At 63.6% G+C, this 55,939-nt stretch carries 56 protein-coding genes (1 of these 56 cut by a window edge); 31 read left to right on the top strand and 25 right to left on the bottom strand.

All coding sequences use genetic code 11. The annotated features are described in order from the left end of the window. Positions 1–828, bottom strand: partial view of a formate dehydrogenase accessory sulfurtransferase FdhD gene (locus A8B82_RS00280; protein WP_443069320.1) — the 5' portion only. 57 nt of this gene lie to the left of the window's left edge; only the first 828 of its 885 coding nucleotides appear in the window; the start codon lies at positions 826–828; the stop codon falls past the left edge of the window. A gap of 54 nt (positions 829–882) precedes the next feature. Here A8B82_RS00280 and A8B82_RS00275 point away from each other — a divergent pair, with 54 nt between their 5' ends. Continuing rightward, positions 883–1,602 (top strand): AzlC family ABC transporter permease, encoded by a 720-nt coding sequence (locus A8B82_RS00275; RefSeq protein WP_067286789.1) that lies wholly within the window; start codon positions 883–885, stop codon positions 1,600–1,602. Then, on the top strand, positions 1,599–1,925 hold the full coding sequence (locus A8B82_RS00270; protein ID WP_067286787.1) for an AzlD domain-containing protein: 327 nt from the start codon (positions 1,599–1,601) through the stop codon (positions 1,923–1,925). Before A8B82_RS00275 ends, A8B82_RS00270 begins: the two co-directional genes overlap by 4 nt. A gap of 3 nt (positions 1,926–1,928) precedes the next feature. Here A8B82_RS00270 and A8B82_RS00265 read toward each other — a convergent pair whose 3' ends face one another. The 5 genes from A8B82_RS00265 to A8B82_RS00245 form a co-directional block, all read right to left on the bottom strand. Further along, positions 1,929–2,537 (bottom strand): hypothetical protein, encoded by a 609-nt coding sequence (locus A8B82_RS00265; RefSeq protein WP_138069628.1) that lies wholly within the window; start codon positions 2,535–2,537, stop codon positions 1,929–1,931. Positions 2,538–2,594: 57 nt separating this feature from the next. After that, complete coding sequence (locus A8B82_RS00260; protein ID WP_067286784.1) at positions 2,595–2,729, bottom strand: aa3-type cytochrome c oxidase subunit IV; 135 nt, start codon at positions 2,727–2,729, stop codon at positions 2,595–2,597. A gap of 82 nt (positions 2,730–2,811) precedes the next feature. Next, positions 2,812–3,294 (bottom strand): DUF6173 family protein, encoded by a 483-nt coding sequence (locus tag A8B82_RS00255; RefSeq protein WP_067286781.1) that lies wholly within the window; start codon positions 3,292–3,294, stop codon positions 2,812–2,814. A gap of 2 nt (positions 3,295–3,296) precedes the next feature. Continuing rightward, entirely contained in the window at positions 3,297–4,349 is a 1,053-nt protein-coding gene (locus tag A8B82_RS00250; RefSeq protein WP_067286778.1) for an MBL fold metallo-hydrolase, read from the bottom strand. Next, positions 4,349–6,046: an acyl-CoA dehydrogenase gene (locus A8B82_RS00245; RefSeq protein WP_067286775.1), complete on the bottom strand. Its 1,698-nt coding sequence runs from the start codon at positions 6,044–6,046 to the stop codon at positions 4,349–4,351. The genes A8B82_RS00250 and A8B82_RS00245 overlap by 1 nt, the downstream gene beginning before the upstream one ends. Positions 6,047–6,183: 137 nt before the next feature. Here A8B82_RS00245 and A8B82_RS00240 point away from each other — a divergent pair, with 137 nt between their 5' ends. Further along, complete coding sequence (locus tag A8B82_RS00240) at positions 6,184–7,125, top strand: L-threonylcarbamoyladenylate synthase (protein ID WP_067286772.1); 942 nt, start codon at positions 6,184–6,186, stop codon at positions 7,123–7,125. A 3-nt stretch (positions 7,126–7,128) separates the two neighbouring features. Here A8B82_RS00240 and A8B82_RS00235 read toward each other — a convergent pair whose 3' ends face one another. Then, positions 7,129–7,683, bottom strand: a complete 555-nt coding sequence (locus A8B82_RS00235) for a YqgE/AlgH family protein (RefSeq protein ID WP_067286769.1) — start codon at positions 7,681–7,683, stop codon at positions 7,129–7,131. Positions 7,684–7,841: 158 nt separating this feature from the next. Here A8B82_RS00235 and A8B82_RS00230 point away from each other — a divergent pair, with 158 nt between their 5' ends. Beyond that, positions 7,842–8,651: a protein-disulfide reductase DsbD domain-containing protein gene (locus tag A8B82_RS00230; protein ID WP_067287270.1), complete on the top strand. Its 810-nt coding sequence runs from the start codon at positions 7,842–7,844 to the stop codon at positions 8,649–8,651. Here A8B82_RS00230 and A8B82_RS00225 read toward each other — a convergent pair. The 5 genes from A8B82_RS00225 to A8B82_RS00205 all read right to left on the bottom strand — a co-directional run bounded on the left by A8B82_RS00225 (position 8,648) and on the right by A8B82_RS00205 (position 16,602). Then, positions 8,648–12,046 (bottom strand): efflux RND transporter permease subunit, encoded by a 3,399-nt coding sequence (locus A8B82_RS00225; protein WP_067286767.1) that lies wholly within the window; start codon positions 12,044–12,046, stop codon positions 8,648–8,650. The genes A8B82_RS00230 and A8B82_RS00225 overlap by 4 nt on opposite strands. Before the next feature lie 3 nt (positions 12,047–12,049). Beyond that, a complete protein-coding gene (locus tag A8B82_RS00220) occupies positions 12,050–13,510 on the bottom strand; it encodes an efflux RND transporter periplasmic adaptor subunit (protein ID WP_067286764.1) in 1,461 nt (486 codons plus the stop codon). A 235-nt stretch (positions 13,511–13,745) separates the two neighbouring features. Beyond that, positions 13,746–14,747 (bottom strand): YcjF family protein, encoded by a 1,002-nt coding sequence (locus A8B82_RS00215; protein WP_067286761.1) that lies wholly within the window; start codon positions 14,745–14,747, stop codon positions 13,746–13,748. Continuing rightward, positions 14,747–15,190, bottom strand: coding sequence for a GNAT family N-acetyltransferase (locus tag A8B82_RS00210; protein WP_328586484.1), 444 nt, complete (start codon positions 15,188–15,190; stop codon positions 14,747–14,749). The genes A8B82_RS00215 and A8B82_RS00210 overlap by 1 nt, the downstream gene beginning before the upstream one ends. Then, the gene (locus A8B82_RS00205; protein ID WP_067286760.1) at positions 15,187–16,602 is read right to left on the bottom strand and encodes a YcjX family protein; all 1,416 of its coding nucleotides are present in this window, start codon (positions 16,600–16,602) and stop codon (positions 15,187–15,189) included. The genes A8B82_RS00210 and A8B82_RS00205 overlap by 4 nt, the downstream gene beginning before the upstream one ends. Positions 16,603–16,690: 88 nt before the next feature. Between A8B82_RS00205 and truA the strand changes: the two genes are divergently transcribed. Next, on the top strand, positions 16,691–17,458 hold the full coding sequence (gene truA / locus A8B82_RS00200) for a tRNA pseudouridine(38-40) synthase TruA (RefSeq protein ID WP_067286757.1): 768 nt from the start codon (positions 16,691–16,693) through the stop codon (positions 17,456–17,458). Between the two features lie 70 nt (positions 17,459–17,528). On the opposite strand, the gene gndA is transcribed toward truA, so the two are convergent. Beyond that, a complete protein-coding gene (gene gndA / locus A8B82_RS00195) occupies positions 17,529–18,941 on the bottom strand; it encodes an NADP-dependent phosphogluconate dehydrogenase (protein ID WP_067286754.1) in 1,413 nt (470 codons plus the stop codon). Between the two features lie 149 nt (positions 18,942–19,090). Between gndA and A8B82_RS00190 the strand changes: the two genes are divergently transcribed. Together A8B82_RS00190 and A8B82_RS00185 are read left to right on the top strand one after the other, a co-directional pair. After that, positions 19,091–19,549, top strand: a complete 459-nt coding sequence (locus A8B82_RS00190; RefSeq protein WP_067286753.1) for an NUDIX hydrolase — start codon at positions 19,091–19,093, stop codon at positions 19,547–19,549. A gap of 91 nt (positions 19,550–19,640) precedes the next feature. Continuing rightward, complete coding sequence (locus A8B82_RS00185) at positions 19,641–21,122, top strand: inorganic phosphate transporter (RefSeq protein WP_067286750.1); 1,482 nt, start codon at positions 19,641–19,643, stop codon at positions 21,120–21,122. Positions 21,123–21,147: 25 nt separating this feature from the next. Here A8B82_RS00185 and A8B82_RS00180 read toward each other — a convergent pair whose 3' ends face one another. The 3 genes from A8B82_RS00180 to A8B82_RS00170 all read right to left on the bottom strand — a co-directional run bounded on the left by A8B82_RS00180 (position 21,148) and on the right by A8B82_RS00170 (position 24,338). Continuing rightward, complete coding sequence (locus tag A8B82_RS00180) at positions 21,148–22,176, bottom strand: 2-dehydropantoate 2-reductase (protein ID WP_067286747.1); 1,029 nt, start codon at positions 22,174–22,176, stop codon at positions 21,148–21,150. A gap of 7 nt (positions 22,177–22,183) precedes the next feature. Continuing rightward, positions 22,184–23,089, bottom strand: coding sequence for an ornithine carbamoyltransferase (argF, locus tag A8B82_RS00175; RefSeq protein ID WP_067286744.1), 906 nt, complete (start codon positions 23,087–23,089; stop codon positions 22,184–22,186). 73 nt (positions 23,090–23,162) lie between these two features. After that, positions 23,163–24,338 carry an aspartate aminotransferase family protein gene (locus A8B82_RS00170; RefSeq protein WP_067286741.1) on the bottom strand — a complete coding sequence of 392 codons (1,176 nt, stop codon included), beginning with the start codon at positions 24,336–24,338 and terminating at the stop codon, positions 23,163–23,165. Between the two features lie 260 nt (positions 24,339–24,598). Here A8B82_RS00170 and A8B82_RS00165 point away from each other — a divergent pair, with 260 nt between their 5' ends. The 8 genes from A8B82_RS00165 (at position 24,599) to mdoH (ending at position 35,335) form a co-directional block, all read left to right on the top strand. Beyond that, the gene (locus A8B82_RS00165) at positions 24,599–25,507 is read left to right on the top strand and encodes a DMT family transporter (protein WP_067286738.1); all 909 of its coding nucleotides are present in this window, start codon (positions 24,599–24,601) and stop codon (positions 25,505–25,507) included. 103 nt (positions 25,508–25,610) lie between these two features. After that, complete coding sequence (locus tag A8B82_RS00160) at positions 25,611–26,171, top strand: GcrA family cell cycle regulator (protein ID WP_067286736.1); 561 nt, start codon at positions 25,611–25,613, stop codon at positions 26,169–26,171. 140 nt (positions 26,172–26,311) lie between these two features. Next, a complete protein-coding gene (locus A8B82_RS00155) occupies positions 26,312–27,928 on the top strand; it encodes a thiamine pyrophosphate-binding protein (RefSeq protein WP_067286734.1) in 1,617 nt (538 codons plus the stop codon). Then, positions 27,915–29,105 carry a CaiB/BaiF CoA transferase family protein gene (locus A8B82_RS00150; RefSeq protein WP_067286731.1) on the top strand — a complete coding sequence of 397 codons (1,191 nt, stop codon included), beginning with the start codon at positions 27,915–27,917 and terminating at the stop codon, positions 29,103–29,105. The genes A8B82_RS00155 and A8B82_RS00150 overlap by 14 nt, the downstream gene beginning before the upstream one ends. Positions 29,106–29,302: 197 nt before the next feature. Continuing rightward, complete coding sequence (locus A8B82_RS00145) at positions 29,303–30,652, top strand: tetratricopeptide repeat protein (RefSeq protein ID WP_067286728.1); 1,350 nt, start codon at positions 29,303–29,305, stop codon at positions 30,650–30,652. 20 nt (positions 30,653–30,672) lie between these two features. Then, positions 30,673–31,929 (top strand): OpgC family protein, encoded by a 1,257-nt coding sequence (locus A8B82_RS00140; RefSeq protein WP_067286726.1) that lies wholly within the window; start codon positions 30,673–30,675, stop codon positions 31,927–31,929. Next, entirely contained in the window at positions 31,926–33,455 is a 1,530-nt protein-coding gene (locus tag A8B82_RS00135) for a glucan biosynthesis protein G (RefSeq protein WP_067286724.1), read from the top strand. The genes A8B82_RS00140 and A8B82_RS00135 overlap by 4 nt, the downstream gene beginning before the upstream one ends. Continuing rightward, positions 33,452–35,335, top strand: coding sequence for a glucans biosynthesis glucosyltransferase MdoH (gene mdoH / locus A8B82_RS00130; RefSeq protein WP_138069627.1), 1,884 nt, complete (start codon positions 33,452–33,454; stop codon positions 35,333–35,335). Before A8B82_RS00135 ends, mdoH begins: the two co-directional genes overlap by 4 nt. A 27-nt stretch (positions 35,336–35,362) precedes the next feature. On the opposite strand, the gene A8B82_RS00125 is transcribed toward mdoH, so the two are convergent. The 4 genes from A8B82_RS00125 to A8B82_RS00110 form a co-directional block, all read right to left on the bottom strand. Then, a complete protein-coding gene (locus tag A8B82_RS00125; protein ID WP_067286721.1) occupies positions 35,363–35,782 on the bottom strand; it encodes a rhodanese-like domain-containing protein in 420 nt (139 codons plus the stop codon). 53 nt (positions 35,783–35,835) lie between these two features. Next, positions 35,836–36,360 (bottom strand): YHS domain-containing (seleno)protein, encoded by a 525-nt coding sequence (locus A8B82_RS00120; protein WP_067286719.1) that lies wholly within the window; start codon positions 36,358–36,360, stop codon positions 35,836–35,838. A gap of 129 nt (positions 36,361–36,489) precedes the next feature. After that, a complete protein-coding gene (locus tag A8B82_RS00115) occupies positions 36,490–37,272 on the bottom strand; it encodes an SseB family protein (RefSeq protein ID WP_067286717.1) in 783 nt (260 codons plus the stop codon). After that, positions 37,265–37,852: a uracil-DNA glycosylase family protein gene (locus tag A8B82_RS00110; RefSeq protein WP_138069635.1), complete on the bottom strand. Its 588-nt coding sequence runs from the start codon at positions 37,850–37,852 to the stop codon at positions 37,265–37,267. Before A8B82_RS00110 ends, A8B82_RS00115 begins: the two co-directional genes overlap by 8 nt. 144 nt (positions 37,853–37,996) lie before the next feature. On the opposite strand from A8B82_RS00110, the gene A8B82_RS00105 reads away from it, so the two are divergent. The 7 genes from A8B82_RS00105 (at position 37,997) to A8B82_RS00075 (ending at position 45,228) form a co-directional block, all read left to right on the top strand. Next, positions 37,997–38,341, top strand: coding sequence for an ArsR/SmtB family transcription factor (locus A8B82_RS00105; RefSeq protein WP_067286712.1), 345 nt, complete (start codon positions 37,997–37,999; stop codon positions 38,339–38,341). After that, entirely contained in the window at positions 38,334–39,368 is a 1,035-nt protein-coding gene (locus A8B82_RS00100) for a permease (RefSeq protein WP_067286709.1), read from the top strand. The genes A8B82_RS00105 and A8B82_RS00100 overlap by 8 nt, the downstream gene beginning before the upstream one ends. A gap of 68 nt (positions 39,369–39,436) precedes the next feature. Beyond that, entirely contained in the window at positions 39,437–40,339 is a 903-nt protein-coding gene (locus A8B82_RS00095; protein ID WP_067286706.1) for a cation diffusion facilitator family transporter, read from the top strand. Positions 40,340–40,479: 140 nt separating this feature from the next. Continuing rightward, positions 40,480–41,142 (top strand): ABC transporter ATP-binding protein, encoded by a 663-nt coding sequence (locus A8B82_RS00090; protein ID WP_067286703.1) that lies wholly within the window; start codon positions 40,480–40,482, stop codon positions 41,140–41,142. Next, on the top strand, positions 41,117–42,874 hold the full coding sequence (locus A8B82_RS00085; protein ID WP_067286700.1) for a capsule biosynthesis protein: 1,758 nt from the start codon (positions 41,117–41,119) through the stop codon (positions 42,872–42,874). The genes A8B82_RS00090 and A8B82_RS00085 overlap by 26 nt, the downstream gene beginning before the upstream one ends. After that, positions 42,871–43,704: a 3-deoxy-8-phosphooctulonate synthase gene (gene kdsA / locus A8B82_RS00080; RefSeq protein WP_067286698.1), complete on the top strand. Its 834-nt coding sequence runs from the start codon at positions 42,871–42,873 to the stop codon at positions 43,702–43,704. The genes A8B82_RS00085 and kdsA overlap by 4 nt, the downstream gene beginning before the upstream one ends. A 39-nt stretch (positions 43,705–43,743) precedes the next feature. Further along, a complete protein-coding gene (locus tag A8B82_RS00075) occupies positions 43,744–45,228 on the top strand; it encodes a phosphomannomutase/phosphoglucomutase (protein ID WP_067286696.1) in 1,485 nt (494 codons plus the stop codon). A gap of 140 nt (positions 45,229–45,368) precedes the next feature. Here A8B82_RS00075 and moaB read toward each other — a convergent pair whose 3' ends face one another. Genes moaB through A8B82_RS00060 form a run of 3 tightly spaced genes read right to left on the bottom strand, consistent with a single transcriptional unit; the run spans position 45,369 to position 47,294 of the window. Next, complete coding sequence (gene moaB / locus A8B82_RS00070; protein WP_067286694.1) at positions 45,369–45,911, bottom strand: molybdenum cofactor biosynthesis protein B; 543 nt, start codon at positions 45,909–45,911, stop codon at positions 45,369–45,371. Further along, positions 45,908–46,522, bottom strand: coding sequence for a LysE family translocator (locus A8B82_RS00065; RefSeq protein WP_067286692.1), 615 nt, complete (start codon positions 46,520–46,522; stop codon positions 45,908–45,910). Before A8B82_RS00065 ends, moaB begins: the two co-directional genes overlap by 4 nt. Further along, positions 46,515–47,294: a uracil-DNA glycosylase gene (locus A8B82_RS00060; protein ID WP_067286690.1), complete on the bottom strand. Its 780-nt coding sequence runs from the start codon at positions 47,292–47,294 to the stop codon at positions 46,515–46,517. Before A8B82_RS00060 ends, A8B82_RS00065 begins: the two co-directional genes overlap by 8 nt. Positions 47,295–47,394: 100 nt before the next feature. On the opposite strand from A8B82_RS00060, the gene A8B82_RS00055 reads away from it, so the two are divergent. From A8B82_RS00055 to A8B82_RS00015, 9 genes are all read left to right on the top strand, one after another. Then, the gene (locus A8B82_RS00055) at positions 47,395–48,345 is read left to right on the top strand and encodes an aspartate carbamoyltransferase catalytic subunit (RefSeq protein WP_067286687.1); all 951 of its coding nucleotides are present in this window, start codon (positions 47,395–47,397) and stop codon (positions 48,343–48,345) included. 90 nt (positions 48,346–48,435) lie between these two features. After that, complete coding sequence (locus A8B82_RS00050; RefSeq protein WP_067286684.1) at positions 48,436–48,969, top strand: hypothetical protein; 534 nt, start codon at positions 48,436–48,438, stop codon at positions 48,967–48,969. Between the two features lie 128 nt (positions 48,970–49,097). Continuing rightward, positions 49,098–49,529 carry a hypothetical protein gene (locus tag A8B82_RS00045; RefSeq protein WP_067286681.1) on the top strand — a complete coding sequence of 144 codons (432 nt, stop codon included), beginning with the start codon at positions 49,098–49,100 and terminating at the stop codon, positions 49,527–49,529. A 66-nt stretch (positions 49,530–49,595) separates the two neighbouring features. Continuing rightward, positions 49,596–50,873, top strand: a complete 1,278-nt coding sequence (pyrC, locus tag A8B82_RS00040) for a dihydroorotase (protein WP_067286678.1) — start codon at positions 49,596–49,598, stop codon at positions 50,871–50,873. Continuing rightward, positions 50,873–51,481 carry a glycerol-3-phosphate 1-O-acyltransferase PlsY gene (gene plsY / locus A8B82_RS00035; RefSeq protein ID WP_067286676.1) on the top strand — a complete coding sequence of 203 codons (609 nt, stop codon included), beginning with the start codon at positions 50,873–50,875 and terminating at the stop codon, positions 51,479–51,481. Before pyrC ends, plsY begins: the two co-directional genes overlap by 1 nt. Before the next feature lie 184 nt (positions 51,482–51,665). Continuing rightward, on the top strand, positions 51,666–52,202 hold the full coding sequence (locus A8B82_RS00030; RefSeq protein ID WP_067286671.1) for a GbsR/MarR family transcriptional regulator: 537 nt from the start codon (positions 51,666–51,668) through the stop codon (positions 52,200–52,202). 34 nt (positions 52,203–52,236) lie between these two features. Beyond that, positions 52,237–52,677 (top strand): hypothetical protein, encoded by a 441-nt coding sequence (locus A8B82_RS00025; RefSeq protein ID WP_067286669.1) that lies wholly within the window; start codon positions 52,237–52,239, stop codon positions 52,675–52,677. Between the two features lie 19 nt (positions 52,678–52,696). Further along, the gene (locus tag A8B82_RS00020; protein WP_067286667.1) at positions 52,697–53,053 is read left to right on the top strand and encodes a hypothetical protein; all 357 of its coding nucleotides are present in this window, start codon (positions 52,697–52,699) and stop codon (positions 53,051–53,053) included. Between the two features lie 157 nt (positions 53,054–53,210). Then, positions 53,211–54,107 (top strand): DUF805 domain-containing protein, encoded by an 897-nt coding sequence (locus tag A8B82_RS00015; RefSeq protein WP_161489401.1) that lies wholly within the window; start codon positions 53,211–53,213, stop codon positions 54,105–54,107. Between the two features lie 22 nt (positions 54,108–54,129). Here A8B82_RS00015 and A8B82_RS00010 read toward each other — a convergent pair whose 3' ends face one another. Then, a complete protein-coding gene (locus A8B82_RS00010; RefSeq protein ID WP_067286662.1) occupies positions 54,130–55,500 on the bottom strand; it encodes a glutamate--cysteine ligase in 1,371 nt (456 codons plus the stop codon). Positions 55,501–55,561: 61 nt separating this feature from the next. Next, the coding region (locus A8B82_RS24105; RefSeq protein ID WP_067286660.1) for a hypothetical protein at positions 55,562–55,939 on the bottom strand (378 nt) is incomplete at its 5' end.

The following is a 55,939-nucleotide window of genomic DNA, read 5'->3' as shown; positions in this document are numbered from 1 at the left end:
ATCGGCATCCCGCACCAGCCTGTCCTCACCGCTCAGACAGATGAACCGCCGCCCCTTCAGGCGTCCGATCAGGGTCAGCCCCACCTGGCGGGCAATCTCCACGCCCCAGGCGGTAAAGCCCGAGCGTGAGACCAGCACCGGAATGCCCATCATCGCCGTCTTGATCACCATTTCGGAGGTCAGCCTGCCGGTGGTGTAGAGAATCTTGTCGGCCCCATCGACACCCTCGGACAGCATCCAGCCCGCGATCTTGTCCACCGCGTTGTGACGTCCGACATCTTCCATATAGACCAATGCGCGGTCCCCTTCGCAGAGCACCGTGCCATGGATCGCCCCCGCAGCGAGATACAGGCTGGGCGTCCGGTTGATCCGGGCGGAGAGCGCATAAAGAGCCGAGGTCGTGACCGGAGTCTGCGGCAGATGCACCTTGTCCAGCCCCTCCATCATGTCGCCAAAGACCGTGCCTACCGCACAGCCGGAGGTTCGCGTCTTGCGGCGCATCTTGTCTTCGAAATCGGTTTCGATCGCGGTGCGGACCACCACGGTTTCCAGCTCCTCGTCATAATCCACGCCGGTGATCTCATCACCCATGCGCAGCATCTGCTGATTGCGCAGGAAACCCAGAGCCAGATACTTGGGATAATCCCCGATGGTCATCGCGGTGACGATCTCCTGACGGTTGAGGTAGATGGTCAGCGGGCGCTCCTCCACCACGCGGATGTCGGTCTCGACCCCGTTCTGGTCCGTGCCGCGCACAGCCCGTGTCAAGCGATCCGCCGCAGGATCAGGCGCGATCAGGAAATCAGACAGATCCGGGTTCTGGGCCAATTGTATCCCCTTTTGTAACAGGTTACCTCTGTCTGCATAATCTAGGGGCATCCCATGACCATCACCACCACCAAATCCGCCTATCTGAAGGGCATCGCCGACGGGGCCCCCTTCATTCTGGTGATCATTCCCTTTGCCGCGCTCTTTGGCCTGCTGGCCACCGAAGCGGGTCTTTCGGTGATCGAGGCCTTGTCCTTTTCGGTTGTGGTCATTGCCGGGGCCGCACAGTTCACTGCCCTGCAACTGATGCAGGAAGAGGCACCGACCATCATCGTGTTGGCCTCTGCTCTTGCCGTCAACCTGCGGATGGCGATGTATTCCGCGTCGCTTACCCCCTGGATCGGGGGCGCGCCGCTGTGGCAGCGCGCGCTGGCGGCCTATCTGACAGTTGATCAATCCTATGTCATCGCGACGGCTCAGTATGAAAAGGAGCCGAAGATGACCATTCCCCAGCGGATGGGATATTTCTTTGGCGCGGTCACCCCAATCGTTCCCTTGTGGTACATCTTTACCTTCATCGGGGCCTACCTTGGCGCGCAGGTGCCCGACGGCTGGGCGCTGGATTTTGCAATCCCGATCACTTTTCTCGCGATGATCGCACCGATGTTCCGCACGCTGGCCCATGTTGTTGCGGCCCTCGTTGCCGTTGTTGTCAGCCTTTTCGCGACGGAGGTGCCCTATTCGCTGGGCGTTATCGTCGCCGGATTGATCGGCATGATGGCAGGCGCAGAGGTCGAGCGCTGGCTGAACCGCCGCGCGGGGGGGCCGATATGATCGACAAGACAACCCTCTGGATCGTCATCGTCGGGCTGGGCCTGGGCAGTTTCTTCCTGCGCTTCGTCTTTACTGGCCTCGTCGGGAATCGCGCGATGCCGGAATGGCTGCTGCGTCACCTGCGTTACACGGCTGTGGCCGTGTTGCCAGCACTGGTGGCCCCTCAGGTTCTGTGGCCGAATGCGACCGGGGGCGACATTGACCCCGCGCGGCTGGCGGCAGCGGCGGTCACGCTGTCGGTCGGGGTTCTGACGAAAAACGTCATCGGGGCCATCCTGTCAGGGGCGGCAACGCTATACGGTCTGCTCTATCTGCTGGGATAGACGTTATTGCGCGATGGCAATGCCTGCCTTGACCGCGTCGGTCACATGGCCTTCGTCATCTTCGAAGTAGCGGGTGGTGGTCACGCCAGGACGTTTCGCGATCTGTTCCATGAACTGCGCGGGGTAGAACGTGGTTTCGATATCACCGAAGCCCGGAACCTGTCTGAGCAGAGACGTCGTGGCATTGGCGCAATAGGCACCGGGCACCGCGCCGTTCGCCTGCACCAGCCGCAGGGCCGTTTCCGCCTGTTCGGGTGTCACGACCATTTCCTGGCTGACCACATGGTATGTCTCACGCGCATGGGCGGACTTGTAGGCCTGGATCCAGGATGGCGACATGCCATAAAGCACATCGCCGCGCTCAACGACGCGCGCGTCGCGGAATGAACCCGCAGGGTCAAAGATGACCTGCTGCGAGCCATTGATCAGCAACGCGGTATGACCGCCCTTGCCGGTACGGTTGTTGATCATCGTGAACACGGTGATTTTCTTGGGACCCGGATCGCGGAACGCGGCCGCAGCTACTGCTTCTGGCGGGCTGTCCGGGCTGGTGTCGGCTGCGCAACCGGCAAGTAGGGCGGCACAAACAAGGCCGGTCAACAGGCGTTTCACTGGAAAAATCTCCGATACGGGTAACATTTACCTGGCATCACCGGATGCCAAAGCGCCTTAGCGGATGAAAATCGCCATCAACACCAGAAGCACAATAATGATAATTCCTGTGCGGCTTACAAAGGACATGAAGGATGCAAAGGTCTGTTCCTGCACCTTGGTGTCCATGCTGCCATGTTCGTGATCGGCCATATCAATCGGTCCCTCGTTTCAATCTTTGCGGCTGACTACCCTATTCAAACCGTCCTGTCACGACCTCAAAGCGGCTTGAGGGTCAGGTTGTCGCGGGGCTGTGTTCCGCATCGTTCTCCAGGTCCTGGACCAGTCGAAAGCCGATCCGGTTAGGGGCTGCATCCTTCTCCGCTTTCGGCAGCGCCCGCAGGATCACGTTCAACTGGCTGACATGCTGGATATGCTGCATTTTTCCACCCACGGGATCAGCCCCGTAGAAGGTAATGATATCCGGATCGAAATAGCCCATTCCCACGATCCGCAGCACCCCGGCATCGGCCCCGGTAAAGCCCATTGCGACCTCGTGGTCGCCGTCCAGTTGCTCTTCGAATGTCTTGAGATACAGCACGATACGCTCATAAGCCCATTGCGCGGCGGATTTTTGCGCCATCGGCTTGCCGCCAACCGCTCGTGGCACCTGCTGATCCTGCGCGCGCGCCTCCTCCGGGTCGATATGAACCTCGTAGCGGCGCGGCAGGGCCGCGGCCTCATAGGCTTCGGCGGCGGTCTTGATCTCGTTGTCCATGTCTACACCTTACTCTGGTACACCCAGGCTCCGTCCTGCTGCCGCAGCGAGCGGGTCGCGTGGCCTGTCTGGTAAAGGTGGCTCAGATGCGCGACGGCTTCAACCAGGGCAAGACCATATTCGCCCTCGTCGATCTTGCGCTTGAACAGGGGTGGAAAGCATTCCGACGCGGATTTGGGTGTCTCGATGAAAGCCATCAGACGCTTCAGTGCGCCGTGATGATTCTCGATCAACTGCTCCATCCGTTTGGGCAGGCCGGTAAAGGGCAGCTTGTGTCCGCCCAGCACCAGATGATCGGCCCGCGCCAGCGGGGCCAGCCGTTCGCAGGCCTCTAGCCATTCGCCAATCGGGTCCGCCATAGGTTCGGTCGCATAGACGCCCACGTTCGGGCTGATGGACGGCAATATCTGATCCCCCGCGATCACCAGGTTATCGTCCCTGCTCCAGAACGTCGCATGTTCCGGAGCATGGCCGTTGCCGATATGCACATCCCAGCTGCGTCCGCCCATGACCACGGAATCGTCCTGCCTGATCCGGGTATAGCCCAGCGGCAACGGGTCAACCACATCGGCAAAGTTGAAAGGCCGGTCGTTGGTCCGTTTCTCCAGGAGCTCGCTGTGCATGCCTGACTGGCGGTAAAAGCTCAGCGTTTCTGCCGCGGCCACTTCCTGCGTGTCGAGGGTCAGCATCCGGGCCGTCAGCCAGGCGGTCCGCGTGGTCACCAGCTCGGCACCATGTTCGGTCTGAAACCACCCCGCCAGGCCAATATGATCGGGGTGGTGATGTGTCACCACCACCCGACTAACAGGCTTGCCGCCCAGCGGGCCTGCCAATGTTTCTGCCCAAATGGCCTTGGACTTTTTTGACGAAAACCCGGTGTCGATGATGGTCCAGCTGTCGCCCTCATCCAGCGCATAGATGTTGACGTGATCCAGCTTCATCGGCAGCGGCATCCGCAGCCAGAGCACACCGGGTGCCACCTCGATCGCGGCAGTGCCATGATCGGGGGGCGTTTGCCAGGGATAGCGCAGACCGACGGGTGCAGTATCAGCCATCAGGCGACCAGATCATCGGCTGTGACGGCAAAGAGGTCCGCCTCGCCCGCCTGCGCATGGGTCAGCAAGCCGCCATATTCCGGCATGATCCGCTGGATGTAGAACCGCGCGAGGCGTTCACGCGGCCCGCCCTTGTCAACCATGGCGGCCTTGAGGTGCAGATGGCCCCCCAGCACCCGCGCAAAGGCCCGCAGATAGGGGACCGCACCGGCAAAGCGCGCCTGCATGTTGTCCTGCGCCACCAGCCAGTCGGTCGCCTCGCGCAGGCTTTCGCAGGCCTGCCAGACCGCATCGGCCATGTTGGGAAAGGAATCGCGCGCCAGTTCGATGTCCTCTTCCATCTCGTCCAGCAGCGCGCCCGCCGCCTCGCCGCCATCCATCATCTTGCGGCCCACCAGATCCATCGCCTGAATCCCGTTGGTGCCCTCGTAGATCGCGGTGACCCGCACGTCGCGGGCGAACTGGGCCGCGCCTGTCTCTTCCACAAAGCCCATGCCGCCGTGGACCTGCACACCGGTCTGGGCGACCTCGATCCCCACGTCGGTGCCAAAGGCCTTGGCAATCGGCGTCAGCAGTGCCGCACGCGCTTTCCAGGCGGCATCGCCGGTGGCATTGGTCATGTCGATTGCATGGGCGCAGGACATGGCGATGGCCCGCGCGGTAAAGATGTCGGCCTTCATAGTCGCCAGCATCCGGCGCACATCGGCGTGGTCGATGATCGTGCCCTTGCCGCCCTGCTTGCGTTCCTGCGCATAGGCCAGCGCGTGCTGATAGGCGCCTTCCGCCACGCCCACACCCTGCCCGCCGACACCCAGCCGCGCGTTGTTCATCATGGTGAACATCGCCGCCATGCCGCCCTGTTCTGGCCCGACCAGCCAACCAGTGGCACCGGCGTATTCCATGACAGCGGTGGGCGATCCGTGCAGGCCCAGCTTGTGCTCCAGGCTGACGACCTTCAGATCATTGCGCTTGCCAGGGTTGCCATCGGCATCGGGCAGGAATTTCGGCACCAGAAACAGGCTGATCCCCTTGGTCCCCGCAGGTGCGCCGGGCAGGCGCGCCAGAACCAGATGGCAGACGTTTTCCGCAAAATCATTGTCCCCCCAGGAGATATAGATTTTCTGGCCGGTGATCGCATATGTGCCATCGCCCTTGTCCTCGGCCTTGCTGCTGAGTGCCCCGACATCCGATCCCGCCTGCGGTTCGGTCAGGTTCATCGTGCCGGTCCATTCGCCCGAGATCAGCTTGGGCAGGTACAGTTCCTTGATCGCGTCAGAGGCGTGATGCTCCAGCGCCTCGATCTGGCCCTGGCTCATCAACGGGGCCAGTTGCAGCGACAGGCAGGCCCCGCTCATCATCTCGTTCACGGCGGTGTTCAGGGTCATCGGCAGCCCCATGCCACCATGTTCCGGGTCCGCAGTGATGCCGATCCATCCGCCGTCCGCAATGGCGCGGAACCCCTCGGCAAAACCGGGCGAGGTGCGCACAACGCCGTTTTCCAGCCTGGCCGGATGCAGGTCACCGGGGCGTTGCAATGGTGCCAGTACCGCATCGCACATCTTGCCCGCCTCGGACAGGATGGCACGGGTCACATCCTCTGTCGCCTCCGCGAAACGCTCAGTGGCGCGCAGGGCCTCCATGTCCAGGATTTGTTCGATCAGAAAGGCAAATTCATCTGTGGCTGCTTGGTATGGCATGTCTATCTCTCTTTCGACTGGGGGCGGCGGTGGCTTGGCAACCCCGTCCCCGCCCTGCTAAGGGCAGGTCTGTAATGCAGCCAACATGAAGCGCGGCACCCCGCCCCGCAACCCAAAACGCAGCGTCATCAGCACCCATGGCCGATCAGACAGAAACCCTGAAATTCGACCCGCAAGGAATTGCCAGAGCGGCAGAGCTTTTGTCCTCGGGGCAGCTTGTCGCCTTCCCCACCGAAACGGTCTACGGGCTGGGCGCGGATGCGCGCGACGGGGATGCCGTTGCAAGGGTCTATGCGGCCAAGGGTCGGCCCAGTTTCAACCCGCTGATCGCCCATCTGGCAGATGCCGATCTTGCCCGCAGCTATGTGCAATGGTCCGATATGGCCGAAATACTGGCCACTGCCTTCTGGCCGGGACCGCTGACGCTTGTCCTGCCGCTCAAGCCCGGTCACGGGCTTTCAACCCTGGTGACCGCAGGACTGGACACGGTGGCCCTGCGGGTGCCTGCGCATCCCGCAGCCCGCACCTTGCTGGGAACCTTTGGCGGCCCGGTGGCGGCACCTTCTGCCAATCCATCGGGGCGGATCAGCCCGACCACGGCTGCCCATGTGATGGCAGGTCTTGCAGGGCGCATCGCGGCGGTGCTCGACGATGGCCCCTGCGACGTGGGTCTGGAAAGCACCATTGTCGGCCTGGACAGCGCCACCCCTACCCTGTTGCGTGCGGGTGGCCTGCCGCAAGAAGCGGTGGAGGCGGCCCTTGGCGTACCGCTGTCCATTGTGAGCGGCGCAGACGTGATCGCCCCCGGACAACTTGCCTCGCACTACGCACCGCGCGGGCGGGTGCGGCTGAATGCCACTTCGGCGCAGGCAGAAGAGGTGATGCTGGGATTCGGCCCGGTAGAAGGGGTGTTGAACCTGTCCCGCAGCGGTGATCTGGTTGAGGCGGCAAGCCATCTGTTCGACCACCTGCACCGGCTCGATGCGATGGAACGCCCCATTGCGGTGGCCCCCATCCCCGATCGCGGGCTGGGCCGTGCCATCAATGACAGGTTGCGCCGCGCCGCCGCGCCGCGCTGAGGCTCAGGCCCTGCCAGCCGTTGCAGACAGGCCCAGCGGATCGACCCCCAGCGATTCCAACGCCGCCGTCCATTTGCGCTCGTCCGGCAGGTCGAACACCGTCTCCGGCGTCGCCTCGCAGGTCAGCCAGCCATTCTGGGCAATCTCACCCTCCAGTTGATCAGGCCCCCAGCCCGCATAGCCCAGCATCAATTGCGCCTTTTCGGGGCCCTTGCCTGCCGCAATGTCCTCCAGCACATCGAGGGTGGCTGTTACGGCAAATGCACCAGCGATGTTCATGGTCTGCATGGCAGAGCGGTATTCCGGCGAATGCAGCACGAAACCGCGCCCGGTTTCCACCGGTCCGCCGATATGCACCCGCAGGTCGAACTGCGCAGGCGCGGTCGGTGTCTCTATCTGGTCCAGCACATCCGACAATACCAGGTCCTCTGCGGGCTTGTTGATGATCAGCCCCATCGCCCCCTTGTCGGAATGATCCGCGACAAAGATCACCGCATGGGCAAACCGCGGATCGCCCATACCGGGCATCGCAACAAGAAGTTTTCCGGTCAGGTTCATCGGCTACGGCACATCATTGAAGGTAAATTCACCTTCCACGATGCCCAAGCTGTCGCGCTCTGGCAAGGGGCCGGGCAAAAATGATAAGTCCACTACGCGAAACATGGCTGAAGCAAACGTGACTTGGCAGGCGCGCGCGCTTGGGTCATTGAATGGGCATGATCAAGCAACTCGTATCCGCGCTGGCCCTTTGCCTGGCAACCGCTCTGCCTGGGGTCGCCCAGACTGGCATCGGCACACCCGTCACGGCAGAAATCCTGCCCGGCTGGGTCAAAGCGGACGGGACCCGGATCGCTGCGATCAAGTTCAAATTGGCACCGGGCTGGAAGACCTACTGGCGCGCGCCCGGCGATGCAGGCATTCCGCCGCAGTTCGATTGGTCGCGTTCGGACAATTTGCGCGGCGTCGGGATCACCTGGCCCGCACCGAAAGTGTTCCGCGAAGGCGGGGTGCGCACCATCGGGTACAAGGACGAACTGGTGCTGCCGATCACCCTTGCCCCGCGCCAGACTGGCAAACCGATGCGCCTGACTGCGACACTGGATTTCGGCGTGTGCAGCGACATCTGCGTGCCGCAGCAGTTGGAAGTCTCTGCCCTGCTGGACAGCACCGACCGCACACCGACACCGGCCATTGCCGCAGCCCTTGCCGCACGGGCCTATTCGGGGTCGGAGGCGGGCGTCCGGTCCGCCACCTGTAGCCTGCGGCCAACAGCAAACGGGCTCACGATCGAGACCCGGCTGGACATGCCCCCGGCTGGCAGGCGCGAACTGGTGGTCATCGAACCCGGCCAGCCCGGCCTCTGGGCAGGCGAGATGAACAGCAAACGGTCCGGGGGAACGCTGACGGCAACGGGCGACTTGTCCGCAATGTCAGGGGGTGCCGTAGCGATCGACAGATCGGCCATCACCATCACCGTTCTGGGCGACAACCGGGCCATCGAAATTCGCGGCTGCACGCCCGGCTAGGTGAGCGGCTTCGCCCGCCTGCTCGACATGACATAAAATAGCGCGCCCGCAATATAGCCTGCCAGCGCGATCGCCCCGGCCCCGATCACGAACAGCAGCAAGGCCCCCGGTAGCCCCGACATGGCAAAAGGCACCAGCCCAGCGATCACGGGCTGCACGCCGCCTTGCCAGACCGCCCAGCCCAGCGTCAGGCCACCCCAAGCCAGAACCAGTGCCCAAAGCGCGACCAACCACAGCCGCAGGCTGCGCAGGGGGGCACGCAGGCCGCGCCGCATCGCGGTCACCTGCAGCGCCACATCTTGCTGCGCCGCCACCAATGCAGGCACCACCAGCAGCACCAGCATCATGCCAAAACCCAAGCCATAGACCAGTGTGATCACCGTGGGCTTGAGGAATTGCGCCTGCTGGCTTTGTTCATAAAGCAGCGGCGCCATGCCCAGCACCGTGGTCAGCGTGGTCAGCATCACGGGCCGCAGCCGGTCCGCCGCGCCGTCGATGATCGAAGGGACCAGACCGCGCGTTTCGGCGTATTCGTCGATGGTCGTCACCAACACGATGGAATCGTTGATGATGATTCCGGTCATGCCCAACAGCCCGACCACCGTGAACATGCTCAGCGGCACGTCCCACAGCGCGTGACCATAGATGGCACCGACCAGACCGAAGGGGATGATCGCCATCACCACCAGGGGCCGCGTCCAGCTGCCGAATATCCACGCCAGCACCAGGTAGATACCCGTCAGGACCAGAATCAACCCGGTCAGCGCATCACTGAGGAAATCGCTTTCCTGTTCGCTCCGACCGGACAGGCGAAACTCGACCTGCTGTTCCGACGCGATGCGCGGCAGGATGTCGTCCTGCAAGGCCTGCTGGATCTCTGTTGCGCGGGCGGCGTCGTCTTCCGAGATATCGCCAGTGACAGAAATCAGCCTGATGCCGTTCTCGCGCCGCACCGTGCTGAAACCGGTCCGCCGTTCCACGCTGACGATATCTGCCAGCGGCACATAAAGCCCCTCCGGCGTGCGCATCTGGGTTCGGTCCAGAAAATCCGCCGTCAGCTCACCCTCGGGCAGTTCGACCCGGATCGCGGCAGAGCGTGGGCCATCGGGATAGGTCGCCGCCTCGATCCCGGCGAGGCGATTGCGCAGCGCGCGCCCCAGCGTGTCGATGGTAAAGCCCAGCGCCTGCCCCTGCGGCGTCAGATCGAGGATCAGTTCTTCCTTGTCATAGGCCAGGTTGTCCTCGACCGCGCTGACCTCCGGATAGCGGCGCAATGCGTTTTTCAGGTCTTCCGCCGCGGCCTTGAGCGTATCGGTGCTGGCACCGTAAAACTGGACATCCAGCGCATCGCCCCCCGGACCTGACCGCCAGCCGCGAAAGCTGACAGTCTCGGCCAGCGGATGGTTCACCACGCGGTCCTGCAACTCCCCCACGAAGGCAAAGCTGGAGTAGGGGCGCAGATCGGCGTCGATCAATTCGATGGAAATGCCACCCAGAAGGTCAGCATCCTTGTTGTCGGCACCGGCCAGACCACGCCCCGAAGTGGCCCCGACCTGGGCCATCACGTATGCCAGCGGATTTGCCCCGTAGCGATCGGCATATTCCGCGCCCAGTTCTTCGGTTGCGCGCTGCATCTCGCGCATCATCTCGATGGTATCGGCGCGGCTGGCCCCCTCTGCCATGGCGAAACTCCCCGACACGGACCCCTGTTCGGGCGAATTGAAGAACCGCCATTGCACCGATCCGTTGATGAACAACGTGATCTGCGACGCCAGTACCACAACCACACCCGCCAGCACGACATAGCGGGCCGCGATCACCCCGGCCATGAAGGGGCGGAAAGCCCGGTCGCGCATGAACTCGAACCCGCGATTCACCACCCGGCTGGGCAGATCGTACCAATGCTCCCTGGCCGCCGCACGCATCGCATGGGCCATGTGGTTGGGCAGGATCAGGAAACACTCGACCAGTGACGCGGCCAGCACGGCAATCACGGTAAAGGGAATGTCCTGGATCATATCGCCGAACCGTCCCCCTACGACCACCAACCCATAAAAGGCGATGATCGTCGTCAAGGTGGCGGCGAAAACCGGCATCGCCATCCGTCGCGCTGCGTTCTCCGCAGCCTGAAGGGCACCTTCCCCGGCCCTGTAGCGCTGGTCGGCGTATTCGCCCACCACGATGGCATCATCCACCACGATACCCAGCGTGATGATCAGCCCGAAAAGCGAGATCATGTTGAAGGTCAACCCGGCCGCATACATCAGCGCAATCGCCGCCCCCATGGCGACGGGAATACCCGCCGCCACCCAAAAGGCAGTGCGCGCGTTCAAAAACAGGAACAGCAGCAAGACAACCAGCCCCAGCCCCATCAACCCATTGTCGATCAACAGGTCCAGCCGCCCGGTGATCGCCTCGGCACGGGTGCGGATCAGATCGACGGAGACATTCGCAGGCAGGCTGGCGGCCAGTTCAGCCGCCACATCCTCGACCGTGGCCTGGATGCCGATGGCATCGCCCCCGTCAGACCGGTCCACCCGGACCGTGACAGCCGGATTGGGACCGACAAAGTAGGATTGCATCCGGTCGACCCCTTCGCTGCGCACGCTGGCCACATCGCCGACGGTCAACTTGGACCCATCTGCGTTGGAGCGCAGGACGATCCCGGCAATCTCCTGTGCGCTGCGCTTGGCCGTGCCGGTGCGGACCCGTGCATTGGCGCCCGTGACATCCCCGGCCGGATCGGCATCGACCTCGGAGGCGATGGCGGCGGCGATGTCGGCCATGGTGATGTCAAAGGCGATCAGTTTGGCAGAGGGCACCTCGACCAGTGTCTGAGGTGCCGCGATCCCCTGGATCGAGGTGCGGGTGACGCCACGGGCAAACAGCCGGGTCACGAATTCATCGGCAAAACGGCCAAGCTGCTCAGGCGCGATGGGGCCGGTGATGACCACATCGGTCACCCGGTCGCGCCAGGCACCACGCCGCACGTTGGGGTCTTCGGCCTCTTCCGGCAGGGTGGTGATGGCATCCACCGCCGTCTGTACGTCCGTGGCCGCGCGCGCCATGTCCCAGCCGGGCTCGAAATCCAGCGCGACAGTCCCGCGCCCTTCACGCGATGTGCTTTCCGAGCTTTCGACACCCTCGACCGCCAGCAAAGCAGGTTCCAGCACCTGCACAATGGCCGCATCCACATCTTCGGCACCGGCACCATCCCAGACAGTCGTCACCGTGACGTTATCGACGATCACATCGGGAAAGAACTGCGCCCGCATGTTCGGCGCAGCAGCGGCCCCCGCAACCAAAAGCAGCACCAGCAGCAGGTTCGCCGCCGTGCGGTGCCGCACGAAATAGGACAGGATCCCGCCCGCCTTGCCAGAGATCGCGCGGGCCATGACCTAGCCTCCCATCCGGCTTTCCAGCCGGGCAACCATACCGGCAGGCACGCGCGGCTCTGACAGCCGTGCCAGAACCCTTTCCTTAGCCTCCTGCGGCATCGCGTTGCTGGCCTCGACAAAGGCAACCAGCCGCGCGCGGCGTTCCTCGGTCAGTTCCAGCATATCCGCTTCTTCATCCGGCTGCGGTTGCGGCCGGACCCGGTCAAGTGGCCTGACCGCAATGCCGGCACCCAACAGGGGCGAGCGTTCGCGCACGACCCGGCGACCCTCGACCGGCCCCCGGACCAGCACGTCGTCCCCCTGGCGGCGCAACAATTCCACCGACACCTGTTCCAGCCGGTCGCCCTCGCCCAGCACCAGCACGCTTTCACCGGAATCCAGCGCGGACGATGGCAACAGCACCACGTTCTGCAGCACCGGCTCTTCCACCCGGACAGTGACGAAATCGCCGGTCTTGAACCCTGCAGCGCTGTCCAGGGTGGCAAAGATCAGACGCCCGGTCGCACCCTCGCCCGCTGCGGCGCTGGCCCGGCTGATCCGGCCCCGCGCCTCCAGGTCTACACCTGCCACGTCCAGCGTTACGGTCACATCGGCGCGGATCAACCGGCCCTGATCGTCCAGCAAACGCGCGTATTGCGCCGTGGACAGGCGAAACGACACCTCCAGATCATCCGGGTCGATCAACTGGGCCAACTGCTCATTGGCAGAGGCCAGACGCCCCACCACCACGGATGTGGCCGAAAGGGTGCCGGAAAACGGTGCTTCGATCGTCGTGTCGGCAAGGCGGCGCTCTGCCTCTGCCAGCGCGATCCTGGCCCGTTGCAGGCTGGTCGCGGATTGATCCACCCGCGCCTCTGCCGCCGCTGCGGCCTGGCGGGAGGAGATCACCGCCAACCGGGCGGTCGATGCGGCCAGTTCGGCAGTTTCCGTCGCTGTCGCGGTGCTGACGCCGCGCTCGCCCAGGTCCTGTTGCCGGTCAAAGGCGCGGTCGCGCAGGGCCGCCTGTTCTTCGGCAGCGGTCAGTGAATCCCGTGCCAGCACCAACGCCCGTTCCGCATCGCGCTGCTCGGCTTGCGCATCAGCAATATCACTGGCCGCCCGGTCCACTGCCGCCTGCGCATCGCTGGGGTCCAGCCGCACCAGAACCTGCCCGGCCTCCACCACGCCGCCATCCTCGAAATCTTCGGCCAGCTCAATGACCCGCCCGCCGACAGCCGCCCGCAGTTCAAGCAGTCGGCGGCTTTGGACCTCGCCAAAGGTTTCCAGCACCGGGGCGATATCGGTCGCTTCGGCCACCATGACATTGACGGAAAACACCCGTTCACGCGCGGGCGGTGCCTTGGTTTCCTGCGACAGCCGCTCCTGCAGCGCGCTGCCGACCAGATAGACCGCAAACACCAACAGCCCCAGCGTCGCCGCCGCGAGGAAGAGGCCGATCATACTCTGTCTGAGAAACCGCATGCAGGTCCGATCCGAAAATTGACTGAGACGAGAGACTTATATCCTAAAGCGCCCCGCCTTAAACTTGAATCTCCAATACCCTGTCGCGCTGCGCGCTCTCGGGACATTGGCGATGTGATCTGCTTCAGGTCAAAGGCGGGACACTGTAGTTCACAGCCGAAAAATACAATTCACAACCCTGATACGCGGTGGCGAACCCTTTCCGTCGCCACCAAGGGAAATAAACCGAAGCAGGTCAGTTTTGCTTGCCGAACAGCCCGCCAAGCGCGCGTTTGATGATGCCGCGCACCTTGGGGCGCCTCGACGGGGCAAAGGGCAAGGGGCGGCACACTTCCATGGCCGCCACACCGACACGGGCGGTCAGCGCCCCATTGACCAGCCCCTCGCCAAAGCGGCGGCTGAGCTTGCCCAGCAGTGATCCGCCCAGGATCGGTTCCAGCATGTCGTCGCCCACCGCGACCGCACCCGTCGCCACAAGGTGCGACAGTACCGCGCGGGTCAGCCGCCATGACCCGAAGAAACCCGAACGCCCGCCGTAGATTTCGGCAATCCGCCGGATCATCCGCAGGTTCGATGTCAGCGCCGCCGCCACATCGGCCAGTGCCAGCGGCACCAGCGCCGTCACGGTCGCCACCTGCCGTGCCGCCGCCTCGACCTCGCGGCTGGCGGCAATGTCGAGCGGGCCAAGCAGTTCTGTCTCCGTCAGACCCAGCAGCCCCTGCGCGTCCAGTTGATCGCCCCGCAATTCGGCCAGCCTGTCCCGGCCCCAGCGGGTGTCCTCGCGGCCCTTGTAGAGCGCGACCATCCGGTCGGTCACCGCCCGCGCGGCAGACAGGTCAGCCTGGGCCAGCGCCTCTGCCGCATCGTGGCGCAACCCGTCCAGCCGGGCCAGACGGCCAAAGGCGGCCATCTCGCGCAGGCAGAGCAGTGACAGCACCAAAAGGAAGGCCGCGACCAGCACTGTCATCGCCCAGCCCAGCAGCGGGTATTGCGCCATCAACCCGGTGATGAAGCTCCATGCCGCGATGGACACGGCCGCCCCCACCAGCGCCGTCGCCAGCCACCAGAACAGGCGCACCAGCAGCGAGGGACGGCGCGCAGCAAGCTGGGCTGCGATCTGCATCGCCTGACCTTGCGGTGCCGGGTCCGCCAGGTCCGGCACCGGGGGCGCTGCGGCCACCTGCGGACGCGGTGCCGTGTCTTCGTCAAGGTCAAACAGAACAGGGCCTCTGGCCATCACATTGCCTCCTGTTGCCAGTCGTATCGAATGTCGGGCAGGCCCTCGTCATTGGCCTCGCCCCCTGTCCGCAACACTTCGCGGAAACCATGCCGCAGATAGAACCGCTGCGCACCGGTATTGGTCTGAAACGTCCAGAGCGTCAGTTCCGGTGCCGCGGCCTGCGCCTGCCGCAGCAGATCGCTGCCAATACCGCGCCCCCGTGCCGCCCGCGCAACGTATAGCGCATGCAGTTGGGCGTCGTCGCGGGCGGCAAAACCCACGACCTGATCCGTCTTCTCGGCCAGGGTCACCCAACCGAGGTCGATCATGTCTGCCGCATGGGCCAGATCCTGCGCCCGGCTGTGGATGCGCGGCATCCAGGGGGTGGTGTCCACGAACTCGGACAGGATCATGCCCACCGCGCCTGCATCCACGGGCCGGGCCGGGCGCAGCCGGATCACAGCCGATCCCCGAACAGGAATTCCGCCGCCCGGTCCAGCCGGATATGCGGCGGCCCGTCGCCGGGCCGCAACGCCAGCGGAGCAGGTGCAAAGCGCATGATCTGGTAATCCTGATCCAGCCAGGTCTCTGCCCCGCTGCGCGCAGGCGTCAGCAGATGCGCAGGGTCCGACGGCAGGTCACCGGGGTAGAAGGCCGCCTCCTTCCCGGTCTCCAGCAAGGTGCCGCGCACCACGCCCAGATCCTCGCCCTGATGTTTCATCATGTCTTCGGTTGTGGCCCGCAGCGAAGCGATGGCCATGGCCGCCGTCCCCGCGCCCGCATATTGCGCCCGGTCACGCGCCTCCCGGGTCAGCGCCTCCATGATCGCGGTCAGCTTGAGGTGCTGGCTGTGATGCAGATGATCCGCCTTGGTTGCCGCAAAAAGGATTTTCTCAACCCGCTTGCCGCCCAGCAAACTGCTCAGGAACCGGTTGCGGCCCGGCCTGAACGCCCCCAGCGTCTCGCCCATGGCGCTGCGCAGGTCCTCGACCGCCTGTGGCCCCTGATGGATCGCCCCCAGCGCATCCACCAGCACGATCTGCCGGTCGATGCGCGCGAAATGATCCCGGAAAAAGGGCCGCACCACGCGGGATTTGTAAGCCTCGAACCGGCGCGCCATCTCGCGGTGAAGCGAACCGCGCGCCGATGCCCCCTCTGCCGGGATCGGCGCGAATGTGAGCACCGGACTGCCCGCAAGATCACCGGGCAGCAGGAACCTCCCCGGCGTGCAGTCGGAAAACCCTGCCGCGCGGGCCTGGGTCAGATAATCGGAAAAAAGCCGCGCCAGATCCTGCGCCAGCGGCTCGTCATGTTTGCTTTCGGAGTCGACGTTGCGCAGACGCGCCATGAATTCCGCCGCCGAAGGCCGCGCCGCGATCCGCTCCAGCGTCTCGCGCGACCAATCCTCGAAACTGCGCTCCATCAGACCGAGGTCCAGCAGCCATTCGCCGGGATAATCGACGATATCCAGATGCACGGTGCGCGGCCCCTGCAACCCTGCCAACAAGCCGGTGGGCCGCACCTTGAGCGACAGGCGCAGTTCCGAAATCGCGCGGGTGCTGTCGGGCCAATGGGGGGCTGGTCCGGTCAGTGCCGCCAGATGATTCTCATAATCGAAGCGTGGCACGGTATCGTCGGGCTGGGGCTGCAGGAATGCGGCTTCGATCCGCCCCTCCCGCGCGGCGACAAGGCCGGGCATGCGGCCACGGTCCAGCAGGTTCGCCACCAGCGAGGTGATAAAGACCGTCTTGCCGGACCGCGCCAGCCCGGTCACACCCAGCCGGATAACGGGCTCCATGAACGTCTCCGACACCGTGTCCTGCACATTTTCGACCTGACGCCAGATGCCGTCCGCGATCCGCCCGATGACCAATGCCTTGCCCGTCCCTTGATTGCTGGTCACAACATAGGGACGCGAGGCGGGGATTGCCAGATGGCCACCGCCCCGCTAAAGCGCGGCCATGCCCCGTTATGCCCTGAAAATCGAATACCACGGCGCGCCCTTTGTCGGCTGGCAAAGACAGACCAACCTGTCCTCGGTTCAGGGCGCGATCGAGACGGCTCTGGCCCGGCTGGAACCGCGCGCGCACAACATTGTCGCCGCCGGGCGCACCGACGCAGGCGTGCATGCGCTGGCGCAGGTGGCGCATTGCGACATGGAGGGTGACTGGGACCCTTTCCGCCTGTCGGAGGCGCTGAACTATCACCTGAAGCCGCAGCCCGTCGCGATCATTGATTGCCGGGCCGTGCCGGATGATTTTCACGCGCGCTTTTCAGCGCTGGAACGACGCTATCTGTTCCGCATCCTGTCGCGCCGCGCGCCTGCCACCCACAGTGCCGGTCTGGTCTGGCAGATCAAGCACCGGCTGGATATTGACGCCATGCAAGAAGCGGCAGGGATTCTGCTTGGAAAGCATGACTTTAGCACCTTTCGTTCAACCGTCTGCCAGGCTGACAGCCCGGTCAAGACGCTGGATCACCTGACCATTTCCCTTGTCGAGGCCCCCGGCGGCACGGAATATCATTTCGACGTGCGCGCCCGGTCGTTCCTGCACAACCAGGTCCGCAGCTTTGTCGGCTCGCTGGAGCGGGTCGGCACCGGGTCATGGCAACCGCAGGACATGCAGGTGGCACTGGATGCCCGCGACCGCGCCGCCTGCGGGCCGGTCTGCCCGCCGCAGGGGCTCTACCTCGCCCACGTCGGCTACCCAGACGATCCCTTCGCCTGAAGCGGTGCCAGACTTTTCAAAAAGTCTGGGCCGATTTTTTCAAAAAAATCGTCGCGTTGCACGAGGATGTTCATCCCAGGGCTTTCCATGTGCCATGGTGAATTCCTGCCACATCCTGCCGCTCGAACCCGTGGTGTCCAAAGAAATCCCGCTGCGCCTGGATCAGGTTCGCCGTCCCCCGTCCCCGGCGCATCGTGTCATACCACGCCAGCCCCGCAGAGAGCGCAGGCAACGCCACGCCCATGGAGACCGCAGCCACCAGCACCCGCCGCAATGCCGGGATCGCCGCCTGCAACTGCAAGCGGATCGCGGGGGCCAGGATCAGATGGCCCTGGGGAAAATCACCGCGAAAAGCTGACGCGAGGTCATCCAGCAAGGCAGAGCGGATGATGCAACCCGCTCTCCAGATCTCTGAAATCCGGGCCAGATCCAGCTGCCAGTCAAATTCTTCGGATGCAGCGGACAGGATGCGAAACCCCTGCGCGTGCGACAGGATGCGCCCCGCCAGCAGCGCCAGTTCCAGGTCTGCATCAGAAGGCATCTGCGCTGTCAGCGCACCCATCGGCAGCATCGGCTCCGCCGCCTCGCGTGTGTCCTTTTCAGCAGACCAGCCACGCGCGCCGACCGCCGCCTCGATGGTGCTGGCGGATTGTCCCATCTTCAGGGCTTCGATCAGGGTCCAGCGCCCGGTGCCTTTTTGACCCGCCCGGTCGCGGATCACGTCGACCATCGGCTGGCCTGTATCCTTGTCGGTGGAGGACAGCACGGTTGCGGACACATCCATAAGATAGGATTTCAGCGGCCCCTCCCGCCAGCCGTGAAACATTGCGCCGATGGCGGGTGCCGATTTTCCTGATCCATCGCGCAGCAACCCGTAAACCTCTGCGATCATTTGCATATCGGCGTATTCGATGCCATTGTGAACGGTCTTGACGAAATGGCCCGCCCCGTCAGGGCCAAGGTGCGCAACGCAGGGTTCACCTTCGAATCTTGCCGCAATCGCCTCCAGCATCGGTTGCAATTGGGTCCAGGAATGGTCGGTGCCGCCCACCATCATCGAAGGGCCGTGGCGCGCGCCCTCTTCTCCGCCCGACACGCCCATGCCGACAAAATGCAGCCCCTTGTCCGTCAGAGCAGCCGACCGCCTGCGGGTGTCGTTGAAATCGGCATTCCCGCCGTCGATTATGGTATCGCCCGGTTCCAGCAGGGGGGTGATCTGGGCAATCATGGCATCCATTGGCGCGCCTGACGGGATCATGAACAGGATCGACCGCGGCGTGGCAAGCGTGGCGACGAAATCGGCCAAGGTCGATGTGCCGACAAGGCGATCTGCCAACGGACCTGCTTCCACCAGGAACGGGTCGATCCATTCCGCCTCCCGGTTCGACACCGCGACGGTGAATCCGCTCTGTGCCAGGTTCAAGGCCAGCGCCGAACCCATTGTCCCCAAACCGAAAACACCTATATCTGCAATGGCGGTCATGATTGCTCCCTTGATTGCCTGTCCGCAGAGTGGTCGCTGGACCCGCCCGGTGCAAGCCAACAGATTGGATTTGCCTTTGGGCGGCAAATAAGTTATCCACAGGCAGCTACAAGACAGTGATAATAATAAGAAATTAACAGGCCAGACACATGATGCACAGCTTACGCCTAGCCTGGGCCGAGATGGTCCTACCGATCCTGAAACGTCCCAAGCGTTTGCAGGTTGCTGCGTTGTGTTTTCGCGACACGCCAGAGGGCAAGCGCGTGCTGCTCATCACCAGCCGCGATACCGGTCGCTGGATCGTGCCCAAGGGCTGGCCGATCGACGGGCTTGACGGCCCCGGTGCCGCGCTTCAGGAAGCCTGGGAAGAGGCCGGCGTGTCCGAGGCCGACATCGAAAGCGAACCGATGGGGTTCTACGACTATGCCAAGGGCCTGGGCGAGGGCCTGACCGTTCCGGTCGAGGCTCAGGTCTATCTGACCCGTGTCCGGGACCTGAGTGAGGACTATCCCGAAGCCGGTGAGCGCAAGCGTGCCTGGTTCGCCCCTGAAGATGCCGCAAACCTGGTGGACGAGCCCGATCTGCAGGCTATTCTGCGCGCTCTGTAAAGGTGTCCGGCCCGACAGGGCGCTTGCGCGCGCTGCCCTGATATGCCAACCCGTGCCACCAATCGAAACGTGACCGGGGGAACCGTCGGGAATGAGCACCGGACCGCAGGGCAGCCAGTGGAAGACACTGGATACCGACCTTAATCGGATTTCGCAGGTCGAGCAGGCCACGGCCTATGTGTCGCGGCCCTTGGTGGCGCCGGGGATCGCGCTGGCCTTCATGGTGGTGGCGGGTGTCCTGGCGGCGGTCTTTTTCGGCCAGACACCGACCAGTTTCGTGGTGATCGCTGCTGCCGTCTTCGGCGCCTATATGGCGGTGAACATCGGGGCAAATGATGTTGCCAACAACATGGGCCCGGCGGTTGGCGCGAATGCCCTGACCATGGGCGGGGCCATTCTGATTGCCGCCCTGTGCGAAAGCGCCGGTGCCTTGCTGGCAGGGGGCGACGTGGTCTCCACCATCTCCAAGGGCATCATCGACCCTGCTTCGATCGCCGATACTCGGATCTTCATCCTGGCGATGATGGCGGCGCTGATCTCCTCTGCGCTTTGGGTCAATCTGGCCACATGGGTCGGCGCGCCCGTGTCCACCACGCACTCTGTCGTGGGCGGCGTCATGGGCGCAGGCATCGCCGCGGCGGGGCTGGCGGCGGTGAACTGGCCGTCGATGGGTATGATCGCGGCAAGCTGGGTGATCTCGCCGGTCCTGGGCGGGGCCGTGGCCGCGGGGTTCCTGGCTTTCATCAAGGCGCGGATTCTCTATCAGGAGGACAAGATCGCCGCCGCACGCACCTGGGTGCCGGTGCTTGTCGGCATCATGGCGGGCGTCTTTGCCACTTACCTCGCGCTCAAGGGATTGAAAAAGATCATCTCCATCGACATGACCGCGGCGCTGATCATCGGCCTGCTGGTTGGTCTGGTCACCTATGCCATTTCCGCACCGCTGATCAGGCGCAAGTCGGAAGGGATGGAAAACCGCAACAAGTCCGTGAAGGTGCTGTTCGGCCTGCCGCTGGTCTTTTCGGCGGCCCTGCTCAGCTTTGCCCACGGTGCCAATGACGTGGCCAATGCAGTCGGGCCCCTGGCGGCCATCGTCCATGCCACCGAATTCGGCAGTTTCGAGGCCAAGGTCATCATCCCGCTTTGGGTCATGATCATCGGTGCCTTTGGCATTTCCTTCGGGTTGTTCCTGTTCGGGCCAAAGTTGATCCGCATGGTCGGCAGCCAGATCACCAAGCTGAACCCGATGCGCGCCTATTGCATTGCGCTGTCGGCGGCGATCACGGTGATCATCGCATCCTGGCTGGGCCTGCCGGTCAGTTCGACCCATATTGCCGTCGGCGGCGTCTTTGGGGTCGGGTTCTACCGCGAATGGCATATGGAACGGCGGCTGCGCAGACCGGATGTGGCTGTGGGCACCGTGAAACGCATCGCGCCCGAGGAACGCCGCCGCCGCAAGCTGGTGCGCCGGTCGCACTTCATGACCATCGTCGCGGCCTGGGTGATAACTGTACCTGCGGCGGCCACCATCTCCGCGCTGGTTTTCCTGGTCCTGAATTTCGTGACAAACTGACCGCCGCCAAAGGGCGGGATTAAGTCTAGCCCCGCGCGCGGGTTCGTTTCAGCTCGGCCCGTAATGCGGCGGCAGGCAGGTTGGGCAGACCCTGACCTGCCATTTCGGCGGTTTCGATCAGGTCGGCCACCAGTTGCGCAATCGGAGTTCTGCACCCCAGTTCCGCCCCCATGCGGATGACTTCACCCTGCAGCGCGTCGATCTCTGTCAGGCGGTGCGCCATCAGGTCATAGGACATGGAAGTGCGGGCCTGATCGTCGATCGTCAGCATCTGTGCGGCCACCCGCGTAAACAGCGGCGTGGGCAGGCGAAAGATCCAGGGAACCGCGCCCACGGAAACCGGGGTTGTCGATACAGGCGACACCCCCTTGGCACGCAGCACCGCCAGCGCCTCTGCCCATTGATCGGCCATCAGTCGCCGCCAGCCCCTGTCCTGCAATTGCATCTTCAGGGGCAGGCCACTGAGTGCATTCAGCGCGTTGTTGAGGTTGATCAGGAACTTGCCCCATTGCACTGCTTCGATATCGCGGCTTTCCACAACCCGCAGGTAAGGCACGCTGAGCACCTCGCCCAGATCATCCGGCCCGGCGCCGATGACGATATCGCCGCTGGTCGCGCGATGATAGCCGCCCTGCCCCATCGGCACCACGTTGAACGGCAACATCCCCGCCCGCAGATCGCGGCCCGGCAGGATGCTGTGCAGCGTCATCGCATTGGTCACACCGTTCTGAAGGCTGACAACAGGGCATTTCGCAGGCGCATGACGGTCGATCAGCCGCGCCATCTGGGCGGTGCTGCCCGATTTGACGGCGACAAGGATCAGATCGGCACCGGACAGGCAGGCGGGGTCTTCCGACAGGGTCATCCTGTCGCCACTGACCTTTTGCGCCATGCCGTCGAAATCCGTCAGGGTCAGCCCGTGGGTATGTATCTCCGCCGCGACCCGTGGCCGGAGCAGCAGGGTCACCTGTGCCCCCGCCGCCGCCAGCAGCCCCCCCACAAAACAACCGATAGACCCAGCACCGGCGATCACGATATGCGGGTCTGCGCGCATCGCGGTCCTATCGGCCCAGACAGTGGCGCATCACGGCCTTTTGGGCATGCAACCGATTCTCAGCCTCGTCGAAGATTACGGAATGCGGGCCGTCCATGACGGCGCTGGTCGCCTCGTCCTCGCGGTGGGCGGGCAGGCAATGCATGAACAGGGCATCCTCCTTGGCCCGTGCCATCAACGCCTCATTCACCTGATAGCCGCGCAACTGGTTGTGGCGCCGCTCGCGGGCCGATTGGGGGTCATGCATGCTGACCCAGGTGTCCGTCACCACAAGGTCCGCGCCTTCGACCGCCTTGTTCGGATCGCGTTCCACTGTATAGAGCCCGGCAAGCGCCGGTTCCGGGTCAAGTGGCGGCGGCCCGGTAAAGACCAGATCAAAGTCGAACTGCTTGGCCGCATGCGCGAAGCTGGCAAAGACGTTGTTGCCGTCACCGGACCAGACCACGCGCTTGCCCTTGATCGGGCCGTTGTGTTCTTCGAAGGTCATGATGTCGGCCATGATCTGACAGGGATGGCTGCGGTTCGTCAGCCCGTTGATCACCGGCACGCTGGCGTATTCGGCCATATCCAGCAGGGTCTGTTCCTCGAAGGTGCGGATCATGATCAGATCCACATAGCGCGACAGCACGCGGGCGGTGTCCGCGATGGTCTCGCCATGGCCAAGCTGCATGTCGGCCCCCGACAGCACCATGGTCTGCCCGCCCATCTGGCGCACGCCCACATCGAAAGACACGCGGGTCCGGGTAGAGGGTTTTTCAAAGATCAGCGCGACCATGTGGTCCTTGAGCGGCAAATCGTCGTCGAGCGCGCCCTTGGGCCGACCGTTGCGCGATTGTTTCATGGCGGCGGCGCTGTCGATAATCTGCCGCAGGTCGGCCGGGTCGGTTGTGTTGATATCGAGAAAATGTGTCATGTCAGGCTCTTACTTGGCGAACGCATGCCCGTGGCGGGCGGCGTCGCAGGGATATTTATGGGCCAAAAAGAAATCAGGACGCGGCAAGCGCGCCAGCGGCCCGATCAAGGCGCGAGACCGCTTCGGCGATCTCCTCATCGGTGATGTTCAGCGGCGGCAGCAGGCGCACGACGTTGTCGGCGGCGGGCACTGTGAGCACCTCGGCGTCGAAACCTGCGGCCACCAGATCGCCGGGAGCGACCTTGCATTTCAGACCCAGCATCAGGCCCGAACCGCGGACCTCTTCCAGCACATCCGGATGGCTGCCAACCAGCCCCTCCAGCTTTTGGCGCAGCAGGCCCGCCTTGCGGTTCACCTCGGCCAAAAAGTCCGGGTCGGCCACGATGTCCATTACCGCGCAGCCCACGGCACAGCCCAGCGGGTTGCCGCCATAGGTGGAGCCATGGGTCCCTGCCGTCATACCGCTTGCCGCATCCTCGGTTGCCAGCACGGCGCCCAGGGGAAAACCGCCGCCGATGCCCTTGGCCACCATCATGATGTCGGGGGTCACCCCGGCCCATTCATGGGCAAAAAGCTTGCCGGTCCGCCCCACGCCACATTGCACCTCGTCCAAGATCATCAGGATGCCCTTTTCGTCACAAAGGTCGCGCAGTCCCCTGAGACTGGCATCCGGCAGCGGGCGAATGCCGCCTTCCCCCTGCACAGGCTCGACCAGAACTGCGCAGGTGGTGTCGGTGATCGCAGCCGTCAGCGCGTCATGGTCGCCAAAGGGCAGATGGACAAAACCCGGCAACAGGGGGCCGAAGCCCTTGGTCATCTTCTCTGACCCGGCAGCGGCGATCCCGGCAGAGGACCGGCCATGGAACGAGCCGTCGAAGGTGATGATCTCGACCCGCTCGGGTTGGCCTTTGTCGTAGAAGTACTTGCGCGCCATCTTTACGGCCAGCTCGCAGGCTTCGGTGCCGGAGTTGGTGAAAAAGACGGTATCGGCAAAGGTGTGCTCCACCAGCCGGTCGGCCAGCGCCTGCTGCTGCGGGATCTGGTAGAGGTTCGAGGTGTGCCACAGAGCACCCGCCTGATCGGTCAGCGCCTTGGTCAGCGCCGGGTGTGCATGGCCCAGCGCATTCACGGCAATCCCCGCGCCCAGGTCCAGAAAACGTCGCCCGTCCGCCTCGATCAGCCAGGAGCCCTCGCCCTTCACAAAGCTGAGGGGCGCACGGTTATAGGTCGGCAGAACAGAAGAGATCATCTGAAGTTTCCTTGGATCGGGCCGCGAAAAGCCCAAATGGGCATGGGCGGCGTGCTGGGTCAAGAGATTTGGGGAGGTGCAATGCACCATGGATCAGACCTGCGGTCGGCAGGTCACGCTGGGCCGTTTCAGCCGCGGCGTCGTCGGGACGGGATATGTCGCATCGTGATCATGTCGCATCCATTACGCTGCAATTCGCCTTTTGCCCAGCCCGAAAATGATACCTTGTCGCGATACATGGATCGCGTAAGACGGTGCGCATGTATCAGGCCAAAGTTCAGAACAATGCGCTTGCCGCCGGGTTGATCGGAGTTGCGACAGCTTTCATCGCCGCAACAACCCTGATGGCCAAGGCACTGGGCGGCGATACGTTTGGCGCGCCTCTGCATCCACTGCAAATCAGTCATGGCCGTTTCCTTTTTGCCTTTGCCGTCTTCGGTTCCGCGACACTGATCTTGCGCCCCGCGCTGGCGCGGCCTCACTGGAGGCTGCACATCGCCCGAACTGCCTGCGGCTGGGGCGGGATCACGCTGATGTTTGCCTCGGTCGCCTTTATCCCGCTGGCGGATGCCACCGCGATCTCCTTTCTCAACCCGGTCTTCGCGATGATGCTGGCAATCCCGCTGCTCGGTGAAAAGGTCGGCCGCATCCGATGGTCCGCCGCAGCGATGGCGATGGCCGGTGCGGCCATCCTGCTGCGGCCCACACCGGACAGCTTTCAGCCCGCCGCGCTGCTGGCCCTCGGGGCGGCGGTGGTCATGGGGCTGGAACTGATCTTTATCAAGAAGCTGGCACGCCGGGAAAATCCGTTTCAGATCCTGCTGGTGAACAACTTCATCGGGCTTTGCATCGCAAGCTTCGCGGTCCTGCCGGTCTGGCAGCCGCCAACCACGGCGCAATGGGCCGTGCTGGCGGGGATCGGCGGTTGCATGGCACTGGCGCAGATCTGCTTTGTCAACGCCATGGCGCGGGCCGACGCCAGTTTTGTCGCACCCTTCAGCTATGCCACGCTGATCTTTGCCACCCTCTATGACATCGCGTTTTTCGGGGTCATCCCGGATGCGGTATCGCTTCTGGGGGCTGCCATCATCATCGCCGGTGCCATCCTGCTGGCCCTGCGCGAGGCCCGGTTGAAACCGCAGCCACCCCGGCCCACGACCGCCTTGTGACGTATCGTCCCTTGCACCCGGCAGTGGAGTGATTAGAATAGGGGCCTGACTTTGACAAAGCGGCCACTCAAAAAGGGCCGCTTTTTAACTGGGGAAACCTGCGATGTCCTGGACCGATGAGCGTGTAGAGACGCTGAAAAAGATGTGGGGCGAAGGCCAGTCCGCGAGCCAGATCGCCAAGGAACTTGGCGGCGTGACGCGCAATGCCGTGATTGGCAAGGTGCACCGTCTGGGCCTGTCGAACCGCGCGACATCCGGGGCCGCCGCGGCCAAGCCGGAAGCCAAGCCAAAACCGGAGGCCAAGCCCAAGGCGCCGCCGAAGCCCGAAAAACCCGAGATGAGGACAGAAGCTGCGGCACCGCCCCGGTCGAACCTGCCCGCCCGCAAGCAGATCATTCCCGCAGGTCAGCCGCTGCCGCCCCAGCCCTCGGCCAACGAGATCAGCCCGGAAGCGCTGGCCAAGGTGAACGAGGTCGAGAAGAAGGCCAAGAAGATCGGCCTGATGGACCTGACCGAGCGGACCTGCAAATGGCCCGTTGGCGACCCGGCGACAGAAGATTTCTGGTTCTGCGGGCTGCCCGTCAAACAGGGAAAACCCTATTGCGAAGCCCATGTCGGGGTCGCATTCCAGCCGATGTCTGCACGTCGCGACCGGCGGCGCTGAGCCAGGCCACCTGCAAGAAACGCGCCAGGCCTTTTGCAAAGGGCCCGGCCAATGTTGCAACAAATCCAACGCGCACGTGAGTTGCGCCCCGCCTCGCCGCGTGGTTGATGATCCTGTCACCCTGCTGGAAAGGCTCCGCCATGCCCGAGATGATCCGCGCCGCTGATGCGCTTGCCCGCCGCCTTTACGCGGCAGGCTGCCGCACCGCATTCGGCATGCCGGGGGGCGAGGTGCTGACCCTGATCGACGCGCTGGAAAAGGCCGGGATCAGGTTTGTTCTGGCCAAGCACGAAAACGCCGCCGGTTTCATGGCCGAAGGGGTTCACCACCGCGACCTTGCCCCTGCCATTCTGGTCGGCACCATCGGGCCCGGCACATTGAATGGCGTCAACACCGTTGCCAATGCGCTGCAGGATCAGGTGCCGCTGATCGTGCTGTCGGGCTGCATGGATGCGGACGAGGCGCAAAGCTATACCCATCAGGTGCTGGACCAGGCCGCCGTCTTCAAACCCCTCACCAAGGCGCAGTTCACCCTGAACGCCGGGGCCGCGCATCTGATCGCGGACAAGGCCATCGCGATCGCCACCGAGGGACGTCACGGCCCCGTCCATATCGACATCCCGATTTCCGTGGCAGAGGCACCTGTGGCGACGCACCCCCCTGCCCCGCGCGCGCGCGCCTCTGCCCGCGCGCCCCATGGTGCCGACCTTGCCACTGCACGGGACTGGCTGGCGCAGGCGGAACGCCCGGTGATGATCGTCGGTGTCGATGCGCTGAACGAAGGGGCCCAGACCGCCGTTCAGGCATTTGCCGAAGACCACCACATGCCAGTCATCACCACCTACAAGGCCAAGGGCATCCTGCCCGAGGACCACGCGCTGTCGCTGGGCGGTGCGGGCCTGTCGCCCCTTGCAGACCAACACCTGTTGCCCTTTGTTCAGGCGGCTGACCTGATCCTCTGCGTTGGCTATGACCCGGTTGAAATGCGACCCGGCTGGCGCAACGTCTGGGACCCTGCCCAGCAACAGGTCATCGACATCAGCGCCGTGCCCAACCACCACTACATGCACCAGGCCACGCTGAATTTCGTTACCGACTGCGCGCCGACACTTGCGGCCCTGTCCGACGGGCTGGACCCGCGCGACACCTGGCCGGACGGAGAAATCTACCAGCTCAAGACCGCGCTGGCATCGGCCTTTCGCCGGGATGAGGACTGGAGCCCTGCCGCGATCATCGACACCTGCCGCAAGGTCCTGCCACGCAACACGATAGCCAGCGCCGACAGCGGCGCACACCGCATCCTTCTGAGCCAGATGTGGGAGTGTTATGCCCCCCGCGACCTGATGCAATCTTCCGCGCTTTGCACCATGGGCTGTGCCGTGCCGCTGGCCATCGGGGCAAAGCTGGCCGCGCCCGACCGGCCTGTCGTCTCGTTCTCCGGGGATGCGGGTTTTCTGATGGTCGCGGGCGAACTGGCCACCGCTGCAGAGCTTGATCTTGCACCGATCTTTGTGGTCTTCGTCGATGCCTCGCTTGCGCTGATCGAAAAGAAGCAGCGCGAACGGCAATTGCCAAATATCGGTGTCGATTTCGCACAGCACAACTTTGCCGCCATGGGCGTCGCCTTCGGCGGTGTCGGCGTCACGGTGCGCGACCGCGCGGGATTGGAAGCGGCGCTGACGGAGGCAGTAAGCGCGGATAAATTCACCGTCATAGCAGCACTGATCGACAGGGGGGCCTACGATGGCCGCATCTAAGGGCGCTTTGGACGGGGTCTTTGTTCTTGACCTCAGCCGGATATTGGCCGGGCCGACATGCACGCAACTTCTGGGTGACCTCGGCGCGACGGTGATCAAGGTGGAAAACCCCAAGTCCGGCGGGGACGACACCCGCGGCTGGGGGCCGAATTATGCCCGCGATACCGAGGGCAACCCGACCGACCTGTCGGCCTATTTCATGGCAGCAAACCGCAACAAACGCTCTATCGCCGTGGACATCGCGACGCCGGAGGGACAGGCGGTTTTGAGAAAACTCGCGGCGCGCGCAGATGTGATGGTCGAGAACTTCAAGCCCGGCGGGCTCGCCAAATATGGCCTCGATCATGCAACGCTGCTCGCGGCGCATCCCGGTCTTGTCTATTGTTCCATCTCGGGCTTCGGCCAGACCGGACCGAACAGCGCCCAGCCCGGCTATGACTTGATGGCGCAGGGTTTTAGCGGGATCATGTCGATCACCGGCGACCCGCAAGGCGCACCGATGAAAGTGGGCGTGGGCATCGCGGATGTGATGTGCGGGATGTACGCGACTGTCGGCATCCTCGCCGCGCTGCGTCACCGCGACGCCACCGGCGAGGGCCAGCATATCGACCTGTCACTGGTGGACAGCGCGATGGCTTGGTTGGTCAATGAGGGCACCAATTACCTGACCTCGGGCCAATTGCCCGAACGGCGCGGCAATGCGCATCCCAACATCGTGCCCTATGACGCCTTTGAATGTGCCGATGGTCACATTCTGCTGGCGGTCGGCAATGATGCGCAATTCGCCCGGTTCTGCGACGCCTTGGACATCCCGCAGGACCCGCGTTTCACTACCAACCTGAAGCGGATCGAAAACCGCACCGATCTGATGGCGGTGATTGGCCCGGTGATGCGCAGATATACCAAGGACGACCTGCTGGCGCGCCTACAGGAAGTGGGCGTGCCCTGCGGCCCGATCAACACGATCACGGAGGCGCTGCAATCTGCCCAGGCCGTCGCGCGGGGTGCTGTTGTCGCCCTGCCGCGTGATGATGTCGCCGAAGGGTCGGTGCGGCTTCTGGCCAATCCGCTGAACATGTCGGCGACACCCGTGCGCTATGACCGCGCACCACCGCGGTTCGGACAGGACACCGAAGAAGTGTTTGCCCAACTGGGCATCGATTCGTTGCAAAAATAGGCACAACGCCCTGCAACCTACCGATTTTGCGCAAGGAACCGCTCAGCCCGGCGCAGGTTTCGGCGGGTTTTGTCACAATCGCTCACGAAACCGGATAGGCCCTTCACGTTGGCGTGTGACACAGCCATGTGCGGTCCTGGGCTGCCTCTTTGACAGTATGGTACCGGCACCCGAAAGCTGCCCGGAAGGCCATCTTGATGACGAACGATATCTGCAATGCGCCCGTCGCACTGACAAGCCCGGCTGCGCTGCAAAGCTGGAATGCGATGATCCGCGCTTTTCTCGCGCACAAACCCCAGACACCGCAGCACCTTGGCGATACGCTCGCCGCCGCGCCCGATTTTGCCATGGGCCATGCCGCCCGTGGTCTCTTCTCGTTGATGATGGGCCGGGCCGAGCTGTGGCAGGTCGCGGAGGATGCCCGCACCGCTGCGCATGAGGCGGCCCGAGGCACGCGGCCTTCCCTACGCGAAAAGGGCTGGCTCGACGCATTGGATCAATGGCTGACCGACAGCCCCACGGGTGCCATCGCAGCCCTTGAAGGGGTTCTTGATCACTGGCCGCAGGACACGCTGAGCGCCAAGGCAAGCCATGGCATCCGCTTTATCCTTGGAGATGCGGCAGGCATGCGCAGATCGGTGGAGCGGGTCCTGCCCGCCCATGGTGCCGACCATCCGCTGCGCGGCTACCTGCTGGGCTGTCATGCCTTCACGCTTGAGGAAACGGGCGATTACACGGCTGCGGAACGGGCAGGTCGCGAGGGTCTGACACTGGCCCCCGACGATGCCTGGGGTCTGCACGCCATCGCCCATGTTCACGACATGCGCAACGAGGCGGACGCCGGGATCGCGCTGATCGAGGATTTCCGCAGCGCCTGGGATGGCAGCAACAACTTTCGCTATCACGTCTGGTGGCACAAGGCGCTGTTGCACCTGCACCGGGCCGAGACGGAGGTGGCGCTGGCGCTGTACGACAGCCAGATTCGCGCCGACAAGACGGACGACTACCGCGACATCGCCAATGCCACCTCCCTGCTGATGCGGCTTGAGCTGGACGGTGTCGATGTCGGACACCGTTGGGACGAGTTGGGCATATTGGCGCAGAATCGCATCGACGACGGCTGTATCGTCTTTGCCGACCTGCACTATCAGCTTGCGCTGGCCGGTGCGGGCAACGGCGTGGCGGCGCAGGACATGGCCGACCGCTTTGCCCGCGATGCCTGCCAGAACGGCGATATGGCCGCGCGCGTCGCCGATCCGGGCCTGTCGGCGCTGGCCGGTCTGACCGCCTTTGCCGAAGGCCGCTATGGCCCCGCATTCGAAAACCTGCGCGCCGCACGGCCCAAAATGCAGAGCATCGGCGGAAGTCACGCGCAACGTGATGTTTTTGAACGAATGACCATTGACGCAGGCCTGCGCGCGGGCCATTTCGACGCGACAGAGCAGATCCTTCTGGACCGGCTGGCGCTGCGTGCAGGTCATGCGGACCGCTTTGCCGAAAGCCGGTTTGACCAACTGTCACGCATGCGACGCATTCCCGCACAATAGTTTCGAGAACCCTCATCCAAATGACTATCGCAGACTCCACCCACGTCCCCTCCCGCCCTGTTACCGCCCTGGGCGCGCAGTCAGCTGTCCGCACCCGTGACCTGCGGCTGGATTTCTTCCGCGGACTTGCGATGTTCATCATCCTTTTCGCCCATACGCCCGGCAACCTGCTGTCGCTCTGGATTCCGGCGCGCTGGGGCTTTTCCGACGCGACCGAGATTTTCGTGTTCTGCTCCGGCATGGCCTCTGCCATCGCCTTTGGCGGGGCCTTTGCCCGCGTGGGCTGGTTTCTGGGCACGGCCCGTGTGCTGTTCCGGGTCTGGCAGGTCTACTGGGCCCATGTCGGCCTGTTCTTTGCCACCCTCGCGATGACGGTCTATCTGACCGATCTCGACATCACCGGCACGAACTATTGGGGTCAGTTGAACCTTTGGCCTGTCTTCGTGGAAAGCGACAAGTGGGAGAACGCCAACATCCTGCTGTCCTTCATGACACTGCGCTATGTCCCGAACTATTTCGACGTCCTGCCGATGTATATGGTCGTGCTGCTGCTGATGCCGCTGGTCATGGCGCTGGCGCAGGTCGACAAGCGGTTGGTCGCGGCCTTTGTGATCGGCATCTGGCTGCTGGCGCAGGATGCCTTGTTGCAGGCGCTGGGGCTGGGCGCGTGGCACCTCGAATTCCCGGCGGAGCCCTGGACGGCGCGTGGCTGGTTCTTCAATCCCTTTGGCTGGCAGCTGATCTTCTTTACCGGCTTTGCCTTCATGCGCGGCTGGCTGCCCAAGCCTCCGGTCACACCCGCGCTGTTTGCCCTGGCGGCCTTCATCGTGATCGCCAACATTCCCTTGTCCAACATCGGTGTGCGGGAGCTGGAACTGGGTTGGGCCGCCGACTGGCGCAAGGCCAATGCGGCCCTCTTTGACAAGACGGATTTTGCGATCCTGCGCTACATCCACTTTCTCAGCCTTGCCTATATCTGCTGGGTTCTGGCGGGCGATCAGGGCAAGAACCTTCTGGCACAAGGCACAGGCGTTCTGGCACGCCTGCGCGAGGGGCTGCTGACCGTGATCCTCAAGGTCGGTCAGCAAAGCCTTGCCGTTTTCGTCTTCAGCATGTTCACCGCGCGCATCCTGGGCTTTGTCATGGATGTGATCGGACGCGGCGTCATCATCACCCTGGCCGTTAATCTGGTCGGCTGCGCCCTGCTGGTCGCGGTGGCCTACGGCGCAGGCTGGTTCAAGTCACAACCCTGGCGTCAGAAGAGGTCCACATCATGATCCGCCGCGAAGTCCTGAAAGCGCTTGCCGCCATGGCCGCCCTGCCCGCTGCGGCCTGGGCCGAAGATAACGGCCTTGCCCTGAGCGAGACCGCCGCCCCCTTTGGTCCGGATACGGTCACCAACCGCGCGCGCATACTGGCCGGTAAACCCTATGCCCCACGCCCGTTAATCCCGGAAGCCTGGCGCAACCTGACATATGACCAGTACCGGCAGATCTGGTTCGACGGGCGCAACGCCCTGTGGGAAGGCACGGACGCGCCCCAAAGGGTCGATGTTTTCCCGCCCGGACTCTATTTCCCGCAGGCCGTTGCGATGCATGTCGTGGCAGAGGGCAAGGCAAGGCCCATCGCCTTTGACATGGGGGTCTTTGACACGACCGACCAATTCCCCGATCTGCCGGTGGAGGACACCCTGGGCTATTCCGGCATGCGCCTGCGGGCCGAACTGGAAAAGCAGGGCATCTTTCAGGAATACGCGGTTTTCCAGGGGGCCAGCTATTTCCGGGGCATCGGGACGGGCGAAACCTATGGCCTGTCGGCGCGCGGCCTCGCGCTGAAAACCGGCGATCCGGCGGGCGAGGAGTTTCCCGATTTCACCGCGCTCTGGCTGGAACGTCCCGCTGCGGACAGCAAAAGCGTGGTCCTGCATGCCCTGCTCGACAGCCCTTCATGCACCGGTGCCTACCGGTTCGAGATCACGCCGGGTTCGGTGCTGCAAATGAAAGTGCGCGCCACCATTTTCGCCCGCGAGGAACTGACCCATCTGGGCATCGCGCCGCTGACCTCGATGTTCCTGTTCGACGACACCATGCGGCAACGGTTTTCCGACTTCCGCCCGGCTGTGCACGACAGCGACGGGCTGCTGATGCACAACGGCATCGGCGAAGTCATCTGGCGACCGCTTGCCAACCCACTGAACCTGCAGATCAGCAGCTTTTCGGATAATAACCCGCGCGGTTTCGGCCTGTTGCAACGCAAGCGGCAGTTTTCTGACTTCAACGATCTGGAGGCGCTGTATCACAACCGCCCCGCCGTCTGGATCACACCCGGCGAAGACTGGGGCAAAGGGGCTGTCACCCTGGTCGAGATCCCCGCCGATCTTGAGATTTACGACAATATCGTCAGCTATTGGCGGCCCGCCACCCCGCTGCCCGCCGGGTCGGAACACAAGTTGAGCTATACGATGCACTGGGGTGCTGACCCCGTGGCCGCCACGGCGGACATCCCGGTCAAGGTCCTGAACACGGCCATCGGCGGCAGAATGGAGGGCGGCCAGGTCGTGGTGATCGACTTTGCCCATGGCCCCGATGTGCCCGAAGACCTGTCGGAGATTGAAGTGATCATACGCGGGGGCGAAGTTTCGCTCACGCCGGGCATTTTGCAACGCAACCCAGAAACCAACGGTCCGCGGCTGGCGTTTACGTTTCAACCCGAAGATGCAGCCTTCGCGGAGTTCCGTGCGCAACTGCGCCTCGCGGGGGAACCGTTAAGCGAAGTCTGGTTATACCGTTGGACGAAAACATGATGAAGCAAACGCCGACTGATGACACCATGCCGAACCGCGCGCCGCTCTCCATGCAGGTGCAGGATTTCTCACGCCCGCCGGTTCGGCGCCCCTCGGTGACGCAACCACGTTCGCTGACCTGGCGTCTGGCCGTTTTCGGCCCGGCACTGATCGGGACCGGCCTGCTGATGTACGGGCTGTACGGCTGGCTGGCGGGTGCCGGGATGACCTGGCTGGAATGGGCGCTGCTCAGCATGATCGGGGCGACCTTCGTCTGGGTCACGCTGTCGGTCAGCACCGTGGGGGTGGCGATTGCCGGACTGCTTGCCCGGCAACGCGCCGACGAACGTGCGCCCGACGCGGTGCGACCCCTCGACGTGGCCCTGCTGGTGCCGGTCTACAACGAAGTGCCCTGGGACGTTTTTGGCAACGCCACCGCCATGCTGGCCGATCTGCACCGCCGCGCCGGGCCGCACCGCTACACGCTTTTCATCCTGTCCGACACGCGAGACGAGGCGATAGCTGCGCAGGAGGTCCGCGCCTTTGCCCAGTTGCGTGCAGAAGCACCTGCCGGCATGCATGTCTATTACCGCCGCCGCACCGCGAACACCGACAAGAAGGTCGGCAACCTTGTTGACTGGATCACGGGCTGGGGCGCTGCCTATGAGGGCATGGTGGTGCTGGATGCCGACAGCCTGATGACCGGCAGGGCCATCGACAGGCTGGCCAGCGAGCTTTCTGCCGATCCGGATGCGGGGCTGATCCAGACCTTCCCGATGCTGATCGGGGCCAACACGCTGTTCGCCCGCATCCAGCAATTTTCCAACATCGCCTATGGCTGGCTGCTGGCCGAGGGTCTGGCCCTTTGGGCCCGCAACGAAGGCAACTACTGGGGTCACAATGCGATCATCCGCACGCGTGCCTTTGCCGAAAGCGCGGGCCTGCCGCATCTGACTGCTGGCGGACGCGACGACCTGATCCTGAGCCACGATTTCGTCGAAGCGGGTCTGCTGCGCCGCGCGGGCTGGAGGGTGCGCTTCCTGCCCCGTGTCACCGGCAGTTTCGAGGAAACCCCCGGCACGCTGATCGACTATGTGGTGCGCGACCGGCGCTGGTGCCGGGGCAATCTGCAACACCTGCGCCTGCTGGGCACGGCCGGGCTGCATCCGGTGTCGCGGTTTCACCTGTTTCACGGGGCCGTCGCCTATCTGCTGTCACCCGCATGGTTTGTGCTGCTGGTGATCTGGTCCCTGCTGGGCAAGGACGCGGACACCAATGTGGTGCGCTATTTCAATCAGGCGAACCCGTACTTCCCCGACTGGCCCCCGGCCATGAGCCATATCGACAGCGCGGTCTTTCTGGTGATCATGTACGCGATGCTTCTGACCCCCAAGGTGGCGGGCGCGGGCATCATCGCCTTTACCCCCAAGGCGGTTGCGGTTTTCGGCGGCAAGGGTGCCTTTATCGGTTCCTTTCTGGTCGAGGTCGCCCTTTCGGTGGCCTATGCCCCGATCCTGATGATCCAGCAGACCAAGGCGGTTCTGAATGCCGCATTCACGCGCAGTGAACCCTGGGCCCCGCAGGAACGCGGTGCAAAAGGCTATCCGCTGCGCACACTGTTCAGCTTTCACTGGCTGGAAACCCTGCTGGGCCTGCTGTTGCTGTCAGGGCTTGTTGCCGGGCTGATCTCGCTCTGGCTGGTCCCGATCGTTTTCAGCCTTGTCATGGCAGTGCCTCTGTCTGCCTTGTCGAGCGTGAACCTCGCAGGTCTGACGCGCCGCGGCTTTCGGATGGACAGCCCCAATACCCTGCGCGAACCTGCAATCGTTGCGCAGGCACGACGCGCCCGGACACAGATCAAGACCCGGTTGCAGGCGATCGAGAAGGTCGCGGCGGAATAGCCGCGCGCCGTACCCTCCGGCGCGCGGTCACTGCATGACAGGCAATCCACGCGCCAGCCACCCCGGCCCCGCGCCAGAGCCAAGCATGCCCTCCGGAACATCCAGTATTCTGGTAAAGCCAGCCTGCGACAACTGATCCGCAAGCCGCGCGGAGCGGACGCCACGGGCGCAGATCAATGCGACGGGCCGTTCCCTGTCGCCACCGACTTCCGCCATCAGAGCGTCAACAAAATCGTCCCGCCGCAGATCAAGCGGGACAGCACCCAGCGGAACGCCTGTGGCCTGCCATTCATCCGGCCTTCGAATATCCACCAAAAGGATCTCGCCCGCCTGCGCCCGCGCCAAAGCCTCTGGGGCACTCAGCGCATTCTCACCGATCTCTGCGCCGATATTGTACCAGCGCGCCGCGAAAACCCCGGTGGTCACGACCGCGACCGCCGCCAGCATGAAACCCCGCCGCACCCTGCGCGACGAGGTTGCATCAGGGTTGGCCCGGCGCTTCAGTTGACCGGTGCCGAGGACGTGAACTTCGGTATTGTGCTGGTCGACCGCGCTTCGGGCTCGATCGAGGCCCAGTTGCCCTCTGCCAGATTGATGTTGCCGGGAATGTCTTCCTCCCAGAAACTCACAACGTTCTTGGTGATGTTCAGGTAAAGCTTGCCGTCCACGATGCGCCAGAGGTTGGGATTGCCCGGCACCTTGCCCCCCTTGGAGACGCCATAGGCGCAATGCCCGTCATATTGCGGCGCGTATTTTGCCGGGTCGGCCAGAAACGCCGCGCGGTTCTCTTCCGAGGAAAAGGCAAATGTCGCACCGTTATACTCCGCCGTGATGGCCGCCTTGCCGGGGATGGCTTCGGGCTGCGGTTGACCCGGTTCGGCCTGCGGCAGGTCGAAATAGGCAACCACATCGTACCCCGACGCGGCATAGCCTGTTTCATCGACGTATTGATCCCCCGCAAAGGCCTGCGTGGCAAAGGTCAGCGCCGTGGCCGCTGCGGCAAGGGTTAGCGTAAATCTGGTCATGTTTCATATCCTCCGTGAACATTGCGTTGCACCAAGGCTACGCAGGCGCCGCTGCAATCGCATCCCACAAACCCGTGACCTCGCAGCCACGTGAGGCAATCTAACATGCCCCGTGATCAAATTGCCTGATTATTTCAGGATCGGCGGCTTTGCCGGGTCCGACCCCGGCGGCAGGCGCGGCGTTTGTTGCAAGGCCTCCCCCTGCGGCAAATCGAACCGCAGGCCCACCTTTGCCAGTTTTGTCACCACCGGATCGGATGGCGCAAAGAAACCGACATCCATCGCGCCCGCTTCGATCCCGGAAAAGGTCAGCGCCTCGGAGGCCGCGCGCACCAGCGCATCCTGCGCACGCGGGATGGCCCCGACAAAGGCCAGCAGATGCCCGCGCCCGCCGCCCGCATATTCGACCCCCACCAGAAAGGCCCCCGCCGCCATTGCCGTTGCCGTCGCCAGCTTGGCATCGATGGCGGCGATCAGGGTCTCGGGCAGGCCCTTGGGCGGCAGGACCTGTTCGATACGGGCCTCGACCTCACCCGGCGCATGGGCCAGCGTGTCGCGCAGCCAGTCCAGCGCCTCTGCCGGCAGCAGGATTTCAGACGGGGCCACCCCGACGTTCACCGCCATGCCCAGCGGCTGCCCCGCCAGCATCCCGGCAACGGCGCGCCCGGACAAAGCGACATAGGGCGCAGGCTCCCCCACATAGGCGCCCAGCCGCGCGGCCCTGTCAAAGACCAGCACATAGGCATCGTCCAACAGGACCGGGCTGATCTGATCCCCCTCCGGCTCCGCTTCAAGCAGCAGGTACAGTTCCACATCCGCGATCCGCTCGAAAAACCGCAACCGGGCGGTGTCGTCATCCGGGGCCGCGGTCATGGCGGCATGGGCGGTGTCCAGCGGGGTCGGGTCAGTCATTCAGCACCTCTGCAACAGCGGAACGCAGCCGGGGCAGCACCTCGACCTCGAACCACGGGTTTTTCTTTAACCACCCGGTATTGCGCCAGGACGGATGAGGCAAGGCAAAGACGCCCGGCGGATGGTTGCGCCAATCGGCAACCGCCTGCCTCACTGTCCTGAACCCGGGCAAATGATAGCGCATCGCATGGCCGCCGATCAGCACTGTCAGGCGAATGTCCGGCACCGCCTCCAGCGCCCGCGCCCGCCAGGTCCGGGCACATATGGGAGGCGGCGGCAGATCGCTGCCCTTGGCGTCATATCCCGGAAAGCAAAAGGCCATCGGGATGATCGCAACCTTGTTTCGGTCATAGAACTGCGCCTCGTCCAGCCCCAGCCAGTCGCGCAACCGATTGCCCGAAGCATCCCAGAACGGCTTGCCTGCCTCATGCACCCGCAACCCCGGTGCCTGGCCCGCAATCAGCAGACGCGCGCCGGGGTTGAACCACACCACCGGGTTGGGCGCATGGCCCGTTGCTGTCGCGGCAAACCGCGTCTCGCACAGGCGACATGCTCTCAATTCATCACGCATATCCGTCATGGCCTCCAGATACACCACCGGGCCGCGCTGCCAAACCCCGGTTTCATTGTTCTTCAAATACACTTCGCAACAGCAGCCAAAATCAATTCGAACATTATCGAAATAAGACTTGCACCACGCGGTCATTTCTATATTTCTAGAAATATGAAATCCGAATCGCATAACGCCCCGCCCCTCACCCTGGCCGCTGCCAGCTTCGCTGCCCTCGGCTCGGAACAGCGCCTGTCCGTCCTGCGCTGCCTTGTACGCGCGGGGCCGGAGGGGCTCAGCATCGGGGGATTGGGGGATCGGACCGGCGTCACCGGCTCCACCCTCACCCACCACCTGAAACTGCTGGCCGCCGCCGGTCTGGTGAAACAGACCCGTGCGGGCCGTTCCACCATCTGCGCCGCCGTCGCCTACGAAGAAGTTCAGGCCCTGGCACATTTTCTTTTGACAGAATGCTGCGCCGACGCGGTCGCCGCCTGCAAGGAACACGAACATGGCTGACACCACCCAGACATCACAAACCCTCAGCGCCGCCTGGCGCTGGCGTCCCGGCGCATGGGCCGTCACCATTGCGATCCTGACCGCGCTGGCCCTCTTCGACCTGCCACAGCTGGTCCCCACGCTGGTCTTTGCGGGCGGGGCGCTGGCGGGCACCGCGCCCTTCATCATTTTCGCGGTCCTGGCCGTCGCCTATCTCAAGGCCAGCGGGGCCGAAACGCTTCTGGCCCGCGCGTTCGAGGGCAACCCGGCGCGGATGATCGTTATGGCAGCGCTTCTGGGCGGCCTGTCGCCCTTCTGTTCCTGCGAGGTGATCCCCTTCATCGCCGCCCTGCTGGCGGTCGGCGCGCCGCTGGGGGCGGTCATGGCCTTCTGGCTGGCCTCGCCCCTGATGGACCCGGCCATGTTCGCAATCACTTCGGGCACGCTGGGATGGGATTTCGCCCTGGCCAAGACGCTGGCGGCCATTGGCATCGGCATGTTCGGCGGTTTCGGCGTCATGCTGGCCGCGAACACGCCGCTCTTTGCCGACCCGCTGCGGGAGCGCCCGGCGGTGGGCGGCTGCTGCGGGGTCAAGAAACCCTTCTCCGGCCAGCCCCAATGGCGCTTCTGGCAGGAGGGCACACGCCGCGAGGTATTCCGCGACACCGCCGTGGACAACGCGCTGTTCCTGACCAAATGGCTGACACTGGCCTATGTGGTCGAGGCGCTGATGCTGACCTATGTGCCCGCCGACTGGATCGCCGGGGTGCTGGGCGGCAGTGGTCTGATGCCGATCCTGCTGGGCGCGCTGGTGGGGGCACCGGCCTATCTGAACGGTTACGCCGCCGTGCCGCTGGTGGATGCGCTGCTGGCGCAGGGCATGACGCAGGGGGCCGCGATGTCCTTTGTCATTGCGGGCGGGGTCAGTTGCATCCCGGCGGCCATTGCGGTCTGGGCTCTGGTCAAGCCGCGTGTCTTTGGTGCCTATATCGGCTTTGCCCTGATCGGCGCGATCATCGCCGGGCTGCTCTGGCAAGCCGTGGCCTGACCGCTACATCGAAAAACAGACGGGGCAGCACGCCTGGCTGCCCCACCCCCATTTCGGATCGGATCTCCATGGCGCACGACCATCACCATCACATCGACCCTGAAGCGGGCGACGCCAAGGTTGCCTTTGCCATCGCACTGAACATGGCGCTGACGCTGGCACAGATCATCGGCGGCATCGTCGCGGGCAGCCTGTCGCTGATCGCCGATGCGCTGCATAATTTCTCGGACGCCATTGCACTGATCATCGCCTTCGGCGCGCGCAAGATCGCACGGCGCCCGGCAGATGCGCAGATGACTTTCGGCTATGGCCGGGTCGAAGCCGTCGCGGCGCTGGTCAATTACACCACCCTGATCGTGATCGGCCTCTACCTGATTTACGAGGCGGTGATGCGCTTTTTCGATCCGTCCGCGGTGGCGGGCTGGATCATCGTTATCGTGGCGGGAATCGCGCTGGTGATTGACCTCGCGACAGCGGCCTTGACGTATAGAATGTCCAAAAGCAGCGTGAACATCCGCGCGGCCTTTCTGCACAACGTGGCCGATGCGCTTGGCTCCGTTGCGGTGATCCTGGCCGGGACCCTGGTGATCCTGTTCGGCTGGACCTGGGTCGATCCGGCGGCAACCCTGCTGATCGCGGGCTACATCCTGTGGCAATCGGCCAGCGAAATGCCCGCTGTGCTGCGTATCCTCATGCTGGCAAGCCCGCCCGGTCTGGACACCGCCGCCGTGATCGACACAGTGCAATCCACGCCCGGCGTGGCCAGCACTCATCATGTACACCTGTGGATGATGGGTGAACATGAGACGGCGCTTGACGCCCATGTGGTACTGGACAGGGGTGCCCACGCCGATGCCACCCGCAGCGCGGTCAAGGCCCGCCTGGCCGCCGCCCATCACCTGCACCATTCCACGCTTGAGATGGAAACGGCGGACCACGCCTGCAAGGCCCCCCTTCTGATCGGCCACTGAACAACCCAGCCAGGACCAGGCCGCGTTGTACATTTGTTTCCTAATGAGACATAATGTGGACAAAATTGGGCACTAGGGCTGAGCCAAGCCACGGCCAACGGGGCACCCGGATCAGATCAGACACCGCGAGCGAAACAGGCATGCTGGAATTCGAAAACGTCTCCAAGTCCTATTGGACGGGAACCCAACACAAGGTCATCCTTGACCGGGTTTCGTTCAAGGTGGAACTGGGCCGTTCTTTGGGTATCCTGGCCCCCAACGGCACCGGCAAGACAACGCTGATCAACATGATGGCCGGCCTGGAAAAACCGGATGAAGGTGAAATCAGGCGGGGCTGCAACATCTCTTTCCCGCTGGGCTTCATGGGCGGCGTGGTCACCAAGGTCTCGGCGATGGAGAACGCCCGCTACATCGCGCGACTTTATGGGCTAGACCCGGACTATGTGGAAAGCTTCTGCCGCTGGCTCTGCGGGCTGGGCGAATATTTCGACCAGCCGCTGGGCACCTATTCGGCGGGTATGCGGTCGCGGTTCTCCTTTGCGCTCATGCTGGCGCTCGATTTCGACATGTACCTGATTGACGAGGGCATGCCCGCAACGACAGATGTTGAGTTCAACCGGAAGGCGGGCGATATCCTTCAGGAACGCCTGCGGACCACCACCATCATCATCGTCTCGCATCAGGCGCAGACGCTTGAGAAATTCGCACGTTCAGCCGCCGTTCTCCTGAATGGGCAGCTGCATATGTTTGACACCTTGGAAGAAGCGAAACAGCTCTATGACTACGAAACCCAAGGCTCGTAAGTTCCGCATCAAGCGGAGCGTGCCACCCATGCCGACGGCAACCTCTGCCGATATCGGCAGCGCACAGCCCAAAGAGCATGTTGCGCCTGAACGCCCCACTGCGCCCGAGCGCGCCGCAGGGCCGCGCCCGGTTCCCGATGCCGATCCCGCAGCGCAGCGTCCCTCCGCATCTCAGCCCAAGGTCGAGGACAGCACGCGGCCCGACACTGTCCGCAGTGGCGAAGTATCCTCCGCCAAGGAAGTCGCAGGCGAGTTGGACATGGATGCGATCCGCCGCGAGGGTTTGACAGGCCGTCAATTGCGCATGGCACGGCGCGTCGCACAAAAACACGGGCTTGCGCCCACATCCGACTTTGACGCGGTGCGCCTGCTGCGGTCCAAGGGGATCGACCCTTTCCAGCGTTCCAACATGCTGGAACTTGTGGTGCCGCAGGCCGGTGGCGAACATCGCGACGGCGCGCCCGGCGACATGATGGCACAGCTGCCCGCGCAGCAGGGCGGTGCCGGAACCGGCCGTGTGCAACTGCCGCAGACCGTGCCAGCGGGCGGCGGCATCAACCTGCCCTCGACCGAGTTGAGCCCGGCAGAACGCCGCCAGCGCGAAATCGGTGATATCCAGCGCGACATCTCGCGCCGCCGCCGCCGCAAGCTGGGGCTGCTCATGGTGCGGCTGGCGTTCTTTGTCATGCTGCCGACCTTTGCGGCCGGTTACTATTTTTACAAGGTCGCCACACCGATGTACGCGACCAACAGCCAGTTCCTGATCATCCAGAGCGAAGGCACCAGCACCAGCCCCTTTGGCGGGCTGCTGCCGACACAATTCGCGAATTCGGCTGACAGCATCGCGACACAGGCCTATCTGCAATCCAAGGATGCGATGCTGCGCCTGGATGCGGATGCCAATTTCAAGGCGCATTTTTCCGATTCAGCCATCGACCCGATCCAGCGTCTGGCCGACAATCCGACCAATGAAGAGGCCTATAAGGTCTACAAGAAAAACGTGAAGATCGGCTATGACCCGACCGAAGGCGTGATCCGGATGGAGGTCATCGCAGCCGATCCGCATGTCTCCACCGATTTTTCGCGCAACCTGCTGGAATACGCCGAGGAACGCGTCAACAACCTGTCCAAGAAAAAGCGCGAAGACGGGATGGCGGACGCGGTGCAGGGGCTGGAACAGGCCATGGAAAAACGCCGCGCGTCCCAGCAGAACCTGATTGAGCTTCAGGTGCAGAACGGCGTGGACCCTGAGGCCGAAATCATCGCGATCAGGACCCAGATCACCACCTACGAGGGATTGCTGATCGAAAAAGAACTGGAACTGGCTGCACTTCTGGACAACACCCGCCCCAACAAGGCCAAGGTCGATGGCGCGCAGGGTGACGTGCGCCGCCTGAACGAGCAGTTGGACAAGCTGAATTCCAAGCTGAATTCGGCCACCCAGGGTGAGGATTCGCTGGCCAAGAAAGCGGTTGAACTGCAACTGGCGCAGGCCGATCTGGTTGCGGCGGACACCAACCTGCAACTGGCCCAGACCGGGCTGGAGGCCGCCCGTGCCGAGGCCAATCGCCAGGTGCGTTATCTGACCGTGGCGGTGGAGCCGGTTGCCCCGGAGGAACCCACCTATCCGCGTAAATTCGAGAACACGATCTTGGCTTTCCTGATCTTTGCAGGCATCTACCTCATGTTGTCGCTGACATCAGCGATCCTCAGAGAACAGGTAACTTCATGACGCAAGTCCCCGTTGGTGACATCCTTATCGGCAATGACCGCCCCCTCACTGTCATCGCCGGACCCTGCCAGTTGGAATCCGAGGATCACGCCCAGATGATCGCGGGCCGGATGAAAGAGGCCTGTGATGCAGCCGGGGCGCAATATGTGTTCAAGGCAAGCTATGACAAGGCCAACCGCACATCGCTTTCGGGCAAGCGGGGCCTGGGCATCGACGAAGGCCTGCGGGTGCTTGACTCCGTGGCGCGGGCCAATGGCGTGCCCGTGCTGACCGATGTCCACACAGAGGGGCAATGCGACATCGCGGGCGCGGTTGTGGACATCCTGCAAATTCCGGCCTTCCTGTGCCGCCAGACCGACATGCTGCTCGCGGCGGGCAAGACCGGCAAGGTCGTGAACGTCAAAAAGGGACAATGGCTCGCCCCCTGGGAAATGGGCAATATCGTCGACAAGATCAAATCGACCGGCAATGAAAAGATTCTGCTGACCGAGCGCGGCACCTCCTTTGGCTACAACACCCTTGTGACGGATATGCGCAGCCTGCCGCAAATGGCGCAGACCGGCTTTCCGGTGGTAATGGATGCAACCCATGCGGTGGCCTCGCCCGGCGGCAAGGGGACTTCGTCCGGCGGACAACGCGAATTCGCACCGGTGCTTGCCCGCGCGGCGGTCGCGATCGGCGTGGCAGCGGTTTTCATGGAAACCCACGAAGACCCCGACAACGCCCCCAGCGACGGGCCGAATATGATCTATCTCGACCAGATGCCGGACCTGATCGCCAGCCTGATGCGCTTCGACGCGTTGGCCAAAGAGTATCCCCTGTCTTTCTGATACCCGTCTTTCTGATACCTGAGTGAAAGAGGTCTCTCCGTGACCAAACCCGCCCCGACCGTCACCCAGAACACCTGGGAATTCCTGCGCGACGCGATGATCACGCCAACGGGGTTCCGCGAATACGACGCGCGCTGGAAATATCCCGATGATATCAACCTGCCGGGCATCACGGCCTTGGGACTGGGGCTGGGCACGCAGATGTACCGGCGCGGAATCGAACCGGTCATTGCCGTCGGCAACGACTATCGTGACTATTCGCTGTCGATCAAGAACGCGTTGATGCTGGGCCTCATGCAGGCGGGCATCCAGGTCCGTGACATCGGCCCGGCACTGTCGCCGATGGCCTATTTCGCGCAGTTTCACCTGAATGCGCCCGCCGTGGCCATGGTCACGGCCAGCCACAATCCCAATGGCTGGACCGGGGTCAAGATGGGGTTCGAACGCCCCCTGACCCACGGCCCCGACGAGATGAGCGAGCTGCGCGAGATCGTGCTGAACGGCGAGGGCCAACCGCGCCCCGGCGGCGGCTATGAATTCGTACATGGGGTGCGCGAGGCCTATCTTGACGACCTGGTGGGCGACTTCAAAATGACCCGACCGCTCAAGGTGGTCTGCGCTACAGGTAACGGCACCGCTTCGGCCTTTGCGCCCGAGCTGTTCCGCCGCATTGGTGTCGAGGTGGTCGAAAGCCACAACAGGCTCGACCATACGTTCCCGCATTACAATCCGAACCCCGAAGCGATGGAAATGCTGCATGACATGGCCGCATCGGTCAAAGCCTCCGGTGCGGATCTGGCGCTGGGGTTTGACGGTGACGGCGACCGCTGCGGCGTGGTCGATGACGAGGGGGAAGAGATTTTTGCCGACAAGGTTGGCGTGATCATGGCCCGCGACCTTGCCCGGCTCTATCCCGGATCGACCTTCGTGGCGGATGTGAAATCAACCGGGCTTTTCGCTTCCGACCCGGAGTTGATCAAACACGGGATCAAGGCGGATTATTGGAAAACCGGCCACAGCCACATGAAACGCCGGGTCAAGGAACTGGGCGCGCTGGCGGGCTTTGAAAAGTCGGGCCACTACTTTCTCGCGGAGCCCATCGGGCGCGGATATGACTGCGGGATGCGGGTGGCCGTGGAAATCTGCAAGCTGATGGATCGCAACCCGGACAAGAGCATGTCCGACCTGCGCCGCGCCCTGCCGCAGACCTGGGCCACGCCAACCATGTCGCCCTATGCCGCCGATACGGAGAAATACGCGATACTGGACCGGATCGTGGGCAAGCTGACGGCGCTGCCGGAACTGGCGGGTCGCAAAGTGGTGCAGGTGGTCACCGTAAACGGCGCACGGGTGATCCTGGACAATGGCGCATGGGGGCTGGTGCGGGCGTCCTCGAACACGCCGAACCTGGTGGTGGTCTGCGAAAGCCCCGAATCGGAAGCCGAACTACGTCAGATTTTCGCGGAACTGGATGCGGTGATCCGCAGCGAGCCCGGCGTCGGCGACTACGACCAGACCTTCTGAGCCTGGCCCGGAAATTCTTTCAAAAGAATTTTCCCGGAGTTTTTGAAAACTCCGCTACGCAGCAGGCAAGACCAACGCAATCCCAGCCGAATTTTTCAAAAAATTCGGTCCGGAGTTTTCAAAAACTCCGGCGCGCCGCGTCACTTTCTTCGCCGATGCTCATCCAGCCGCGGCATGATCTCCACGAAATTGCAGGGCCGGTGACGGTAATCCAGCTGCTTCACCAGGATCTCGTCCCAGGCGTCCTTGCAGGCCCCCGGTGATCCCGGCAGCGCGAACAGATAGGTGCCATTCGCCACGCCGCCAGTCGCCCGGCTCTGCACGGCGGAGGTGCCGATCTTGTTCATCGACACGATTGTAAAGACGGTGCCGAAGGCGTCGATCTCCTTTTCATAAACATCGCGGTGCGCCTCAACCGTCACGTCGCGCCCGGTCAGCCCGGTGCCACCGGTGCTGATCACCACATCCACCCCATCGTCCGCACACCAGGCGCGCAGCTGGTCCGCGATTTCCGCCCGTTCGTCGCGGATGATCCGGCGGTCGGCCACCACATGCCCCGCTGCCTCGATCCGGCCTACCAGCACATCGCCTGACCTGTCGTCCGCCAGATCGCGGGTGTCCGACACGGTCAGCACCGCAATGCGCACCGCGATGAAATCCTTGCTTTCTTCAATCCGGCTCATGCCCGCTCCATCATTGCCAGCCGCGCCGCCAGCGCGACAAAGATACCCGCGCTGAGATAGCCCAGCAGACGCCCGCCACGCGTCAGCCTGCGGCCCAGCGTGCTGGCGAAGACGCCGACGCCCGCGTTGATCACAAACCCGCCCAGCCCCAGCACCGCCCCAAAGACCAGGAACTGCCCCAGCACCGACCCGGCATCGGGGAGGACAAACTGCGGCACAAAGGCCAGCACAAAGAGGATCACCTTGGGGTTGCTCAGGTTCACGTAGAACCCTGTGCGGAACGCCTTCCAGACGCCACAGGCGCGCGCGTCGTCCCGTGCGGCACCACTGTGCCGCAGGGTCTGCACCGCCAGCCACAACAGGTAGGCCACGCCGATCCAGCGGATCACCTCAAGCGCCCAGGGCAGGGCCGCCACCACCGCCCCCAGCCCAAGACCCGCCAGCCCCACATGCACCATCGCCCCGGCGGAGATCCCGGCGCTGGCCGCCACAGCCGCCCTGGGGCCAGCGCGCAGCCCCTGCCCAAGGCAGAACATCATGTCCGCCCCCGGCGTCAGGTTCAGTGCCAGCGCGGCGGGCACGAAGGCCAGCAGGGTCAGCGGGTCAACCATTCGCCAGCTTCGCCTTCAGCGACAACAGGTCAGCCCAGGCCTCGCGTTTGAACTCGGGCGAGCGCAGCAGGTAGGCGGGATGGAACATCGGCAGCGCGGGCACGCCTCCGGCCTCGGTCCACGCGCCCCGCAGCCGGGTGATGCCACGTTTGCCGAGTAGTGCCTGACAGGACCAGTTGCCGACAATCACCAACACCTGAGGCTTTGCCAGCGCGATGTGGCGCAACAGGAAAGGTTTCATCATCGCGATCTCTTCGGGCTTTGGGTCGCGGTTCTGCGGCGGCCGCCAGGGCAGGACGTTGGTGATATAAACCGGTGCCTCCGCATGGTCGCGCCCCATGTCGATGGCCGCCAGCATCCGGTCCAGCAATTGCCCTGCCCGTCCGACAAAGGGTTTGCCCGCGCGGTCCTCGTCCCGGCCCGGAGCCTCGCCCACCAGCATCACCCGCGCGCCTGGGATGCCATCGCTGAACACCAGGTTACGCGCGCCCTTTTTCAGGTCGCAATGCTCAAATGCGGCCATGGCAGCGCGCAATTCTTCAAGCGTCCCTGCGGCTGCGGCGGCCTGTTCGGCAATTGCGACGGCATCGACTTTGGCCTGTTGCGGCACCGGCACGCCCGCAGGTGTCGCAGGTGCGGCGGCCTTCGGTTTTTCAACTGCGGCAGGCACCTCGTAGCGATTTACCGGCAGATCCCCGATCGCTTCAAGCGCGCCGAGTTCAATCTGCCATTCCAGCAGCGCGAGGTCTTGATGATAATCCGATGATTCCATGGCACCATCCTACGCCCTGCCTGCCCCAAGCTAAATCCCCACCTTGTCGCCCGCCCCTGCACCCCCCTATAAGGGCGCGACACTGACGAAAGGCGCCGCGATGTCCTTCCCCCACCGCCATCTGCTTGGCATTGAGCATCTGTCGCAGGACGATATCACAACCCTGCTGGACCTTGCCGACACCTATGCAGAACTGAACCGCCAACCGGACAAGCACGCCGATGCGCTGGCCGGGCTGACCCAGATCAACATGTTCTTCGAGAACTCGACCCGCACGCAGGCCTCGTTCGAGATTGCAGGCAAGCGGCTGGGTGCCGATGTGATGAACATGGCGATGCAGGCGTCGTCGATCAAAAAGGGCGAAACCCTGATCGACACCGCCATGACCCTGAACGCCATGCACCCCGACTTGCTGGTGGTGCGCCACCCGCAATCGGGCGCGGTGGACCTGCTGGCGCAAAAGGTGAACTGCGCGGTGCTGAACGCGGGTGACGGGCGGCACGAACACCCGACACAGGCGCTGCTGGATGCGCTGACCATCCGCCGGGCCAAGGGACGCCTTCACCGCCTGTCCATCGCCATCTGCGGTGACATCGCCCACAGCCGCGTGGCGCGGTCGAACATCCTGCTGCTGGGCAAGATGGAAAACCGCATCCGCCTGATCGGCCCACCCACGCTGATGCCCGCAGGCGTGGCCGATTTCGGCGTCGAGGTCTTTGACAACATGGCAGAGGGTCTGAAGGACGTGGATGTGGTGATGATGTTGCGCTTGCAAAAAGAACGCATGGACGGCGGCTTTATCCCCAGCGAACGGGAATATTACCACCGCTACGGGCTGGATTCCGAAAAGCTTGCACATGCCAGGCCCGACGCCATTGTCATGCACCCCGGCCCGATGAACCGGGGCGTCGAGATTGACGGCACATTGGCCGATGACATCAACCGCAGCGTGATCCAGGACCAGGTCGAGATGGGCGTCGCCGTGCGGATGGCGGCCATGGACCTTCTGGCGCGCAACCTGCGCCAAACACCGGTGCGGCAAGTTTCCTGAGCTGCGTCCGAACCAACACCGCCCGGTTTGCGTTGATCCGTCATGGAACAGCGCAAATCACCCACGAGTGAAAATCCGGATACTGACGAGATGACACAGATCACCGTTCCCGCCCATGAACATGGCATTGTGCGTGTCTTCAGTCTTTCGATGTCTGCCGATCAGGCGCAGTCACTGCGCAACAGCCGCCAGGCGCAAAAGGATGCATTGGGGCTGAAACAGCTTGATCCGCGCGGGGTCGAAGTTTTTCAGGTCTCCGATCTGGCCGACATCGGCCTGCACGGCTATCTGCGCGAAGGGGTTGATGCCGATGAAGCCGGATTGACCCGCGACCGCACCAAACTGCGTGCGCTAGAAGGATGGGTCATGCTGGTCTATTCCAGCGCTTTCGAGGGGCGCGAAGTGGCGTTCACGCCGACACCGGAACTGACCCTGATCGGTGCCTATGGCCAAACCAAGATTGACCGATCACAGATTGACATCGACTCGGAGGCTGCAAAACCATATTCCGGCTCGCCCACACTGACGCCCCCGCAACCCGTGCGCGGTGGTGCTGGCGGGACGATGATGATCATTGGGTTGATCGTTCTGGTGGCTCTTGCCTGCTGGTGGGCGCTTTCCTAACGCCTGTTCTTGAGGTAGAAAAACCTTATGAAAGAACCAGAACCCGACCCCAAGATGTCCGGTCGCATTGCGATGGTCGCCCTGCTGGTGGCTTTTGGCGTGGTTGCGCTGATGGTCTGGATGGCCGGATGACGTCGCGGCTGAGCTGGGCGCCGCAACGCGCGGTGTTTCTGCGCCGGGCAGCGGTCACCGCACTGTTTACATTCCTGACCCTGATGGCATCAGGCTTTCTTTTGGCTTTTTACACAGGCTTGCCGTTCCTTTGGGTCATCCCCACCGCGCTTTTGTTGACAGCAGGATTTCTGTTCGACGACGCCCTGCGCTGGCGCGCTTCCAAGTACGACCGCTGGCATCTTGATGGCGGGCACCTGATCCATGAAGGCGGCGATGGCACAGCGCAACTGCCCCTGAGTGAGATTGCTCGCGTCTTTACCCGCTTTGGCGGCCGGGTGGTGGTCGAGCTGTCCTCGGGGCAGCGCATCGCGATGGGATACCTGCCGTTTCCGGCAAAAACCGCCCAGACGATCGAGGCTGCGCGGCGGGGGACCCTCGCAGGCTGAACTTGCCCCTTGGTTCAGCCCGCGTTTTAGGGCAAGACACGCCGGACCCAATCACGAAGGCCCGCCATGACGTTGCACTTTATCAACGCGCAGCTGATCGACCCCGAAGCGGGGACGCTCACCCCAGGGGCGCTGACCGTTCACAATGGCCGTATCGCACGGATCGCGGCCAATGATGAAGCGCCCGGCGGCGCGCAGATCATTGATTGCGGTGGCAAATACCTCGCCCCCGGCATTGTGGACCTCGGCGTAAAGGTCTGCGAACCCGGTGAGCGCCACAAGGAAAGCTATCGCTCTGCCGGGCTGGCGGCGGCGGCGGGCGGGGTCACCACGATGATCACCCGGCCTGATACCACCCCGACCATCGACAGCCCCGAAGTGCTGGAATTCGTCACCCGGCGCGCGAATGAGGCGGCCCCGGTCAACGTGATCCCGATGGCGGCCTTGACCAAGGGGCGCGCGGGCCATGAGATGACCGAAATCGGCTTCCTGATGGATGCAGGTGCCGCGGCCTTTACCGATTGCGACCATGTGGTCACGGATACCAAGGTGTTTTCCCGCGCCCTGACCTATGCCCGCAGCCTTGGCGCGCTGGTCATCGCCCATCCGCAGGAACCGATCCTGAGTGCCGGGGCCGCCGCGACAAGTGGCAAGTTCGCCTCTCTGCGTGGTCTGCCTGCCGTGTCGCCGATGGCGGAACGCATGGGGCTGGACCGCGACATCGCCCTGATCGAGATGACCGGGGCGAAATACCACGCCGACCAGATCACCACCGCCCGCGCCCTGCCCGCACTGGAACGGGCCAAGCGCAACGGGCTGGACATTACAGCAGGTGTGGGCGTGCATCACCTGACGCTCAACGCGCTGGACGTGGCGGACTATCGCACCTTCTTCAAGCTCAAGCCGCCGCTGCGGGACGAGGATGACAGGCTGGCGGTCGCGCAGGCTGTCGCCTCCGGCCTGATCGACATCATCTGCTCCATGCACACCCCGCAGGACGAGGAATCCAAGCGCCTGCCCTTCGAGGAGGCTGCCTCTGGCGCTGTCGGGCTGGAAACGCTGCTGCCCGCCGCCCTGCGGCTGGTCCATGCTGAGGTGATGGACCTGCCGACGCTCTGGCGCGCGCTGTCGCTGAACCCCGCGAAACGGCTGAACCTGCCCGGCGGACGGCTGAGCGTGGGTGCCCCCGCCGATCTGGTGCTGTTCGACGCAGATGCGCCGTTCAAGCTGGACCGCGCCACATTGCGTTCCAAATCGCGCAACACCCCATTTGACGGAATGCGGATGCAGGGTAAGGTCCTGAAAACCTATGTTGCAGGCAATTGCGTATTCGAGGCCCCCTGATGCCCCTGATTGAAAGTTCCGCCGCCGTTCTGATCCTTTGGGGTCTGATTGGCTATCTTATGGGGTCGATCCCCTTTGGCCTCGTGCTGACGCGCACGATGGGGCTGGGCAACCTGCGCGACATCGGCTCAGGCAACATCGGCGCCACCAACGTCTTGCGCACCGGCAACAAGAAGGCCGCCGCAATGACCCTGGTGCTGGACGGCGCAAAGGGCGCGGTTGCCGTCCTGCTGGCCCGCGTACTGGCGGGCGAGGATGCCGCGCAACTGGCCGGGCTGATGGCGATGCTGGGCCATTGTTATCCTGTCTGGCTGCGCTTCAACGGCGGCAAGGGTGTCGCGACTTTCCTCGGGATCGTGCTGGCGCTGGCATGGCCTGTTGGGATCGGCTGCTGCATTGCCTGGTTGATCGGCGCGCTGACCAGCCGCATTTCGTCGATGGGGGCGCTGGCCGCCGCTTCCGCGTCGACTTTCCTGATGGTGATTCTGGGCGCGGGCAACACCCTGGTTCTGGGCGTGGTCCTGACCCTGCTGGTGTTCTGGCGTCACCGGACCAACATCAGACGGATCAAGGCCGGCACCGAGCCGAAAATCGGCAAGACGGCATAACACCGCCGCCCGCTGTGGCGCGGCTGAACCCATAGGCGCACCAGCCGGCATTGCCCGACCCCCTCTCATGACCGATGATCGAACCTGTGGCATTGCGCCACAGGGGCAGCGGGAAAATCTGCTTGCCATTCCCGAAATTCCTGATATTTCTGTCATTACAGAAATTAATCTACGGACTCGAAAGATGCACCTCACTCCTGCCATGCAGAACTTTATCCTCCACTGGGGGGATATGGGGGCGAAATGGGGCACCAACCGCTCCGTCGCGCAGATCCACGCGCTGCTGCACATCGCGCCGGAAGCCCTGAGCGCGGATGAAATCTGCGACCTGCTGAACCTCGCCCGGTCGAACGTGTCAAACGGGCTGAAGGAGCTGCAATCGCTCGGCCTGGTCAAATCGCAGCGCAAGCTGGGCGATCGGCGCGATCACTTCACCTCGATCCGCGATATGTTCGATCTGGTCAACCAGGTGATCGAAAGCAGGCGGGAACGTGAATACGCCCCGACCCTCGCCGCACTGCGCGAGGTTCAGGCCGAGGCGGAACAGGACGCGACACCAACCGCCGTGAAAGCGCGCATCAACGAGACGCTGACCACCATGCAGATGTTCGACGACTGGTATCGCGACGTGTCACGCCTGCCCCGGTCGGTGCAATTGTCGGTGATCAAACTGGGGGGCCGCATCGCGCGCTTCCTGCCAAAATCCAAGGACAGGGGCTGAAAAGCCGCCTTCCATTTACCCAAGGATTTCTCTCATGACAGAAATAATTGAAAACTTCACCTTCACCCGCGCCGCCGGTCCGCGGCATATCGTCGATCCCGTGGCCTTCATTATTGCCCTCATCGGCGGACCGCTGCTGGTAACCGCGATCAGTTTCTGGCTGGTGGTCCCGGTCTTCGCGCTGTTGATCGGCGGGCCGCTCTACCTTGCTGTCGGCACTCCGGTTCTGCTGTGGCGTCTGCAAAAAGAGGTTCACGACATCTTTGAACTGGCCGTTCTCGCGATGAAAACGGTGGTGATCCTGACACTGGGCGCAACGGGCTATATGTGCCTCACCTTCCAGGAAGGGCAAATCCCTTCCCTGCTGATAATGGCCCTGTTTGCCCTGGTCTTTGCCGCCCTCTGGACCGCCACATTCGGCTGGCTCTATCGCAGGCTCTGCCGCGACTTCTTCACCCAACCCATTCCCAACTGACCTCAAAAGGAGAAACAAAATGATCCTGCTTGCTTTTATCTACATCCTTCTGGCCTTTGGCGCGCTTGCCGCCCTGTGCATCATGATCCTGCGCATTGGCGCGATGATCGGCACCTGCCCGCAGACCAGTGCCGCAGCCCGCGCAGCGGCTGTCACCATCGCCACCGGCTTTGCCGCCATCGGCGCGGGTGGCGTGACTCTGATCGGTGCGCTGCTGCCGCTTGCAGCCAGCGGCCCGCTGATCAGCTTTCTGCTGGCACTGGGTCTGGCGAGCCTCTGCCTTGGGCTTGGCTTCACCCATGCTGTCGGCACCCTGCGCGCCGTGCTGGTCCGCCCTGCCCAGGACAATCCCCGGCAACAGCCAGAACCGGCCTGACGGCCAAACCGCAAAAAACCAGGGGACCGGCGTGCAACCGCGCCGGTCCCGCGCTATTGAGGAGAACCGGCAATCCCAAATAAATCCGATCACCGCCAAAATCCTGCCCCGATCGACGGGCAGTTTCGGTCCGCAAACAACAGCCATGGACCCCGCCGTGCGAACAGTCTTCCGGTATTTCGAAAATTTCTTTTTCCGCGCTTTCAATTTTTCGGGCCGTGCCACGCCGCTGGAGTACTGGTGCGTGATGCCCCTGATCTGGATTGCGATCTTTGCCCTGCTGCCGGGCGACGCCGCTGAATTCTGGTCCTTTCTGCTGGTACAACAGGTCCCGCCGCTGAACCCGCTTTATTACGATTCCATCCTGATTTTTGTCCTGACCATCATCCCCCGTCTGTCCCTGACCGTGCGCCGCCTGCACGACAGCGGCAAAAGTGGCAAATGGGCCAAACTGCCGTTCATCGCCATCTTCTCCGGCATCACTCTGGCACTGGGTATCGGTTCGGCCTTGTTGACCTCCAGCATCGCCGGAAACGAGGCTGTGCTGGGCTTCGCCGTATTGGGCGCAATCGTCATGGGATCGGCAGAAAGCGCCTGGGACGGTATCTTTGCCGCCGCAGCAGCCGCCAATGCCATGGGGTGGGACGTGATCTGGGCGACACTCAGTGACATGACCGGCAGCATGCCGAAACCGCAGCTTGGCGAGGGCGCTGGCAACCTGGCCCAATCGGTCAAATCGGACCCCGGCATTGGCATCCCGGCGATCCTGGTCATGACGCTGATGGTCTGCACGCCAGTGGTATCCGCCTTGCTGCACCTGATGTTCATGCTGGCCCCGACCAAACAAGAAGCGGACAGCCTTGGCGGCCTGCTGGACCCCGCGCCGATGCGCAAGACCGGCGGCCCCTCCGCGTCCGGGAACAAGCGGCATGACCCGCTGCAAAGCTATGCCTGCCTGTTCGAGCGCAACCCCGAGCAGGTCGCGGCGTTGAAGGTCAAGCAGAAGCAAGAGCTAAAAGACCTCTACCGCACCCGCGTGCTGGGCCAGGGCTGAGGCGCGCGCGGCCGAGGAAAGCTCAGTAGCTGAATTCGTCGTAGATCCGGCTCAAGTCACCATCCCAGGGGCCGTGATAGGCGTCCAGCAGCTCATCCGCAGGCACCTTGCCGGTCTCGACGCTTTCCTTCAGTGCATTGAGGAAATGCGTTTCGTCCGGGATCAACCCACCCGCCCCGGCGCGTGCGCGGGCCTTCAACCCGGCCTCTGACAGGGCGACAGCCTCGCGGGCGACCTCGTGCAGGGAAATGCCCTGCACCTTGCCCTGCAACCCTTCGATACTGGCCGACACGCGCAGCCCGTCATGCTGTGCCGCTGTCCAGTTCTTGACCAGATCCCAGGCACCATCCAGCGCCGACTGATCATACATCAGCCCCACCCAGAAAGCGGGCAAGGCACATAGCCGCCGCCAGGGTCCGCCATCCGCGCCGCGCATCTCGATGAACTTCTTCATCCGCGCCTCGGGAAAGGCCGTTGTCAGGTGATCGGCCCAATCGCTCAGCGTCGGCGTCTCGCCGGGCAGCGCGGGCAGTTTGCCCGACATGAAATCACGGAACGACATGCCCAGCGCGTCGATATACTTGCCGTCGCGATAGACAAAATACATCGGCACATCGAGCGCGTAGTCGACCCAGCGTTCAAACCCGAACCCGTCCTCAAAGACAAAGGGCAATGTGCCGGTGCGCGAGGCATCCAGGTCGCGCCAGACCCGACTACGCAGGGATTTATAGCCGTTCACCCTGCCTTCAAAGAACGGGGAATTGGCGAACAACGCGGTGGCCACGGGCTGCAACGCCAGCGCCACGCGCATCTTCTTGACCATGTCGGCCTCTGACCCGAAATCGAGGTTTACCTGGACCGTGCAGGTCCGCCGCATCATGATCCGCCCCATGGTGCCGACGCGGCCCATATAGTCGTTCATCAGCTTGTAGCGCCCCTTGGGCATCAGATCCATCTGGTCATGGGTCCAGTCCGGTGCCGCGCCCAGCCCGATGAAACCGACACCGATGCGGTCGGCGACATCCTTGACCTCGCGCAGGTGTGAATTCACCTCGTCGCAGGTCTCGTGAATGGTCTCGACCGGTGCACCGGACAACTCAAGCTGACCACCCGGTTCAAGCGATACATTCGCGCCGTCCTTCTCCAGCCCGATCAGCTTGCCGCCCTCTTCGACAGGGGCCCAGTTGTGGCGGTCGCGCAGCCCCTCCAGCATCACCCGGATCGAGCGCTCGCCCTCGTAAGGCAGGGGTTTGTGCGTATCCTTGCAATAGCCGAACTTCTCATGCTCGGTGCCGATCCGCCACTGGTCCCTGGGCTTGCAGCCATCCGCCAGGTATTCGGCCAGTTGTTCGTGACGCTCAATGGGGCCGCCGCCGGACTGTGGAATGGACATGGGTGAGGGCTCCGCAATGATATCTCTGAATGGTCAGGGATGGGCGATCAGGCTGGGCGTGTCAATGCAGCACGCGCACCGGTGGCCGCTGCGATTGTCGTTGCCATATGACCACCGATTGCACCCCGCCCGCCCGCAACTCACCCAGCATCCTTTCGGTCCTGATGCCCGGCAGCGTGGCAAAGGCATCAAACAGCGCCTCTGACCCTGCAGCATTCACCGGAATCAGCAACGCCGCCTGCCCCGGTTGATCGAGCCGCCAATGCGCCGGATACATATTGCGCTCCAAGGTGAGGCTTTGCATCTCTCGCAGGGCCACGGTGCCCCCGGTCAGCGGGCCGAAGTAAGTGACCTCGCCCTCATCAACCTGAACCGCCCCCGGCCCGCCCCGGCCTGCCCGGAACCGCAGCCGCTGCACGCCGATCCAGGCCAGCCCGAC

Origin of the sequence: Sulfitobacter sp. EhC04 (assembly GCF_001650875.1) — a bacterium.
Taxonomy (GTDB): domain Bacteria; phylum Pseudomonadota; class Alphaproteobacteria; order Rhodobacterales; family Rhodobacteraceae; genus Sulfitobacter.
The sequence above is the reverse complement of the archived record's forward strand: the minus strand, read 5'-3'. Positions and strand labels throughout refer to the sequence as shown.

Coding starts and splice junctions, on each gene's coding strand:
- A8B82_RS00240 (WP_067286772.1), top strand. CDS start 6,184: ATGGCCGATCAGACAGAAACCCTGAAATTCGACCCGCAAGGAATTGCC.
- A8B82_RS00020 (WP_067286667.1), top strand. CDS start 52,697: ATGATCCTGCTTGCTTTTATCTACATCCTTCTGGCCTTTGGCGCGCTT.
- A8B82_RS00220 (WP_067286764.1), bottom strand. CDS start 13,510: ATGCGGTTTCTCAGACAGAGTATGATCGGCCTCTTCCTCGCGGCGGCG.
- moaB (WP_067286694.1), bottom strand. CDS start 45,911: ATGAGCCGGATTGAAGAAAGCAAGGATTTCATCGCGGTGCGCATTGCG.
- A8B82_RS00050 (WP_067286684.1), top strand. CDS start 48,436: ATGACACAGATCACCGTTCCCGCCCATGAACATGGCATTGTGCGTGTC.
- A8B82_RS00155 (WP_067286734.1), top strand. CDS start 26,312: ATGCCCGAGATGATCCGCGCCGCTGATGCGCTTGCCCGCCGCCTTTAC.
- A8B82_RS00275 (WP_067286789.1), top strand. CDS start 883: ATGACCATCACCACCACCAAATCCGCCTATCTGAAGGGCATCGCCGAC.
- A8B82_RS00025 (WP_067286669.1), top strand. CDS start 52,237: ATGACAGAAATAATTGAAAACTTCACCTTCACCCGCGCCGCCGGTCCG.
- A8B82_RS00225 (WP_067286767.1), bottom strand. CDS start 12,046: ATGGCCCGCGCGATCTCTGGCAAGGCGGGCGGGATCCTGTCCTATTTC.
- A8B82_RS00105 (WP_067286712.1), top strand. CDS start 37,997: ATGAAATCCGAATCGCATAACGCCCCGCCCCTCACCCTGGCCGCTGCC.
- A8B82_RS00260 (WP_067286784.1), bottom strand. CDS start 2,729: ATGGCCGATCACGAACATGGCAGCATGGACACCAAGGTGCAGGAACAG.
- A8B82_RS00150 (WP_067286731.1), top strand. CDS start 27,915: ATGGCCGCATCTAAGGGCGCTTTGGACGGGGTCTTTGTTCTTGACCTC.
- A8B82_RS00215 (WP_067286761.1), bottom strand. CDS start 14,747: ATGGCCAGAGGCCCTGTTCTGTTTGACCTTGACGAAGACACGGCACCG.
- kdsA (WP_067286698.1), top strand. CDS start 42,871: ATGACGCAAGTCCCCGTTGGTGACATCCTTATCGGCAATGACCGCCCC.
- A8B82_RS00030 (WP_067286671.1), top strand. CDS start 51,666: ATGCACCTCACTCCTGCCATGCAGAACTTTATCCTCCACTGGGGGGAT.
- A8B82_RS00135 (WP_067286724.1), top strand. CDS start 31,926: ATGATCCGCCGCGAAGTCCTGAAAGCGCTTGCCGCCATGGCCGCCCTG.
- A8B82_RS00140 (WP_067286726.1), top strand. CDS start 30,673: ATGACTATCGCAGACTCCACCCACGTCCCCTCCCGCCCTGTTACCGCC.
- A8B82_RS00060 (WP_067286690.1), bottom strand. CDS start 47,294: ATGGAATCATCGGATTATCATCAAGACCTCGCGCTGCTGGAATGGCAG.
- A8B82_RS00170 (WP_067286741.1), bottom strand. CDS start 24,338: ATGATCTCTTCTGTTCTGCCGACCTATAACCGTGCGCCCCTCAGCTTT.
- A8B82_RS00165 (WP_067286738.1), top strand. CDS start 24,599: ATGTATCAGGCCAAAGTTCAGAACAATGCGCTTGCCGCCGGGTTGATC.
- A8B82_RS00245 (WP_067286775.1), bottom strand. CDS start 6,046: ATGCCATACCAAGCAGCCACAGATGAATTTGCCTTTCTGATCGAACAA.
- A8B82_RS00120 (WP_067286719.1), bottom strand. CDS start 36,360: ATGACCAGATTTACGCTAACCCTTGCCGCAGCGGCCACGGCGCTGACC.
- A8B82_RS00115 (WP_067286717.1), bottom strand. CDS start 37,272: ATGACTGACCCGACCCCGCTGGACACCGCCCATGCCGCCATGACCGCG.
- A8B82_RS00095 (WP_067286706.1), top strand. CDS start 39,437: ATGGCGCACGACCATCACCATCACATCGACCCTGAAGCGGGCGACGCC.
- A8B82_RS00125 (WP_067286721.1), bottom strand. CDS start 35,782: ATGCTGGCGGCGGTCGCGGTCGTGACCACCGGGGTTTTCGCGGCGCGC.
- A8B82_RS00085 (WP_067286700.1), top strand. CDS start 41,117: ATGACTACGAAACCCAAGGCTCGTAAGTTCCGCATCAAGCGGAGCGTG.
- plsY (WP_067286676.1), top strand. CDS start 50,873: ATGCCCCTGATTGAAAGTTCCGCCGCCGTTCTGATCCTTTGGGGTCTG.
- A8B82_RS00250 (WP_067286778.1), bottom strand. CDS start 4,349: ATGGCTGATACTGCACCCGTCGGTCTGCGCTATCCCTGGCAAACGCCC.
- A8B82_RS00180 (WP_067286747.1), bottom strand. CDS start 22,176: ATGCGCGCAGACCCGCATATCGTGATCGCCGGTGCTGGGTCTATCGGT.
- A8B82_RS00230 (WP_067287270.1), top strand. CDS start 7,842: ATGATCAAGCAACTCGTATCCGCGCTGGCCCTTTGCCTGGCAACCGCT.
- A8B82_RS00255 (WP_067286781.1), bottom strand. CDS start 3,294: ATGGACAACGAGATCAAGACCGCCGCCGAAGCCTATGAGGCCGCGGCC.
- A8B82_RS00100 (WP_067286709.1), top strand. CDS start 38,334: ATGGCTGACACCACCCAGACATCACAAACCCTCAGCGCCGCCTGGCGC.
- argF (WP_067286744.1), bottom strand. CDS start 23,089: ATGACACATTTTCTCGATATCAACACAACCGACCCGGCCGACCTGCGG.
- A8B82_RS00190 (WP_067286753.1), top strand. CDS start 19,091: ATGATGCACAGCTTACGCCTAGCCTGGGCCGAGATGGTCCTACCGATC.
- pyrC (WP_067286678.1), top strand. CDS start 49,596: ATGACGTTGCACTTTATCAACGCGCAGCTGATCGACCCCGAAGCGGGG.
- A8B82_RS00010 (WP_067286662.1), bottom strand. CDS start 55,500: ATGTCCATTCCACAGTCCGGCGGCGGCCCCATTGAGCGTCACGAACAA.
- A8B82_RS00065 (WP_067286692.1), bottom strand. CDS start 46,522: ATGGTTGACCCGCTGACCCTGCTGGCCTTCGTGCCCGCCGCGCTGGCA.
- mdoH (WP_138069627.1), top strand. CDS start 33,452: ATGATGAAGCAAACGCCGACTGATGACACCATGCCGAACCGCGCGCCG.
- A8B82_RS00235 (WP_067286769.1), bottom strand. CDS start 7,683: ATGAACCTGACCGGAAAACTTCTTGTTGCGATGCCCGGTATGGGCGAT.
- A8B82_RS00270 (WP_067286787.1), top strand. CDS start 1,599: ATGATCGACAAGACAACCCTCTGGATCGTCATCGTCGGGCTGGGCCTG.
- truA (WP_067286757.1), top strand. CDS start 16,691: ATGCCCCGTTATGCCCTGAAAATCGAATACCACGGCGCGCCCTTTGTC.
- A8B82_RS00055 (WP_067286687.1), top strand. CDS start 47,395: ATGTCCTTCCCCCACCGCCATCTGCTTGGCATTGAGCATCTGTCGCAG.
- gndA (WP_067286754.1), bottom strand. CDS start 18,941: ATGACCGCCATTGCAGATATAGGTGTTTTCGGTTTGGGGACAATGGGT.
- A8B82_RS00185 (WP_067286750.1), top strand. CDS start 19,641: ATGAGCACCGGACCGCAGGGCAGCCAGTGGAAGACACTGGATACCGAC.
- A8B82_RS00045 (WP_067286681.1), top strand. CDS start 49,098: ATGACGTCGCGGCTGAGCTGGGCGCCGCAACGCGCGGTGTTTCTGCGC.
- A8B82_RS00110 (WP_138069635.1), bottom strand. CDS start 37,852: ATGACGGATATGCGTGATGAATTGAGAGCATGTCGCCTGTGCGAGACG.
- A8B82_RS00160 (WP_067286736.1), top strand. CDS start 25,611: ATGTCCTGGACCGATGAGCGTGTAGAGACGCTGAAAAAGATGTGGGGC.
- A8B82_RS00090 (WP_067286703.1), top strand. CDS start 40,480: ATGCTGGAATTCGAAAACGTCTCCAAGTCCTATTGGACGGGAACCCAA.
- A8B82_RS00145 (WP_067286728.1), top strand. CDS start 29,303: ATGACGAACGATATCTGCAATGCGCCCGTCGCACTGACAAGCCCGGCT.